The 54763-nt window shown below is 64.2% G+C and carries 56 protein-coding genes, 1 tRNA gene and 1 other RNA gene (2 of these 58 cut by a window edge); 21 read left to right on the top strand and 37 right to left on the bottom strand.

All coding sequences use genetic code 11. The features are described from left to right. A protein-coding gene (locus CS1BSM3_RS02465) for a hypothetical protein (RefSeq protein WP_072385390.1) crosses the window boundary here: on the top strand, positions 1–88 show its end. Its footprint begins 611 nt before the window's first position; the window shows 88 of its 699 coding nt (coding positions 612–699); its start codon lies off the left edge, out of view; it ends in the stop codon at positions 86–88. 68 nt (positions 89–156) lie between these two features. Here CS1BSM3_RS02465 and CS1BSM3_RS02460 read toward each other — a convergent pair whose 3' ends face one another. The 3 genes from CS1BSM3_RS02460 to CS1BSM3_RS02450 all read right to left on the bottom strand — a co-directional run bounded on the left by CS1BSM3_RS02460 (position 157) and on the right by CS1BSM3_RS02450 (position 2170). Further along, positions 157–507, bottom strand: coding sequence for a hypothetical protein (locus CS1BSM3_RS02460; protein WP_072385389.1), 351 nt, complete (start codon positions 505–507; stop codon positions 157–159). A 257-nt stretch (positions 508–764) separates the two neighbouring features. Then, positions 765–1346 (bottom strand): PRC-barrel domain-containing protein, encoded by a 582-nt coding sequence (locus CS1BSM3_RS02455; protein ID WP_174263604.1) that lies wholly within the window; start codon positions 1344–1346, stop codon positions 765–767. Between the two features lie 428 nt (positions 1347–1774). Then, entirely contained in the window at positions 1775–2170 is a 396-nt protein-coding gene (locus CS1BSM3_RS02450; RefSeq protein WP_348532891.1) for a cupin domain-containing protein, read from the bottom strand. 144 nt (positions 2171–2314) lie between these two features. Here CS1BSM3_RS02450 and CS1BSM3_RS02445 point away from each other — a divergent pair, with 144 nt between their 5' ends. Next, positions 2315–3310: an amidohydrolase family protein gene (locus CS1BSM3_RS02445; RefSeq protein ID WP_072385386.1), complete on the top strand. Its 996-nt coding sequence runs from the start codon at positions 2315–2317 to the stop codon at positions 3308–3310. A gap of 15 nt (positions 3311–3325) precedes the next feature. Continuing rightward, positions 3326–3619, top strand: a complete 294-nt coding sequence (locus CS1BSM3_RS02440) for a GNAT family N-acetyltransferase (RefSeq protein WP_072385385.1) — start codon at positions 3326–3328, stop codon at positions 3617–3619. 286 nt (positions 3620–3905) lie between these two features. Here CS1BSM3_RS02440 and eutC read toward each other — a convergent pair whose 3' ends face one another. Together eutC and CS1BSM3_RS02430 are read right to left on the bottom strand one after the other, a co-directional pair. Beyond that, positions 3906–4694 carry an ethanolamine ammonia-lyase subunit EutC gene (gene eutC, locus CS1BSM3_RS02435; protein ID WP_072385384.1) on the bottom strand — a complete coding sequence of 263 codons (789 nt, stop codon included), beginning with the start codon at positions 4692–4694 and terminating at the stop codon, positions 3906–3908. Next, positions 4691–6079, bottom strand: a complete 1389-nt coding sequence (locus tag CS1BSM3_RS02430; protein WP_072385383.1) for an ethanolamine ammonia-lyase subunit EutB — start codon at positions 6077–6079, stop codon at positions 4691–4693. The genes eutC and CS1BSM3_RS02430 overlap by 4 nt, the downstream gene beginning before the upstream one ends. A 347-nt stretch (positions 6080–6426) precedes the next feature. On the opposite strand from CS1BSM3_RS02430, the gene CS1BSM3_RS02425 reads away from it, so the two are divergent. Then, complete coding sequence (locus tag CS1BSM3_RS02425; RefSeq protein ID WP_072385382.1) at positions 6427–6642, top strand: dodecin family protein; 216 nt, start codon at positions 6427–6429, stop codon at positions 6640–6642. Positions 6643–6734: 92 nt separating this feature from the next. Here the strand turns inward: CS1BSM3_RS02425 and CS1BSM3_RS02420 are convergent, their stop codons facing one another. From CS1BSM3_RS02420 to CS1BSM3_RS02375, 10 genes are all read right to left on the bottom strand, one after another. Next, on the bottom strand, positions 6735–8234 hold the full coding sequence (locus tag CS1BSM3_RS02420; RefSeq protein ID WP_072385381.1) for a TM0106 family RecB-like putative nuclease: 1500 nt from the start codon (positions 8232–8234) through the stop codon (positions 6735–6737). A gap of 155 nt (positions 8235–8389) precedes the next feature. After that, positions 8390–9160, bottom strand: a complete 771-nt coding sequence (locus CS1BSM3_RS02415) for a L,D-transpeptidase (protein WP_072385380.1) — start codon at positions 9158–9160, stop codon at positions 8390–8392. Positions 9161–9565: 405 nt separating this feature from the next. After that, the gene (gene phnE, locus CS1BSM3_RS02410; protein WP_083528172.1) at positions 9566–10432 is read right to left on the bottom strand and encodes a phosphonate ABC transporter, permease protein PhnE; all 867 of its coding nucleotides are present in this window, start codon (positions 10430–10432) and stop codon (positions 9566–9568) included. Further along, positions 10429–11340 carry a phosphonate ABC transporter, permease protein PhnE gene (gene phnE, locus CS1BSM3_RS02405; RefSeq protein ID WP_072385379.1) on the bottom strand — a complete coding sequence of 304 codons (912 nt, stop codon included), beginning with the start codon at positions 11338–11340 and terminating at the stop codon, positions 10429–10431. The genes phnE (CS1BSM3_RS02410) and phnE (CS1BSM3_RS02405) overlap by 4 nt, the downstream gene beginning before the upstream one ends. After that, the gene (gene phnD, locus CS1BSM3_RS02400; protein ID WP_072385378.1) at positions 11337–12245 is read right to left on the bottom strand and encodes a phosphonate ABC transporter substrate-binding protein; all 909 of its coding nucleotides are present in this window, start codon (positions 12243–12245) and stop codon (positions 11337–11339) included. The genes phnE (CS1BSM3_RS02405) and phnD (CS1BSM3_RS02400) overlap by 4 nt, the downstream gene beginning before the upstream one ends. Positions 12246–12318: 73 nt before the next feature. After that, positions 12319–13248 (bottom strand): phosphonate ABC transporter substrate-binding protein, encoded by a 930-nt coding sequence (phnD, locus tag CS1BSM3_RS02395; protein ID WP_072385377.1) that lies wholly within the window; start codon positions 13246–13248, stop codon positions 12319–12321. Positions 13249–13332: 84 nt separating this feature from the next. Further along, positions 13333–14154 carry a phosphonate ABC transporter ATP-binding protein gene (gene phnC / locus CS1BSM3_RS02390; protein ID WP_072385376.1) on the bottom strand — a complete coding sequence of 274 codons (822 nt, stop codon included), beginning with the start codon at positions 14152–14154 and terminating at the stop codon, positions 13333–13335. 172 nt (positions 14155–14326) lie between these two features. Continuing rightward, positions 14327–15154, bottom strand: coding sequence for a UDP-2,3-diacylglucosamine diphosphatase (locus tag CS1BSM3_RS02385; protein WP_072385375.1), 828 nt, complete (start codon positions 15152–15154; stop codon positions 14327–14329). 27 nt (positions 15155–15181) lie between these two features. Then, a complete protein-coding gene (locus tag CS1BSM3_RS02380) occupies positions 15182–15580 on the bottom strand; it encodes a response regulator transcription factor (protein WP_072385374.1) in 399 nt (132 codons plus the stop codon). 31 nt (positions 15581–15611) lie between these two features. Then, positions 15612–16775 (bottom strand): ceramide glucosyltransferase, encoded by a 1164-nt coding sequence (locus CS1BSM3_RS02375; protein WP_072385373.1) that lies wholly within the window; start codon positions 16773–16775, stop codon positions 15612–15614. Between the two features lie 141 nt (positions 16776–16916). On the opposite strand from CS1BSM3_RS02375, the gene CS1BSM3_RS02370 reads away from it, so the two are divergent. Beyond that, entirely contained in the window at positions 16917–17627 is a 711-nt protein-coding gene (locus CS1BSM3_RS02370; RefSeq protein WP_072385372.1) for a DUF1045 domain-containing protein, read from the top strand. Here CS1BSM3_RS02370 and phnN read toward each other — a convergent pair. Genes phnN through asd form a run of 9 tightly spaced genes read right to left on the bottom strand, consistent with a single transcriptional unit; the run spans position 17624 to position 24844 of the window. Further along, entirely contained in the window at positions 17624–18223 is a 600-nt protein-coding gene (gene phnN, locus CS1BSM3_RS02365) for a phosphonate metabolism protein/1,5-bisphosphokinase (PRPP-forming) PhnN (protein ID WP_072385371.1), read from the bottom strand. The genes CS1BSM3_RS02370 and phnN overlap by 4 nt on opposite strands. Further along, entirely contained in the window at positions 18213–19355 is a 1143-nt protein-coding gene (locus CS1BSM3_RS02360; RefSeq protein ID WP_072385370.1) for an alpha-D-ribose 1-methylphosphonate 5-triphosphate diphosphatase, read from the bottom strand. The genes phnN and CS1BSM3_RS02360 overlap by 11 nt, the downstream gene beginning before the upstream one ends. Further along, entirely contained in the window at positions 19352–20068 is a 717-nt protein-coding gene (gene phnL / locus CS1BSM3_RS02355; protein WP_143149064.1) for a phosphonate C-P lyase system protein PhnL, read from the bottom strand. Before phnL ends, CS1BSM3_RS02360 begins: the two co-directional genes overlap by 4 nt. A 5-nt stretch (positions 20069–20073) precedes the next feature. Next, positions 20074–20859, bottom strand: a complete 786-nt coding sequence (phnK, locus tag CS1BSM3_RS02350; protein WP_072385368.1) for a phosphonate C-P lyase system protein PhnK — start codon at positions 20857–20859, stop codon at positions 20074–20076. Then, the gene (locus tag CS1BSM3_RS02345) at positions 20856–21731 is read right to left on the bottom strand and encodes an alpha-D-ribose 1-methylphosphonate 5-phosphate C-P-lyase PhnJ (RefSeq protein ID WP_072385367.1); all 876 of its coding nucleotides are present in this window, start codon (positions 21729–21731) and stop codon (positions 20856–20858) included. The genes phnK and CS1BSM3_RS02345 overlap by 4 nt, the downstream gene beginning before the upstream one ends. Next, entirely contained in the window at positions 21728–22828 is a 1101-nt protein-coding gene (locus CS1BSM3_RS02340; protein ID WP_072385366.1) for a carbon-phosphorus lyase complex subunit, read from the bottom strand. The genes CS1BSM3_RS02345 and CS1BSM3_RS02340 overlap by 4 nt, the downstream gene beginning before the upstream one ends. Next, entirely contained in the window at positions 22829–23428 is a 600-nt protein-coding gene (gene phnH, locus CS1BSM3_RS02335) for a phosphonate C-P lyase system protein PhnH (RefSeq protein ID WP_072385365.1), read from the bottom strand. It abuts the gene before it with no gap. A 4-nt stretch (positions 23429–23432) separates the two neighbouring features. Next, positions 23433–23915 (bottom strand): phosphonate C-P lyase system protein PhnG, encoded by a 483-nt coding sequence (gene phnG / locus CS1BSM3_RS02330; RefSeq protein WP_072385364.1) that lies wholly within the window; start codon positions 23913–23915, stop codon positions 23433–23435. A gap of 59 nt (positions 23916–23974) precedes the next feature. Beyond that, the gene (asd, locus tag CS1BSM3_RS02325; RefSeq protein ID WP_072385707.1) at positions 23975–24844 is read right to left on the bottom strand and encodes an archaetidylserine decarboxylase; all 870 of its coding nucleotides are present in this window, start codon (positions 24842–24844) and stop codon (positions 23975–23977) included. A 50-nt stretch (positions 24845–24894) separates the two neighbouring features. Here asd and CS1BSM3_RS02320 point away from each other — a divergent pair, with 50 nt between their 5' ends. Then, positions 24895–26562 carry an aminotransferase class III-fold pyridoxal phosphate-dependent enzyme gene (locus CS1BSM3_RS02320; RefSeq protein ID WP_244540404.1) on the top strand — a complete coding sequence of 556 codons (1668 nt, stop codon included), beginning with the start codon at positions 24895–24897 and terminating at the stop codon, positions 26560–26562. A gap of 58 nt (positions 26563–26620) precedes the next feature. On the opposite strand, the gene CS1BSM3_RS02315 is transcribed toward CS1BSM3_RS02320, so the two are convergent. The 3 genes from CS1BSM3_RS02315 to CS1BSM3_RS02305 are packed head-to-tail and all read right to left on the bottom strand — an operon-like array spanning position 26621 to position 29088. Beyond that, on the bottom strand, positions 26621–27232 hold the full coding sequence (locus tag CS1BSM3_RS02315; protein ID WP_072385362.1) for a hypothetical protein: 612 nt from the start codon (positions 27230–27232) through the stop codon (positions 26621–26623). A 59-nt stretch (positions 27233–27291) separates the two neighbouring features. Then, a complete protein-coding gene (locus CS1BSM3_RS02310; RefSeq protein WP_072385361.1) occupies positions 27292–27978 on the bottom strand; it encodes a class I SAM-dependent methyltransferase in 687 nt (228 codons plus the stop codon). 48 nt (positions 27979–28026) lie between these two features. After that, the gene (locus CS1BSM3_RS02305) at positions 28027–29088 is read right to left on the bottom strand and encodes a glycosyltransferase family 4 protein (protein WP_072385360.1); all 1062 of its coding nucleotides are present in this window, start codon (positions 29086–29088) and stop codon (positions 28027–28029) included. Positions 29089–29334: 246 nt separating this feature from the next. Here CS1BSM3_RS02305 and CS1BSM3_RS02300 point away from each other — a divergent pair, with 246 nt between their 5' ends. Further along, positions 29335–29949 (top strand): DapH/DapD/GlmU-related protein, encoded by a 615-nt coding sequence (locus CS1BSM3_RS02300; RefSeq protein ID WP_072385359.1) that lies wholly within the window; start codon positions 29335–29337, stop codon positions 29947–29949. Between the two features lie 210 nt (positions 29950–30159). Here CS1BSM3_RS02300 and CS1BSM3_RS02295 read toward each other — a convergent pair whose 3' ends face one another. After that, positions 30160–30429 (bottom strand): hypothetical protein, encoded by a 270-nt coding sequence (locus CS1BSM3_RS02295; RefSeq protein WP_072385358.1) that lies wholly within the window; start codon positions 30427–30429, stop codon positions 30160–30162. Between the two features lie 344 nt (positions 30430–30773). On the opposite strand from CS1BSM3_RS02295, the gene CS1BSM3_RS02290 reads away from it, so the two are divergent. From CS1BSM3_RS02290 to CS1BSM3_RS02260, 7 genes are all read left to right on the top strand, one after another. Continuing rightward, positions 30774–31463, top strand: coding sequence for a GntR family transcriptional regulator (locus CS1BSM3_RS02290; protein ID WP_072385357.1), 690 nt, complete (start codon positions 30774–30776; stop codon positions 31461–31463). 187 nt (positions 31464–31650) lie between these two features. Further along, a complete protein-coding gene (locus CS1BSM3_RS02285; RefSeq protein ID WP_072385356.1) occupies positions 31651–32409 on the top strand; it encodes an enoyl-CoA hydratase/isomerase family protein in 759 nt (252 codons plus the stop codon). Between the two features lie 82 nt (positions 32410–32491). Continuing rightward, positions 32492–33697, top strand: coding sequence for a CaiB/BaiF CoA transferase family protein (locus CS1BSM3_RS02280; protein ID WP_072385355.1), 1206 nt, complete (start codon positions 32492–32494; stop codon positions 33695–33697). After that, positions 33694–34629, top strand: a complete 936-nt coding sequence (locus CS1BSM3_RS02275; RefSeq protein WP_083528169.1) for a VOC family protein — start codon at positions 33694–33696, stop codon at positions 34627–34629. Before CS1BSM3_RS02280 ends, CS1BSM3_RS02275 begins: the two co-directional genes overlap by 4 nt. A gap of 202 nt (positions 34630–34831) precedes the next feature. After that, a complete protein-coding gene (dctP, locus tag CS1BSM3_RS02270) occupies positions 34832–35851 on the top strand; it encodes a TRAP transporter substrate-binding protein DctP (RefSeq protein ID WP_072385353.1) in 1020 nt (339 codons plus the stop codon). Between the two features lie 66 nt (positions 35852–35917). Beyond that, positions 35918–36415 carry a TRAP transporter small permease gene (locus tag CS1BSM3_RS02265; RefSeq protein ID WP_072385352.1) on the top strand — a complete coding sequence of 166 codons (498 nt, stop codon included), beginning with the start codon at positions 35918–35920 and terminating at the stop codon, positions 36413–36415. After that, the gene (locus CS1BSM3_RS02260) at positions 36412–37746 is read left to right on the top strand and encodes a TRAP transporter large permease (protein ID WP_072385351.1); all 1335 of its coding nucleotides are present in this window, start codon (positions 36412–36414) and stop codon (positions 37744–37746) included. Before CS1BSM3_RS02265 ends, CS1BSM3_RS02260 begins: the two co-directional genes overlap by 4 nt. Before the next feature lie 376 nt (positions 37747–38122). Here CS1BSM3_RS02260 and CS1BSM3_RS02255 read toward each other — a convergent pair whose 3' ends face one another. Together CS1BSM3_RS02255 and CS1BSM3_RS02250 are read right to left on the bottom strand one after the other, a co-directional pair. Next, entirely contained in the window at positions 38123–39694 is a 1572-nt protein-coding gene (locus tag CS1BSM3_RS02255; protein ID WP_072385350.1) for a DUF4236 domain-containing protein, read from the bottom strand. A 178-nt stretch (positions 39695–39872) separates the two neighbouring features. Beyond that, positions 39873–39962, bottom strand: a tRNA-Ser gene (locus tag CS1BSM3_RS02250). Positions 39963–40439: 477 nt separating this feature from the next. Here CS1BSM3_RS02250 and murA point away from each other — a divergent pair. The 3 genes from murA to ssrS all read left to right on the top strand — a co-directional run bounded on the left by murA (position 40440) and on the right by ssrS (position 43065). Further along, positions 40440–41735 (top strand): UDP-N-acetylglucosamine 1-carboxyvinyltransferase, encoded by a 1296-nt coding sequence (gene murA / locus CS1BSM3_RS02245; RefSeq protein WP_072385349.1) that lies wholly within the window; start codon positions 40440–40442, stop codon positions 41733–41735. Positions 41736–41953: 218 nt separating this feature from the next. Continuing rightward, a complete protein-coding gene (locus CS1BSM3_RS02240; RefSeq protein ID WP_072385348.1) occupies positions 41954–42853 on the top strand; it encodes a DMT family transporter in 900 nt (299 codons plus the stop codon). Positions 42854–42902: 49 nt separating this feature from the next. Further along, positions 42903–43065: non-coding RNA, 6S RNA (gene ssrS, locus CS1BSM3_RS02235), on the top strand. Positions 43066–43469: 404 nt separating this feature from the next. Here the strand turns inward: ssrS and katG are convergent. Next, positions 43470–45677 carry a catalase/peroxidase HPI gene (gene katG / locus CS1BSM3_RS02230; RefSeq protein ID WP_072385347.1) on the bottom strand — a complete coding sequence of 736 codons (2208 nt, stop codon included), beginning with the start codon at positions 45675–45677 and terminating at the stop codon, positions 43470–43472. A gap of 471 nt (positions 45678–46148) precedes the next feature. Here katG and CS1BSM3_RS02225 point away from each other — a divergent pair, with 471 nt between their 5' ends. Beyond that, positions 46149–47102, top strand: coding sequence for a hydrogen peroxide-inducible genes activator (locus tag CS1BSM3_RS02225; protein WP_072385346.1), 954 nt, complete (start codon positions 46149–46151; stop codon positions 47100–47102). Between the two features lie 8 nt (positions 47103–47110). Here the strand turns inward: CS1BSM3_RS02225 and CS1BSM3_RS02220 are convergent, their stop codons facing one another. Further along, on the bottom strand, positions 47111–47590 hold the full coding sequence (locus CS1BSM3_RS02220) for a CYTH domain-containing protein (RefSeq protein WP_072385345.1): 480 nt from the start codon (positions 47588–47590) through the stop codon (positions 47111–47113). Positions 47591–47814: 224 nt separating this feature from the next. Here CS1BSM3_RS02220 and CS1BSM3_RS02215 point away from each other — a divergent pair, with 224 nt between their 5' ends. The 3 genes from CS1BSM3_RS02215 (at position 47815) to CS1BSM3_RS02205 (ending at position 50542) form a co-directional block, all read left to right on the top strand. Then, positions 47815–48297, top strand: coding sequence for a type II 3-dehydroquinate dehydratase (locus CS1BSM3_RS02215; protein ID WP_072385344.1), 483 nt, complete (start codon positions 47815–47817; stop codon positions 48295–48297). A 39-nt stretch (positions 48298–48336) separates the two neighbouring features. Continuing rightward, positions 48337–49350 carry an alpha/beta fold hydrolase gene (locus tag CS1BSM3_RS02210; protein ID WP_072385343.1) on the top strand — a complete coding sequence of 338 codons (1014 nt, stop codon included), beginning with the start codon at positions 48337–48339 and terminating at the stop codon, positions 49348–49350. 307 nt (positions 49351–49657) lie between these two features. Next, complete coding sequence (locus CS1BSM3_RS02205) at positions 49658–50542, top strand: SAM-dependent methyltransferase (RefSeq protein WP_083528168.1); 885 nt, start codon at positions 49658–49660, stop codon at positions 50540–50542. A 212-nt stretch (positions 50543–50754) separates the two neighbouring features. Here CS1BSM3_RS02205 and CS1BSM3_RS02200 read toward each other — a convergent pair whose 3' ends face one another. From CS1BSM3_RS02200 to CS1BSM3_RS02180, 5 genes are all read right to left on the bottom strand, one after another. Continuing rightward, positions 50755–51759 (bottom strand): MBL fold metallo-hydrolase, encoded by a 1005-nt coding sequence (locus CS1BSM3_RS02200; protein ID WP_072385342.1) that lies wholly within the window; start codon positions 51757–51759, stop codon positions 50755–50757. Between the two features lie 144 nt (positions 51760–51903). Next, on the bottom strand, positions 51904–53094 hold the full coding sequence (locus tag CS1BSM3_RS02195) for a KpsE/RkpR family capsule polysaccharide export protein (protein ID WP_072385341.1): 1191 nt from the start codon (positions 53092–53094) through the stop codon (positions 51904–51906). Positions 53095–53125: 31 nt separating this feature from the next. After that, positions 53126–53806, bottom strand: coding sequence for an ABC transporter ATP-binding protein (locus tag CS1BSM3_RS02190; protein ID WP_072385340.1), 681 nt, complete (start codon positions 53804–53806; stop codon positions 53126–53128). A gap of 1 nt (position 53807) precedes the next feature. Continuing rightward, entirely contained in the window at positions 53808–54608 is an 801-nt protein-coding gene (locus CS1BSM3_RS02185; protein ID WP_083528166.1) for an ABC transporter permease, read from the bottom strand. After that, positions 54589–54763 carry the end of a polysaccharide biosynthesis/export family protein gene (locus CS1BSM3_RS02180; protein WP_174263603.1) on the bottom strand. 983 nt of this gene lie beyond the right edge of the window, so the window shows 175 of its 1158 coding nt (coding positions 984–1158); the start codon falls outside the window, past its right edge; its stop codon occupies positions 54589–54591. Before CS1BSM3_RS02180 ends, CS1BSM3_RS02185 begins: the two co-directional genes overlap by 20 nt.

Here is a 54763-nt window from a genome sequence, read left to right as displayed (position 1 = left end):
GCAGCTCCTATCGCCGCTCATCGAGCCGCTTCCGCCATACGATGACTTTGTTCGCGAGCATTCCACGAGCTTCGCGCGCGTAGTTTAGCTCGAGCCCGAGCAGCTCAAGACTTCGGCTGTCGGCCGTTTCATGATCTGCGGAAGTCGGAGGCTTCGTCACCAGCCGCGCCAACGGCGCTCCGGGTAGTACGAGGCATAGCCGCCCCATCCCGGCGCGTACCCGTAGGCGTATGGCGGCGCGGACGCGTGGACCCGCCCAGAAGCGCAGGATGGCGCGCGCACATATCCATAGACAGGGCGCGGCGGCGCATAGGTGACAACTGGCGGGGCGATGTAGACCGGCCGAGCCTCGACGACCGCGAAGGGTGCGTAGATGACTGCAGGAGGCGAGGCATAGACATATCCATAGCGACCGCAGTCGCCGTAGCCGCAGGCCATGGCCGACGTTGAAAGCGCGGCCGCGCCACACGTGGACAGGGCGGCGATGATCCATGGCGAGCGAGGCATGAGTTATTCTCCGATGCTGTCAGCCCAAGGAATAGTCGCGATTTGCGGAGCATCTTGCCATTGGGAGAAGTGCGGTGGTGCGGTCGAAGAAACCGTACTTGCTCTCGCCTGTAAGGCACTTGCGCCGGGCGCCGCACAGCCTCCGCGCGAAACATCGCGGAGAAGGCTCTCGATGATCGACTGGTTGGTAAGCAGGTGCGCGCTGCCGGTCTGAGATGAATGCGTCGCGCATCAGGCCGGCAGCACGAGTTCTCGCACTACTTCTTCTGCGCGCCCGGCGTGGTGCCCGGCATGTTCATGATTTCGTCGCGCCCCAAGCGCAGGCGCACCTGATCCATGAATTGGTCGAGCTTGTCCGCATCGATGGTGATCGTCTTCGGCCCGAGCCCTAGCCGCTGGCCAACTTCGATCTGGATGGCTTGGACAGACCCGTCTGGCTTGCGCACGACATCAACCACCTGGCCGATGTCCTGCGAGTCTGAGCTGAATACGGGCAAGCCTCTGAGGGATGCCAGCCCCAGGGTCGCCTCTTTGAGCTTGCTTACGACGGTCCGGCAAGACGGGGACATCGAATCGCGTTTCTCGACGACGCAACGTCCGATCGACTCTGCCTGCCCACACTGCGCCTCGATATCGTTCCAGCAGGCGTCGGCGATCTGCTCTACGCGATTGAGAACGCCTTCGAGCCGGCGAGAGGCGCGGTAAAGCGCAAACTGGCACCGCAGCCCCAGACGGTCCTCATGCGCCTGCATGCACAGGACGAGCCGGCCGTCGCCTCGCGTGACGTTCCCGCAGTAGTTGGAGATTTCTTTTGCGCACGCGCCTTCGATCGTCTCCATGGCTGACGCCAGGCGCTCACGCAGCGTGCCTTGTGCAAGGCCTGGCGTGAATGAGACGGCAAGAAGTGCGCAGGCTCCGGCAAGTGCCAACGTGCGGTTGCTTCCAGGCATGGCTCACCTCATTTCTGGTCCGAGGGGTGCGATCGTCGCGTGATGACTAAAGTGTCGGACCTCGAATGCGACCCACGGTTCGGGTCGGGCTCGAAGTCGCATTCGAGGTCCAAAGACGCTTTAGACTCAATATTTCTAAAGCAACTTTGGACTTGAAATTCGCGCCCTGCCCGCAATCGAGGTGAGGCGAATTTCAAGTCCGTTGCTTTAGCCCTTGGGACGCGTGAGCACGATCCGTGAAAACCCCTACGAGCACGCGTTGCGGCCTCGGCGGGCCAGATTGGCGCTCGACATGCGCGTGCCGTTCACGCGAAGGCTCACCTCGCGGTCGGGAGCCAGCGTCGCGGCGTTTCGCGCGCGTCGTCGTAGGCTGCCTCGAACACAGGCGAGGCCAGGATGGCCTGGACACGCAGAATGCCCGAGCCGGTATTGTGAAAGCCGTGCTTGCGACCCGCGGGAATGATCGCCGACTGGCCGGCTGTCAGTTGCCGCCGCTCGCCTTCGACCCAGACCTCTGCCTCACCTTCCAGAACGGTCAGAATTTCCTCGACGGCGTGCAGGTGCGCTGGAGCGCCGAGGCCTGGATCGCACCACTGCTCGAACACGGCGAGCTGCGACGTGCCCGCCGCTGCTGATGCGACCATGCGCGTGAGAACACCTGGCCGCCACTCGTCCTTCGGCTGGCTTGCGTGATCGACAACGGTCATAGGCATGGATCGGCCCCATGGATGAACACTTCCGTTGACAAGGTCCCATTCGGGACGAACTTTGGCAACTGGTCGGGTCCATGCATCCACGCCTGCTCGGGATAGCCCGAGCGCACGGATCTCGGTCGACGTCGGACGGGAGGATTTCACATGCGCGTCGTGGCGCTCGAGGAGCACTTCACGGTCCCCAAGCTCGTCAGCCGCATTGATCCGAGCGCCATCGCGCGTCGCGGATTTCGCGCGCGCCGCGCACCGGCCAACGGCCCCAATCCGCTCGAGCTGGCACCGGAGATCGGCGAGCAGAGGCTGCAGTCCATGGACGAGGCCGGCATCAGCGTGCAAGTGCTGTCGAACACCGGGCCGGGGCCGGATCTCGTGCCGGGCGCCGACGGGATCGCACTCGCCAAGGAGATGAACGATCATCTCGCGGCGGCAATCACCCGCCATCCCGATCGCTTTGCCGGTTTCGCCGTACTTCCCATGCAGAGCCCTGATGCAACAGCCACCGAGCTCGTGCGCGCGGTCAGGGAGCTGGGTTTCATCGGCGCCCTCATCAATGGCACGACCGACGGCCGCTTTCTCGATGACCCGAGCTACGATGGCCTGCTGGCTGCGGCAGTCGAGCTCGATGTGCCGATTTACGTTCATCCGCATCTCGCGCCCGAGGCCGTGCGGCAGGCTTACTACGCAGGTCTCGAGCCCGGTGCGAGCCGCGTCTTGGAGGCGGCCGGCTGGGGCTGGCACTCGGAGACGGCGATCCACATTTTGCGCCTCGTGCTCGCCGGAACGCTCGACCGGCATCCGCGGCTCAAGCTGATCATCGGACACATGGGCGAGATGCTGCCCATGATGATGGCGCGCGCGGACGAGGTCTTCGCGCTGGACGTCGGGCACCTGCAGAGGCCGATCAGCCGCACGATCCTCGATCAGGTCTGGCTGACGACAAGCGGTATTTTCACGGAGCCGCCGTTCCTCGCCGCGCTGCTCACGTTCGGCATCGATCGCATCATGTTCTCTGTGGACTACCCTTATGCATCCAATGCCAAGGGGCGTGCGTTCCTCGATCGCATTTCGCTGGCGCCCTCGGATATGGCAAAGCTCACGCACGGGAATGCCGATGCTCTGTTGAAGCTCAGAGCGGATTGAGGAGCACGAGGCTCAATGACCACCGGGAATGACACGGCATATGCTGTTCGCGACAACCCCGAGCAGCAACGCTTCGAGATGGAGACGAGCGCCGGGCTCGCCGTTGCCGAGTACCGGCGCGACGGCGATACGCTTATCATCTTCCACACAGAGGTGCCGCCGGCCCTGCGCGGGCAGGGCATGGGCGACAAGCTCGTGCGTGGCGTCCTGGAGGATGTCAGGCGGCGCAACCTCAAGGTCGTGCCGCGCTGCTGGTTCGTTCGCGAGTTCGTGGGAAGCCATCCCGAATATCGCGACCTGATCGCGTGAGTGGAGCGCGGGGGTTGCGCTATTTGCCCGTTGCGTACATCTGCAGGGCAACGAAGAGGATGACGAGGTGCGATATGACGAAGAGCAGTACCGGTGCGATGAGCGCTTGCATGGCGGTTCCCCTGGTCTAAGCGAGCTACTTTGATCGTTGGGAACGACAGGCAGTGCCTGAGGTTCTGTTCATTCTGTCGCGGGGGCGCGCCGAAAGGTTCAAAGGGCGCGCGAAATTGTGCGGCGCCCATTGAAATCAAGAAAAATCAGTAAGTTATAATTCTCCCCGCCTGGATCAGGCGGATGGCGGCAGCGCCGGCCTATCGATGCCGCGCCCGTCGGGAAGAAAGATGCCGCTCTCATCCTTGAGAGAGACGCCCGTGAGGCGCCGCGAAAAGGCCTCGCGCATCAACCACGCGGCCTTGAAGGCCGCTTCCTCAAGGCTCATGCCGGCGCCGTGAATGTTCGACAGGCAGTTCCGCTCGCCATCCGTCCGGCCCGGCTCGGGTGCGAAAGTCAGATAGAGACCAAGGCTGTCGGGAGAGGAAAGTCCGGGCCGCTCGCCGATCATCACGAGCGCGAGCCGGGCCCCGAGCAGCGCGCCGATCTCATCACCGATCGCGACGCGCCCCTGCGTGACGACGGCCACGGGCCCCAGCGACCACGCATTCTTCTGGATGTAGGGGATCAACGCCGCGGTCATGCCAATCGCGTGCGCGTGGGCTGCGCGCGCTGAGAGGCCGTCGGCAATCACCAGCGCGATATCGACGCCACCTGTCGGTCGCCGCGCAGAGACGGCTTGGCGGCCCGATGCATCGAGGCGCCGGCCGAGATCCGGGCGCAGGAGGTAGGAATGGCGCGAGACGGCGCTGCTCGAAACCATCAGGTGCGCAAGGCCGAGGTCGTCGAGGCCTGCCGCGAGCTGTGCCGGATCGAGCGGCGTGTGCACGGCATCACGCGCTTGCGCGTGCGCGAGCGCAAACTTCATGGCTTCCGTAGTCGGCAGGCCCGAGCCTGTGCGGCCGAGGGCAATGCGTGCCGGTGTGAGTTCGCTCAAGCGGCGCCAGGCTTCGTCGGAAATCATTGCGCGATCTCCGCCAGAGGACCGAGGAGCTGCAGCGCCTGCCCCGGCGCGATGAGACGGCCGCCTGCACCCGTGATGCCCTGCGCGGCGAGCCACGCTTCGAATTCCGGCGCGCGCTTGAGGCCCAGGACCTCGCGAATGTAGAGCTGGTCGTGGAAGGACGTCGATTGGTAGTTGAGCATCACGTCGTCCGCGCCGGGAATGCCCATGATGTAGTTGACGCCCGCGGCGCCGAGCAGCGTCAGCAGCGTATCCATGTCGTCCTGATCGGCTTCGGCATGGTTCGTGTAGCAGATGTCGCAACCGAGCGGCACGCCCATGAGCTTGCCGCAGAAGTGGTCCTCGAGCCCGGCGCGCACGATCTGCTTTCCGTCGTAGAGGTACTCGGGGCCGATGAACCCGACGACGGTGTTGACCAGCAGCGGCTCGAAGGCCCGGCAGACGGCATACGCGCGCGCTTCGAGCGTCTGCTGGTCTACATCATGGTGCGCGCCTGCCGAGAGCGCCGAGCCCTGTCCCGTCTCGAAGTACATGACGTTGTTGCCGACCGTGCCGCGCTTCAGCGCGCGGCCCGCCTCGAAGCCTTCGCGCAGGACGGCGAGATCAATGCCGAAGGATTTGTTCGCAGCTTCCGTGCCGGCCACCGACTGAAACACGAGATCGACCGGCACGCCGCGATTGATGAGCTCCACTGACGAGGTCACGTGCGTGAGCACGCATCCTTGCGTCGGGATTGCGAGCCGCGAAATGAGCTCGTCGAGCATCTTGAGCAGGTCAGCCAGCACCTGCATGTTGTCGGAAACGGGATTGATGCCGATCACGGCATCGCCGCAGCCATAGGCGAGACCGTCGGCGATCGAGGCAGCAATGCCGCGCAGATCATCGGCCGGATGGTTCGGCTGCAGCCTGACGGCCATCGTTCCCGGCAGGCCGATCGTATTGCGGAAGCGCGTTACGACACTGCATCGGCGCGCGACCGCGATCAGATCCTGGTTGCGCATGAGCTTGCTGACGGCTGCCGCCATCTCGGGCGTCACGCCTGGCGCGATGGCGGCAAGACGCTCGGTCGTTGCCTCTTCGGAGAGGAGCCAGTCGCGGAAGCTGCCGACGGTCTGGCTCGCGATCGGCTTGAATGCAGCGGCGTCGTGCGAATCCATGATGAGGCGCGTGACCTCGTCCTCCTCGTACGGCACGACCATTTCATTGAGGAAAGTGGTCAGCGGTACGTCCGCGAGCGCCATGCGCGCCGCCACGCTCTCCTCGGCGCTCTCGGCGGCGAGGCCCGCGAGCTGATCACCCGACCGGATCGGCGTCGCCTTTGCGAGCAGCGTCCTCATGTCCTCGAACACATAGGCGCGTGTGCCGATGGCGTGGCGATAGCTCATGAATCGTTGTCCTTCTGAACGCGCCTGCTCAACGTATCAGCTCGTATTCCTCGACGTACAGCGTGTGCGTGATCGGATCAGCGTCCCTGCCCGAATTTGGGCAGAACATGCTCAATCTTTCAACTTGATCTCAAATATCTTCACGCACCGTTATGGCGTCGCGTGCCGCAGAATGATCGGTGAGCGCGATACCGTGGCGCGGAAGCCGGAGCCGAGACTTGGCGCACCCGAAGTTTGACGCGCGTTCTGGCCGGTGCTACCGATTTCGAGTTGAGACGGACGGCATCGGCCGTTCTGACGGCCGTGATCGCCCTCGCCTCGCCTGCGCCAACGGTAGGAGGCACGCCATGACGGGCAGCGTCTACAAAATCGTCGAACTTGTCGGCACCAGCACCGAGTCCTGGGAACACGCGGCGAGGAGCGCCATCGAGCGCGCCGGAAATTCGCTGCGCGATCTTCGCATCGCGGAGGTGGTCGAGCAGGACCTTGCTGTCGAGGACGGCAAGGTGAAGGCCTATCGCTGCCGGCTGAAGGTGTCCTTCAAGTACGAGGGCGGCGCCTGATCCGGCCGGCTGCTCTCTGACACTGAACCCGAAAGGCTCCGTCTTTCTTGGCGCGGCTCGTAGTCTCAGCCGCGGAGCGCTCGCGGCCTGCGCTACGACGCCATTCGTCTCACGGCATCGAGGAGTACGCGCGTCGCTCGGCAATCATCCTCGTTGTATTCGAGGATGCGGCTCTTGATCGCCGGGTCCCGCTGCTCGGTCCAGCGCTGATACCATTCGATCGAGGCGGCGCCGGACGGATCGGTGTCGCGCCAGGAAAAGCCCAGGAACTTGGCGAGCGTCTTGATGGAGTGGTCGCGCGTCGGCCACATGGTCGCTGCCTCGACGACATCGAAGTAGAGATCGACGGAGCGATCGCGCGCGAAGAGCGCTTCGACCTCCTCGGCGGTGCAGGCGCCAGGATAGCGCGCCTGCAGTTTGCGGTACGCGGTGCGCTCGTACTTCGAATAGTAGAAGATCACAGCATCGGAGTTGGCGCGCAAATAAGTCCACGCGTCGCGAAATACCTGCTCCTCGGCTTCGCGCGTCGCATCGTCCGCAAAGAACGGAACGAACCTCTCCGAGGCATTGTCGCCGCCACGTCGCTCGAGGAAGCCATGCAGATAGCAGATGTCCTGCATGGGGTCGGCTTCGATATCGAAGAAGATTTCGAGATGGCGCGACGGAAGCTGCAGCGGCTGCAGGAGACGAGGTTGCGGATTGTCGGATTTGATGAGCTTGGCACGCTCATGGAATGTGCGCAGCCGGTCTGCGCCAAGTCCGCGAAAGACGGTTCTGGTGCCGGTGATGTAGGCATCCGGGTTGGCTGAAGCCAAGTCTGCGATGGTCGGGATCTGGTCGATCATCACGGTCTGCAGGCTGCGGCCCAGCTTGGGGATCAGCGTGAGGTCATCGGCCGTCTGGAGCGCATCCAGGCAGTGCGAGTACCAATGGCACAGCTTGCAGCTCGCCGCGTATGCGGGTCTCGTGATGTCTGCACGGCTCAGGATGCGCCGCGCCGAAGAGAGAGCGTCCTGATAGTCGCTCCAGAGCGTGCGCGGGTTGCGCGTACCGTAGAGGACAGCGAAGTCATAGAGCACCTCGTTGCCGAGGATGTCCCAGACATAAGCGCGACGGCCAGCCGAGAAGCCAAGCTGTTCGAGGGCGTCGACGTAGAGCCCGAGCTGGACGGCGTAGTGCTCCTTGGGGGAAGGATCACTGTCCTCATCGCCACCTTCCTCGCCGCGCCCGGACTTGATGTCGATCGGGACGTAGCCTGCACCTTCCATGCGCAGCAGGTCGGGGCTGCCGAGCAGATCGCCCGCCCGCAGCCGGCCCTGGTAGATGAGCGCCACCCCATTCCGCATGGCATCCAGGGTGCGTGCTTCGCGCTCGCCGAGCGGTACGGTGGAGAGGTCCAGCACGGGCTCGATGCCCGCGAGCTTTTCGATCACGGATGCTTCGTACGCGCTCCCGCGCTCCCAAAGCATCCGCACGAACGGACCTATCTCGTCCCGCTGTGTGAGATCGCCGAACGCGTCGAGCATGACGCGGTGGGGGCAGGAGACCAGATCATAGAGGTGCGCGGCGGTGACCGTGGTGGTGCCAGACATGAACGAGACCCCCGGCGTCGCATTCGAACGTCAAAGGTGAGTTGGGATGGAAATGACCCCGTGCTTTTCTCTTCGAGTCTGCGTGCTCAATAAATAGCAAGATGCTTGCCGCCAGATGTGAGTGGCAAACATCAATCCGTGCCTGCCGGCCAATGCTACTTCTTCTTGCTCCGCTTCGGGCTCGGCTCCTCGCCAAATCCAAAGCCCGAGAAGAGAGAGGACATCGGCGCGGACGTGTTGACGCCCGAGTAGTTCGCGACGACGCGCACTGTCGTCCCCACGCGCGCGAGTGTCGTGAGATGGATGACGTGCTGGTTCATCATGCGGAAGCAGCCCGATGATGACGCCCGCCCGATCGAGCGCGCATTGTTGGTGCCGTGAATGCGGTAGATGGTGTTGCCGAGGTAGAGCGCCCGCGCGCCGAGCGGATTGATGACGCCGCCCGAAACCGTGATCGGCAGGCCCGGCTGACGCTTGTGCATCTCAGGCGGCGGCGTCCAGGACGGCCATGAAGCAATGCGGCTGATCCGCTCGGTTCCCGTCCACTCGAAGCCCTCGCGGCCGACCGAGATCGGATAAGCATAGGCGCGACGGTCGGGCAGGACGTAGTAGAGTTTGCGGCCGCCCGTATCGACGATGATCGTGCCGGGGGACTCATTCTTCTCGAGATAGACCACCGGCGGCTTCTCCGGCGCGATGTCGGGCTTCTCGCCGCCATCCATAAATTTGGGATAGGCCGTATTGCCGTAGGTCTTGCGGCGTTCGGCGCGTTCCGCTTCGAGCTGGCGTTCGCGCCGTTCGACGTCGCTTTGGAAAACGGGCGCGCCACCCGGCGCCCACTGGGCCTGCGCCCGCGCCTCGGATGCAGCCCACGTCACCCCAGTGCCTGCGATGACGCAGAGCAGTGCCGACCGAACGAAGTCCATTTGATCCCCCAGATTTTCCGCATCCTCTCACTGCTCTGCCGGCTGTGTCGAGGCCTTGATCGATGGGCTCCTAGTGTGATGATCGAGAAATTCGCCGCATCTCGGGGCACGGTATCGAGCGAATTTCTCGATCTGAATCACACTAGCAAGTTTATGATTCTAGTGTCCCTTTTGATTCCGAAATTCGCTCGGGATGCCAGCATCGAGGTCAGGCGAACTTCGGAATCGGGACACTAGTGTGAGGCCAGATCAGCTCACCATGGTGACATCATCATCCATGAGCTTGGTTCGCGTCCAGAAGCAGCCGCGGGCGATACCTGGCGGGATGGAGCGCCCCCGCGCCCGGCAGGGCCGTAGCGCTTTGGAAATACACAATAAAGTTGATCGCGGTGGGTGCGGCGTTGTTCACACCGCGACCGAGGACTTGCCGATTATCGCGTGCCGGAGGTGGGCCGAAAGCCAATCGATCGCGGCGACGGCCGCGAGAATCAGCAGGATGAGGAACGCGACGCGGTCCCACTCGAAGGTGCGAATCTGCTCGACCAGATGCAGTCCGATGCCGCCGGCGCCGACAATGCCGATGATGGTCGCCGAGCGCGTATTCGACTCGAAGAAGTAGAGCACCTGCGAGAGCATCACGGGCATGACCTGCGGCAGGAGTCCGAAGCGGACCTGGTGCACTCGGCTGCCGCCCGCTGCCGTCACGCCTTCGACCGGCTTGCGGTCCGACGCCTCGATGGCCTCCGAGAAGAGCTTGCCGAGCGTGCCGATGTCCGACGTCATGATCGCGAGGACGCCGGCGAACGGCCCGAGGCCGACGACGTTCACCCAGATGAGCGCCCAGATGAGCGTATCGATGCCGCGCACGGTGTCGAGCGACCGTCGCGTCATGAACTGGAAGATGCGTACGGGCACGACATTGCGCGCGGCGAGCAGGCCGAGCGGAAAGGCGAACAATGCAGCCAGCATCGTGCCGAGGAAGGCGATGGCAACGGTCTCGGCGAGGGAGTGAAGGTAGACGAGCGCGTTTGCCCATGAGCCGGCATTCGGCGGGACCATGAGCACGACGAATTTACCGAGATCGCCGAAGCCCTTCACGATCCTCCAGAAGGAGACATCGAGGCGCCAGAATGCGAACACGGCAAGCGCGATCAGCACGCCCACGAGCAGCGCCATCTTGAGGCGCGAGAGAGCTTGTGCCCGCAGAAGACCGGCTTGGCCGGCAAGGATTGCCGGGTCGGCCGGCAGCACCAATTGGCGGCGTTCGCTCATGGGCGCATTCCCTGCCCAATGAAGTGATGGCGCATGCGCTCGGTCGCGACGTCGATGATCATGACCGTGGCAATGATCAGCAGAAGCACGGCCGAGACATCGGAATAGTAGAACTTGCGGATGCTCTCGATCAGATCCTGGCCGATGCCGCCGGCACCGACGAAGCCCATGACCGAGGCGCCGCGCACATTGATCTCGAAGCGCAGCAGGCCATAGCTTGCGAAATTTGCGAGCACCTGCGGAACGACGGCGAGATGCACGGTCTGCCACCAGGTGGCTCCGGTGGCCGTCACGCCCTCCACGGGCTTCATGTCGATGTTCTCGACCACCTCGGCAAAGAGCTTGCCCAGAGCGCCGGTCGTGTGAATCGCGAGCGCCAGGACGCCAGGCAGAGGGCCGAGGCCGAAAGCCACGACGAAAATGAGCGCGAAGACGAGCTCCGGCACTGTGCGGCAGAACTCGAGGAGCCGCCGGATGAGGCCGCGCGTCCAAGCGTTGGAGTTCAAGTTTACGCTGGCGAGAAAGCACAGGAAGAACGCGGCGATCGTCCCGAGCAGCGTGCCGAGATAGGCAATAAGAAGCGTGTCGCCGAGCAGCGCCAGCCACTTCTTCCAGCCCCAGAACCATTCAGCGGGATCCGTCCAGACGGGTGCGCCGCTCTCGAGATAGAAGAGCCGTACGATATAGTTGGTGAAGCGATCGATATTCGCGAAGAGCTTGGCGAGGTCGACTTCCGCGACGCCGCCGGCCACCAGTGACGCGATGATGATGGCCACGATGAGCAGCAGCGTGCTGCGCCGCTTGGCGGCGTTGGCACGTGCATAAGCCTCAGCGAGCGGAGTGAGCTGGTGGTCGGGCAGGCGGGGCAATGCAACCCCGCCTGCTGCGCCAGGTGAAGTGGCGGTCATGATGGCTTGCGACGCAGGCGATCGACGAAGCGGTTGAGGTCGATAATGACCTGGTAGTCCTCGTGCTTCACCTCATGATAGCCGGTCGCATTGCCGTCGCTGATGCGCAGCCATGCTTCGCGTCCTTTCACGGGCGCTTCGAGGAAAGCGCGCTTGATGTCGGCCTTCATGGCCTCGGGCAGCGAGCGCTTGAGGGTCGTGGGCGAGCCGGGAATGAGGTCCGACTTCATGATGATGCGCACGCTATCCGCCTTCACGGCGCCACGCGCGGCCATGCGCAGGAGATTCGACTCCTTCTCGGTATTCCACCAGTTGAATGCTGCGTCGCACGTGCCCTGCAGGAGCGCGGTCACGGCATTCTCATGGCTGCCGGAATAGAGAAGCTTGCCGAAGAAGGCATCTGGGTCGATCCCCATCTTGTCCATGGCAAAGCGTGGGACGTTGTTGCCGGACGTGGAGTTCGGATCGACGAGGCAGAGGTTCTTGCCCTTGAGGTCCTGGATGCTCTGCGCCTTGTCGTCGGCGCGCACGTAGAGCACCGAGTAGTAGCCGACAGCGCCCGCGGAGTTCATGGCTGTGGCGAACGGCTCGACGTCGCCGTTGGTCACCTGATAGGCGCGCGCATAAGCCGAAGGACCGAAGTGGGCCACATGCACCTGGCCTGAGCGCATGGCCTCGATGACGGCCGCGTAGTCATTGGCGACGCGGAGGGTCACTTTGACGCCGAGCACCGTGGAAAGGTGCTGCATGAGCGGCTCGTAGCGGTTCAGCACGCCGCCGGCATTCTCGGACGGGATGATCGAGAACACGACCTCGGGATACTGCGCGCGCCAGTCGCTCGCACCTGCGGGAGCAGCAAGCAGCGTTGCGGCTGCTGCCGTGAGAATAAATCGGCGAGTCCACATGAAGACCTCCATCGGATTGGATTGCGGGCGCGAAGCCGTCGGCCGCGCGCCCGCGTAGCTCGGATCTGAGGCCTTAGGAGCCCGACTTCTTGCGGAGCGAGTCGACGAACTTGATCAGCTCGACGACCGGCTCATAGGCCGCGTGCTCGACCGATTCGAAGGGGCGCTGCTTGCCGCCATAGATGCCGTCGAACGTCGCCTTGTCCTTGGTCGCGATGTTGAGGACGGCGTCACGGACCGAGGCCTTCAGATCCGCCGGCAGGCTCGCCAGATAGGCCATCGGCGAGTTCACGATCTGAGCGGACTTGAAGATGATGCGGAAGTTCTCGGCCTTGACGAGCCCGCGGCCCGACATGCGCATCAGGTTCGATTCCTGCTCGTCGTTCCACCAGTTGAACGCGCCGTCGCAGGTGCCCTGGTCGACCGCGAGCACGGCATTCTCGTGCGATCCCGAGTAGACGACCTTGCTGAAGAACTTGTCGGGATCGATGCCCATCTTGTCCATGGCAAAGCGCGGGACGTTGTTGCCGGACGTGGAGTTCGGATCGACGAGGCAGAGGTTCTTGCCCTTGAGGTCCTCGATCTTCTGGAAGGGCGAGCTGGCCTTCACATAGAGCACCGAGTGATAGCCGCGCGTGCCGTCGTTGTTCACTTCGATGGCGAACGGCTCGATGCTGACGCCGGTAGCCCTGGCGCGGGCGTAGGAAGCCGGGCCGTACATGGCGATGTGGATGTTGCCTGCGCGCTGGCCCTCGATGACCGCCGCATAGTCATTGGCGATGCGCAGGGTGACTTTCGTGCCGAGCTCGCGGCTCAGGTACTCGACGAACGGCGTGTAGCGCGTCGTGGTGGTGCTCGCATTCTCATGCGGAATGACCGCGAAGACCAGCTCCGGGAACTTCGACTTCCACTCCTGAGCCTTTGCCGGGCCGGCGCCGAGCGCGAGGCCGTTCGTGAGCGCAAGACCGGCGGCGCCGGCAAGTACAAGACGACGATTCAGCATGATGTCCTCTATCGGTTAGAGTGTCGTGAGCTTGGGCATGTTGTGACGCTGGCGTGCGGTGCCCTCGCTGCCGCAGCGTTCAGATCAGGCGGCGACGGCCTCTCCGAGCGCAGGTACGCCCTGCTTCTTCTCGCTGTCCTGAGCCTCCCCACTGCCGCCGAGCACATCATCGGCTTCGAGGCCGTAGAGCTCGCGTGCGACCTCGTCGGTCAGCATTTCGGGGGCAGCGTCAAAGACGACCCGTCCGGCGGCCATGCCGATCAGCCGGTCGCAATAGGTGCGGGCGAGATCCAGCGAGTGCAGATTGCAGAGGACGGTGATGCCGTAGTGCTTGTTGATGCGCAGCAGCGCATCCATCACGATCTTGGTATTGCGCGGATCGAGCGAGGCCACGGGCTCGTCGGCGAGAATGAGATCCGGCTGCTGGACCATGGCGCGGGCGATGGCCACGCGCTGCTGCTGGCCGCCCGAGAGCTGCTCCGCGCGTTGCGCCGCGAGTGCGCCGATCTCGAACTGCTCGAGAGCCGAGAAGGCGATGGCCTTGTCGTTCTCGCTCCACATGCGCGTCACGGCCCGCAGGGTCGACACATCCGCGAGGCGTCCGGTCAGAACATTCGTCAGGACGTCCAGGCGCCCCACCAGATTGAACTGCTGGAAGATCATGGCCGCCCGAGCCCGCCAGAGCCGGAGCTCGCGGCCCTTGAGCGACGTCACATCGCGGCCGTCGAAGAAAATGCGGCCCTCGCTCGGATCGACGAGGCGATTGATCATGCGCAGAAGCGTGGACTTGCCGGCGCCAGAGCGGCCGATGACACCGACGAAACCGCCGCGCGCCACTTCAAACGAGGCTCCAGACACAGCGGCGACCTTACCGAACCGCCGCGAGACGCCGTCGAGAACGAGCATGGGACCTCTTTGCAGTTGGATCGCCCTATGCCGGCAACACCTAGTTCGGCGGTGCAACAGCCATGTGACGATTTCCTAGGCCCTCATCGGCGCACTTTCGCATCGCGGCGCGTGCGTCATCTGAACGTCATATTGGAGGGGAACAGAGGGCGGGGGGCGGTAGTGTGACGCCTCAGCCGACGGCGTACGTCGGCTCGGGGACGGACTTGGACTGGCTCCAGGTGGCGTCGGCCGCCCAGTGGACGAGACGCAGCTCACCTTCATGTGACTCGACGATCGCCGTGCAGCTTTCGACCCAGTCACCGCAGTTCAGATAGTGGACGTCGCCGATGTTGCGATCGGCCGCAAAGTGAATGTGCCCGCAGATGATGCCGTCGGCGCCATGGCGGCGCGCCTCACCCGCAACGGCCTCCTCGTAGGCGCCGATGAAAGCGACGGCCTTCTTCACGCGGTTCTTGAGGTAGGCGGAGAATGACCAGTACCCAAGCCCGAGGTGACGGCGGATCCAGTTCAGTGGATTGTTGAGCCAGAGCGCGGTCTCGTATCCGCGGTCACCCAGAAATGCCAGCCATTTGGCGTTGCGCACGACGATATCGAACTCGTCGCCGTGCATGACGATGTAGCGGCGGCCGGTCGCCGTCAGGTGGACGCAGCTCTGATGAATCTCGATGCCGCCGAAGTGCATTCCGCAGAAATCGCGGAGCCCTTCGTCGTGATTTCCCGGAATGAAGATGATTCGCGCGCCCTTGCGCACTTTGCGGAGCAGCTTCTGGAGCACATCGTTGTGCGCCTGCGGCCAGTGCGGGCCGCGGCGGACCTTCCAGAAGTCGACGATATCGCCGACGAGGTAGAAAGTGTCGGCCTCTACCGTGCGCAGGAACTCCAAAAGCGCGTGAGCCTGGGAGGTGCGCGTGCCGAGATGGATATCGGAAATGAATACGGCCCGATAGCGCACGTCGGGTATGTCGTCCAGTTGCTCGGGCGGGGTGGCGTATTGCATAGCCCAAGCTCCTAAGAGATTCAGGTATCAGCCGGATGACAGCAAGAGCTGCTGCATGCGCGAGAGCACATCACCCAATGCAAATGGCTTGGGGATAAAGGCCTCGACGCCGAGTTCGCTTGCCCGCTTCCGATCCTCGGGGTTCGTCCGCGCGGTCAGCATGAAGACCGGCAGCGCGCGCGTGTGGGCGTTCTGGCGAAGCTGCCGAAGGATTTCGATGCCGGAGAGGCCCGGAACGACCCAGTCGAGGACGACAAGGTCGGGCGGGTCACTGAGCAGGCGCCTCAGCGCGACCGTGCCATGCGCCGTCCACTCGACCTCGAAACCCATGGCATCGAGATTGTAGTGCAGCAGCAGAGCAAGGCTCTCGTCATCCTCGATGAGAGCTATCCGCGGTGCTGACTTTGCGGGCAAATGCGTGCCCATGGTTTCTGGTCCCGAGGCTGGAGCACGCGGCTCACCTGATTCCGACGGCGCTCTCAGTGGTCATGCTGGCCGAGCCACCTGGCTGCCAGGCAACCTTGTGCCCGCCCCACTGGTAACCATGCGCGGTCCAGGCCCGCAGCCAGATCACGGGAATGAGCAGATCGCGCAGGAGCCAGGACACGGGCGCGCGCCAGGAGAGGTGCCATCCGCCTGTCCGCGCAAGAAGCGCCTCACCGCCGAACCAAAGAGCAGCCAATGCGGCAACGGCGATAGCCGGCGGGAGGCCGAATGCCGGCGCGGCGACGATCATCGCGAGCAGAGGGGCGGCGCTTCCCGTCAGAAGCTCGAGTGCGAACCAGCCGGGGAACGTCAGGCGGCGCAGTTGCGCCCACCGGAGCTGCCGCGCGAAAACGTTGCCGGCAGAGCGCTGGCCCAGGGGCTGGAAGAAAGAGGGCCCGGCAAGACGGATGCGGAGGCCTGCATTGCGCACGATTTTTGTCGTCGCTGCATCCTCGGCGAGCTCCGAGCCGAGCGCGGCAATGCCACCCTGGCTCTCCAGCACATCCCGGCGGAAGAGCATGGTCTTGCCCTGCGCGAACCCGAGCCCGAGGCTGTCGGCGGCATACTGCCAGCGCGCCTGGTAGGTATTGAGAAACGCGCATTCCACCTCGGCCCAGAAGCCGGCCGGCGCGCTGCCGATCGGTGGCGCGCAGACAGCGCCCGTATCCGATGTCCAGGCCGTCAGAACCTGCTCGAGATAGTCGGGCGGAAGCATGAGATTGCTGTCCGCGAAGACGATCCAGTCGTACTTCGCGTCCTGCCAGCCCTTGAGCATGTTGTTGAGCTTCGGATTGGCGCTGATGCGATCATCGCCAATGAGCAGGCGGGCCTGGACGTGCGGATACTCCGCGATGAGCTTGCGCACGGTGGCGACGGCGGGGTCGCTGTCCGATGCGGCGCAGAAAATCACCTCGTGATGCGGGTGCGTCAGATTGAACGACGACCGCAGCGTCTCTTCCTCGTGAGCTCCGAGGTCGCGGATCGTACGCACAAGCGCGACGCCGACGGCCGGACGCCCTCCCGAAGTTGGCGATTTGGATCGATGGCATCGCCACATCGCCAGGCCGATGGAGAAGAGGTGAACGGTCGTCGCAACGAGGACGAAGGCGAGAGCGGCGGAAACGGTGGTAGGCATTCCTGGCTCGCGAGTCGAGGTTCTACCTCTCTCCTGACCAGAGTCGCACGACGCAGGTGTGACATCCGCCGATTACATCTCAACCGGCGCCGCGCCAGATTGTCACAAACCTGTTGCCGCAGCCGGCTAGCATTCCGCACGATGCGCTACGCGATCTATTTCACACCGCCGCCGGAGACAACTCTCTGGCGCTTCGGGTGCTCTGTGCTTGGCTATGATGCCGCGACGCGTGGGGCTGCCGCCTATCCCAAGCACGGGTTGTGGCACGAGCCGTGGTTCGTGCGCGCTCAGGAAACGCCTGCCCGTTACGGATTTCATGGCACTCTGAAGGCGCCGTTCGCGCTCGCCCCCGGAATGACGGAACACGCCCTCTTGGAGCGCGCCGCAGAGCTGAGCCGACATTGGGCGCCGATCTACTTACCGGCGCTGGAAGTCGCATCCCTGGGTAGTTTTGTGGCGCTGCGTCCGCTCGCCGAGGATGCCGAGCTCAATCGGCTGGCGGCTGCGTGTGTGCGGGAGTTCGATGATTTTCGCGCACCGCTCGACGATGCGGATCGCGCTCGGCGCCTCTCTCAGGTGCTCACGCAGCGCCAGCATGAGCATCTCGATCGCTGGGGCTATCCTTATGTTTTCGACGACTTCCGCTTCCACATGACGCTCACGGGATCGATCCCGAAATCACTTCAGCCGCAGGTGCTGGAGGCGCTGCAGGACCTTCATCGCCGTACGCGTGCGGCAGTCTGGATCGATGCGATTTCAGTGCTCGTTCAGCCCACGCGAGAGAGCAGGTTCGTTCTGCTCGAGCGGTTCGCGCTCCGCGCCGATGTTCCGGCAATCAGTTTTGGGCCTTAGGGGCGACCAGGGAAAGACCGCAAGGCGGCGACGAGTGCAGCCACGCCATCGGCGAGTGTGCCGGAGTTATCGATCCGCACGTCAGCCTCGCCCGGGTCGAAATCAGAGACCTTGCGCATGAGACGCGCCTGAACGCTTTCCGCGGGCTCGCGTCCACGCTGCGCCAGTCGCTCGGCACGGACCGCGAGGGGACACTCGATCAGGACGAGGTGGACCTGGGCATAGCGCTGTCTTGCGGCGCCCGTGATGGCGCGCGAGCTGTTGACGATCACCGTCTGTCCGCGCCCGATCATCTCGTCGATGCTTGCCGGCACGGCGTAGCTTAGCCCGTGCGCTTCCCAGGTGAGTGCGAACTGCCCCTCCTGTGCGGCCTTGGCGAATTCCGCATCGCTTATGGGGATGTGCTTTTCCGAGCCGTGGGGTGGACGCGTGATCGTGCGCTCGGGAAAGACAAAGCGGCTGTCGTCCGCAAGGATCGAGCGCGCGCCGACGATCAGCGCATCCTTGCCGACGCCGCTCGCGCCGACGATGAGCGCCAGAACACCGGGCCCGAGCGGAGAAGAAACCCGAGCGCCTTCTCGCGCATCAAGAGACACGCCGCCCCTCCCGATAGACCTCGCGGACAACGGGCTGGCCATCGACCAGACGAACGCGCACGAGATCGGCGCGCTTGCCTTCGGCAATCTCACCGCGATCTTCGAGGCTTGCGGCACGGGCCGGATTGAGCGTCACGGTGCGCAATGCCTTGGCGAGGCCGAAGCCCTCGATGCGCCGGGCCAGCTCGAAAGCGCCGAAGAGCAGGCTCGCCGGCACGTAGTCCGAGGACAGGATATCGAGGTGGCCGGCGCGCGCGAGCGCCTCCGCTGCGACATTGCCCGAATGCGAGCCGCCACGGACGACATTGGGCGCGCCCATCAGGACATCGATCCCGGCCTCGTGCGAGAGGCGCGCGGCTTCGAGGGAGGTCGGAAACTCCGCTATGGCCACGCGATCGGTGATGGATTCGTCCACGTGCGCGGGCGTCGTGTCGTCGTGGCTCGCGAGTACGACACCGCGCTCGCGCGCCAGAGCGACGATGCACGCGCGATGGCGCTTGTAGTTGCGCTCGTGCATGACGCGCTTCGTCTCGATCAGCCGGTCCAACTGGTCGGGCGGAAAGCCCGACTTCCCACCGTAGTAGGTGCGCCAGGCATCGAGGCTCGCGAACTGGCGCGCGCCCGGCGTGTGGTCCATGAGCGAAATGAGATCGACGCGGTGCCGTCCCATGGCGGCTTCAGCTTCCTCCAGCACGCCATCGGCGGTCAGCTCGCACCTCAGGTGCAGGCGGTGGTCGGCGCGGAGCAGGTCGCGCTCACGTGCCTGCGCGAGGCTCCCGATGACCGAGACGATCTCGTTGGCCTGCGGCGCATAGTCGACATCGCGGCCCGCGCGGATGCAATCGAAAACCGTCGTGATGCCGGACGCCGCGATCTGAGCGTCGAATGCCATGATCGCTGAGGCCTCAGGCCAATGAACCTTCGGACGCGGCTTCAGGTGGGTCTCGAGGTGATCGGTATGCAGTTCGATGAGGCCAGGAATGACAAGATCGCCGGACACGTCGATGCTGTCGCGGGGCGCGGCACCGCGGCCGATCTCGACGATCACGCCGTCGCGAACCGCCACCCACCCCTCGATGATCTCATCGGCGAGGGCCACTTTGGCATTGGCGAAAACGAGATCGCGGGTCATCGGGCTGAGGCCTCAGGTGCAAACTTGGTGACGTCGATGACGCGGTCGGCAACACGATCGCGGACATCCTCATCGTGGAAGATGCCGAGAAGGGCCGCACCGGCGCGTTTGCGCGCTTCGATCAGTTCGACGACGGCGGCGCGGTTCGCGCCATCGAGCGAGGCGGTCGGCTCGTCCAGAAGAAGAATGGGCCGCTCGGCCGCAAATCCGCGCGCAATGTTGATGCGCTGCTGCTCGCCGCCGGAGAATGTCGCCGGCGGGAGGTGCCAGAGGCGCTCCGGCACATTGAGCCTTTCGAGCAAGGAAGCCGCCTTGGCACGTGCAGCCGGCTCATCGAGACCGATCTCGCGCGCCGAGGAGGCGACGATGTCGAGGGCGCCAATGCGCGGGATCACGCGAAGAAACTGGCTCACATAGCCGATCGTGCTCTGGCGGAGCGTGAGCACCGCGCGTGGCACGGCGCGCGCAATATCCACCCAGCCCGTGGGGCCGTTGATGTCGATGCGGCCGCCGTCCGCGCGGTAGTTGCCGTAGATCATTTTGAGGATCGACGACTTGCCCGTGCCCGAGGGACCGCCGAGCACGACACATTCGCCGCCGCGAACCGCGAACGCGACATTGTTCACGACCGGCAGCCGCGCGCCGCCGCGCAGATGCATCACGAACGTCTTGGTGACGGCATCGAGGCGGATCATTTCGCGATCGAGGGACATGGCGGTCATGCCTGAAGGATCGAGGCAACGAGGAGCTGCGTGTAAGGCTCGCGCGGATCGTCGAGCACCTGGTCGGTGAGGCCCGTCTCGATAACGCGGCCGTGGCGCATGACGACAATGCGGTGGGAGAGCAGCCGCGCGACTGCGAGATCGTGCGTCACGATCACGGCGGCGAGGCCATAGTCGCCGACGAAGCTGCGGATGAGGTCGAGCAGGCGCGCCTGCACGGAGACGTCGAGACCGCCTGTCGGCTCGTCCATGAAAATGAGCCGTGGACGCGTCACCATGTTCTTGGCGATCTGGAGACGCTGCCGCATGCCGCCGGAGAACGTATCCGGCCGATCGTCGATGCGGTCGCGCGCGATCTCGACGCGCTCGAGCCACTGCTCGGCCTCGGCACGAATGCGGCCATAGTGCCGCCAGCCGGTGGCCATAAGCCGCTCACCGACGTTGCCGCCGGCCGAGACGCCCATGCGAAGACCGAGCCGCGCATCCTGGTGGACAAATCCCCAATCCGTACGGAGCAGGAAGCGCCGCTCGGCTTCTCCAAGCGCGAAAAGATCTCGCTCCTCGCCGTCGCGCATCCGGTAGCGCACGCTTCCGGCACTCGGCAGAAGCTGGGTCGAGAGCAGCCCGAGCAGCGTCGACTTGCCCGATCCCGACTCGCCGACGACGGCGACGACCTCGCCCTCGTGGATATCCAGCGATACATCGGCGCAGCCGAGATGGGGCCCGTAGTGCTTCGAGAGCCCTTCGGCGACGAGCAGCGGGCGGTCGTCCTGCGCGCTCATCGTGGCACCTCGTGAAGGCCGTGGCCGGCCTCGCTGGGAGCTGCGCGCTGGCTCTCGCAGAAGTCGGTGTCGGAGCAGACGAACATGCGGCCGCCGCGATCGTCGGTGACGACCTCGTCGAGGTAGATGCCCTCGGATCCGCAGAGTGCGCAGCCGCGATCGAACTTGGTTCGCTCGAAAGGGTGATCCTCGAAATCGAGGCTCACGACCTTCGTATAGGGCGGTAGCGCATAGATGCGCTTCTCGCGGCCCGCGCCGAAGAGCTGGATCGCCGGACACATGTCCATTTTCGGGTTGTCGAACTTCGGCGTCGGCGAGGGATCCATGATGTAGCGGCCGTCGACCTTCACCGGGTAGGCGTAGGTCGTCGCAATATGGCCGTGGCGCGCGATGTCCTCGTAGAGCTTGACCTGCATGAGGCCGTAATCCTCGAGCGCGTGCAGGCGGCGCGTTTCGGTCTCGCGCGGCTCCAGGAAGCGGAGCGGCTCCGGGATCGGCACCTGATAGACAAGGATCTGGCCTTCGCGAAGCGGCGCTTCGGGAATGCGATGGCGCGTCTGGATGACCGTTGCTTCGCTCGTGTGCGTCGTCGTCGCGATGCCGGCCGTGCGCTCGAAGAACTTGCGGATCGACACGGCGTTCGTCGTGTCGTCGGCGCCCTGGTCGATGACCTTCAGCGTATCGTCGGCGCCGAGCACCGACGCCGTCACCTGAACGCCGCCTGTTCCCCAGCCGTAAGGCATCGGCATTTCGCGGCTCGCGAAGGGCACCTGATAGCCGGGGATGGCCATTGCCTTCAGGAGCGCGCGGCGGATCATGCGCTTGGTCTGCTCGTCGAGGTAGCCGAAGTTATAGGTGGCCGCGTCGCTCATTCCGCCGCCTCCTTGCGTTGCGCGTCTTCCCACTCGCGCCGCATCTGGCGGACGAGCTGCAACTCGGCCTGGAAATCGACGTAGTGCGGCAGCTTCAGATGCTCGACGAAGCCGGTCGCCTGCACGTTGTCGGCGTGCGAGAGAACGAATTCCTCGTCCTGGGCCGGCGCGACGATCTCCTCGCCGAGCTCGCGTGCGCGGAGCGCGCGGTCGACCAGCGCCATGGACATGGTTTTGCGCTCGCAATGACCGAATGCGAGCCCATAGCCGCGCGTGAACTGCGGCGGGCTCTCGGCGCTCCCTTTGAACTGGTTCACCATCTCGCATTCCGTGACGGTGATCGTGCCGAGCGGCACCTCGAAGCCGAGCTCTTCCGGGGCCAGGTGGACCTCGACCTCACCTAGGCGGATCTCGCCCGCAAAGGGGTGCGTGCGGCCATATCCGCGCTGCGTCGAGTAGCCGAGCGCGAGCAGAAGGCCTTCATCGCCGCGCGCGAGCGACTGAAGTCGCAGGTCGCGCTCGGCGGGAAAGGAGAGGGGATCGCGCGTCAGGTCGCCGACAGGCGCGGCGCTCTCCGTCTCCGGGTTCGGCTCGATGAGCCCCTGATGCCCGAGCAGATCGGCCACGTGCGGGACCTTTGCATCCTCCGAGACCGGCTTGCGGGCCGGGGATGAGGGCGTGCCGGCGGCGCCGCCATTGAGGCTGTCGTCGAGCAAACGATGCGTGTAGTCGAACGTCGGACCCAGGACCTGGCCACCGGGCAGATCCTTGAACGTCGCCGAGATCCGGCGGCGGATCGTCATCGCGCTCGTCTCGATTGGCTCGGCATAACCGAAGCGCGGCAGCGTGGAGCGATAGGCGCGCACGAGGAAGATCGCTTCGATCAAATCGCCACGTGCCTGCTTGATGGCCAACGCGGCGAGATCGCGATCATAGAGCGAGCCCTCGGACATCACGCGGTCGACGGCAAGCGTGAGTTGCTCGCGGATCTGCTCGGTGGTGAGCTCGGGAACGGCAGGATCGCCACGCCGCTCCTTCGCGAGCAACGTGTGAGCTGCCGCGATGGCGCTCTCGCCTCCCTTGACGGCGACGTACATTCAGGCGCTCTCCACGATCCTGGTGCTTCTCGGCAGAGCCGCGAGCTCCACGGAGGTAACAAAGATGAGATCGACGCCGCGCGGAAAGTGCGCGCGGTTGGCGGCGAGCTGCTGCGGGAAATCGGCGGGTACTGGCGCGGCGCTGAAGGCCATGCGCTCGCGGATGCCGGGGCCGCTGAAGTGCCAGCCGTGATTGGCAAGCGCTTCGACCTGCACGATCAGCGTCGTCGAGCGATCGGGATACTCGGGCGTTCCCTCGGCGAAAGTCGCGAGCGCCGGCATGTCGGCGGGCGCGGCGATGACGGCGAAGTCGGCCTCGCGGCGCTGGCGCGTGAGGCGCGCACCGGTGTGGAAGCGCAGGAAATCGCTGACGGCCGGGTTTTCGGAAAGCGTGTCGTCGAGCCAGATCGATGTCTCGTAGTCGGCGAGGGCAAGCAGCAGGCTTGCGGACGTGCCGAGCAGCGGCGATGGCGGCGTGAGCGAAGAAGCAAGCCGCGCGATGCGCCCAGGATGCGCCATGGCATCCAGCGCGGCACGGAAAACCTTCTGCGCGTCATGCACTGGATCAGCGAAGCCGCGCTCGATTGCCTCGACGCTCATCGGATCAGTCCTCGCCGCGGACGAGTGTGAAGAACTCGACGCGCGTCGCCTCCGCCTCTTCGCGCGTGGCGCGTCGCTCGCTCTCCAGCCGCTCGGCGACCGGGCGAACGAGATGCTGAACGATCGATCGGCGATATTCGGGACGCTGGCCCGCAGCTTCCAGAACGGCAGCGAGGCGCGCCCGCGTCTTCGAGCGGCCGAGGAGATAGGAAAAGCCCGTTTCGCCGGTGCCGAGGCGCACGGCCGCGCGGGTGACCGTCGCCTCTCCGAAATTGAAAGGGGCGCCGCTGCCGCCGATCCGGCCGCGCAACATCACGAGACCGGTTTCGGCGGGGCGGATGTCCGTGGCTTCGGGCCGAGGATCGAGCGCATCGATCGCCGATGTGAGCTCCGCCTCGGTCGCGTGCGCGCAGATCTCCATAAGCTCCTGACGCGCACTGACGACACGCGCATCCGGGTGATCATGAATCCGTTGAGCTTCGGGCATGGCCCGTGCTCTTAGATGGCGCACTTAAAGCTTTTGTGACACCGCGCACAGCGGTCAATTTACGAGGGTAGAAGCATCAGCGGCTCGCCCATGCGAACGGTGTTTCCGTCGACGATCGAGGGGGCGAGCTGGAACCCCGGCGGCGCGAGAACGATGATCGTCGAGCCGTGCTCGAACCATCCCATTTCCTCGCCTTTTGCGAGGTGGACATCGCAGTCGCGCACCCAGGGCGCGGCGTGTTGGCGGTCCGTCGGCATATCCATGAAGCGGAGTTTCAAGCCAGCGACGAGAATGGCAGCAACGGGAACAAGCGCGATCCGGTGTCCCGATGCGTCGAGACTTAGGCGCAGAACGGCGCGCTCGTTGCGGCAGAAAACGCGGTTCTGCCGCTTGAGCGTCGGCGGATTCACATTCCAGGTGTCGCCGGCGATGTGATGGACCTGCTCGACGCGGCAGTCGTGCGGCGCGTGGAAGCGATGGTACATGCTCGCCGTCAGGCGCAGGGTGACGTACATGCCGTTGCGGTAGGCAGCGACGAGATCCGGGTCTCGAACGAGCTCCTCGAGTGCATAGGTCGAGCCCTTGACCTGCAACATGACGCCGTCGACAACCCGGCCGTTCGCGCCGACGATGGCGTCGCATGGGCTGGTGAGGATGTCAGGGCGCGGATCGATGGGGCGCGCCCCATCCTTGAGCTCGCGGATGAAGCAGTCGTGCAGACTGCGGAATTTCGTCTTCCGGGCCTCGCTGAGATCGAGGTCGGAAAACTGGCGCCAGAGTGCGATGGAGAGATCGCGCACGAGGGGCTGCTCGATTTTGGCCAGCCAGCCGACGAATCGCGTGAGAGATCGCCGCGGAATCCTGTTCGTGAGGAGGTAGTTCAGACCGTCGTTATCGGTGAGGCGCGCCAGTAGCGTGCGCATTGTCATCATCCTGTATTCGTCTTGAGATTCGGTCGGCTGTCATGGAACTGAGTCTTATGACCCTGGCGCTTGGCGGCATCGGTGCCGCCGCGCTCACCTCCGCGGCAGCCAAGGCCAAAACGCGTCTCGAGCTGTCCCGTGCCAAGCACCCGTCGCTGACCGGGCATGTTCGCATGTCGCGGCGCGTCGCCTCGCTTATTCCGCACTATGAGTTCGGCGACGAGCGCTTTTTCGACAGCGACGATGCACCGGCGGACGTCGCCGCGCGACGGCGGCAGGCCTTCCACGGGCTCGCGGAGGATTATAAGGCGCGCTATCCCCGCACTATCGCGCTCAAGGCGGAGGTCAAGGGCGCGCTGTCCGACATGCAGTTCACCGATACCTATCGGGTGCCTTTTCCGTTCAGCCGGATGGTGCGTGAGCATCTCGGCGCGGGGCCCTTTCTCGAGGCATCGAGCGGCGTGACGCTCACCGATGTCGACGGCAATCTTTACTATGACCTCGCCGGATCCTACGGCGTGAACGTCTTCGGCTACGACTTCTACAAGCAGTGCCTGGAGGAAGGGGCCGCGCGCGTCGGCGCGCTCGGACCGGTCCTCGGCCTCTATCATCCGGTCATTGCCGAGAACATCGCGCGCATCAAGGAGATCTCGGGCCTGGACGAGGTGTCCTTCCACATGTCGGGCACCGAGGCGGTCATGCAGGCCGTGCGCCTCGCCCGCTATCATACGGGCCGCTCGCATCTCGTGCGCTTCAGCGGCGCCTATCATGGCTGGTGGGGCGATGTGCAGCCGGGTGTCGGCAACCCCGAGCGGGCGCGATCCACCTACACGCTGGCCGAGATGTCGGAAGCAACGCTCAAGGTGCTGCGCCGTCGTCGCGATATCGCCTGCGTGCTGGTCAATCCCATTCAGGCCATGCATCCGAATGCGAGCCCGCCCGGCGACTCGGCGTTGATCGACAGCGGGCGCGCGGCTCATTTCGATCGTGCCGCCTATACGCAATGGCTGCACAAGGTGCGCGAGGTCTGCACGGAGCGCGGCATCGTATTCATCCTCGACGACATCTTCCTCGGCTTCCGGCTCGCGCCGGGCGGCTCCCAGGAGTATTTCGGCGTCCGCGCGGATATGGTCACGTACGGAAAGACGCTCGGCGGTGGGCTTCCGGTCGGCGTTCTGACGGGGCGCCGCGATCTCATGAAGCGCTACCGCGACGATCGTCCCGGCGACATCTGCCTCGCGCGCGGGACATTCAACGCGCACCCCCAGGTGATGGGGGCGATGAATGCATTCCTGCGCCGCTTCTCTGCGCCGCAGACGCAGGCGATCTACAAGGATCTCGACGCGGCTTGGACCGACCGCGCGAATGCCCTCAACGCGCGCCTCGCGGCGGCCGGCGTGCCCTTGGCCGTCGCCAACATGTCGACCATCTGGACGGTGCTCTACACGCGGCCGTCGCGCTACAACTGGATGTTCCAGTATTACCTGCGCAAGCATGGCCTGGCTTTGAGCTGGGTCGGGAGCGGCCGTCTCATCTTCAGCCTGAACTATTCGGCGCAGGACTTCGCAGCGGTCGCCGACCAGTTCGTGGCTGCCGCCGAGGAGATGGCGCGTGATGGATGGTGGTGGCAGGACGCAAATGCCGCACCGATGAACATCAAGCGGCGCGTGCTTCGCGAGATGTGGCAGCTCGGGATCCTGAAGCGGAAAACCGTCACTGCCTGAGATCGCCTCCCTCTGCCCGTGTGGACAGAGGGAGGAAACAGCGCGCAATCACCTACAATCAGTGCGGGCGATGTGAAGCGATCTCGGGATCAATGAGCTCGCCGCGCATGAGCGCCAGCGGCGCCTTGTGGTAGATCATGATGTCGTGGAAGGGGTCCGTGAGGATCTTCGTGACCCACACGACGCCGGCCTTCACATCCTGGATGAAGAAAAGCTGCACCATCCGGAAGAGCACGCCGGCAACGCCGAGCGCGAGCCAGATCGTGCCGACATGGCGCGCAAAGCCGACCCAGCCCTCGTACGGCGCGAGCAGGCCGCCGACCGTCGGATCGAGAATGACGACCAGCGGCAGGAAGGCCCAGATCCCCATCAGGATGACCTTGCGGAAGAGATTGTAGCCGACCTTGACCTCTTCTTTGTGCTCGTGGGTGACCTGATTGGCGTGGTCGTAGCCCTTGGGCTCGAAGAAGAAGTGGCCGCTCTGGCGCGTCAGCATGCCAATGATCCAGGCGATCAGTGCCGCCATCGGCGGATCGTAGAAGAGCATGCCGTACGCAACCAGGAAGCTGATCGCGCTGATGAAGTGCAGTGACTGATTGATGCGGCTGTGATGATAGAAGCGGTGGTCATCCCACCTCTGCTCCCGCAGTGTCTCCATGAAGCCGGCCATGGCCAAGATCCTCCATTTGCTGTGAACGGACGTGAGAACGCTATAATGCGACTGCGTACCTATGCGGCTGTGACGAGCTCACGCTTCGTGCGCGAACCGGCGGCCGTTTTGCGAAAGCGCAGGAGCGCGAAATGTCCGAGCGGCGGCAGCGGCCGGCGACCGGCAAGCTCGACGCTGCCGTTCTCGCTCATCCAGTTCTCGAAGCGCGCCCAGGGAAAGTCCGAACGCCAGCCGAGGCGCTCGACGACGGGCTCCAGCAGCTTTTCGACCTTGAGCCGCGCCCCGCTTTCGGCGCCGACCCGGTTCACGACGATGAGCTCACCGCCGGGCCTCAGCACGCGCATGAACTCGTCGAGGGCAGCCTCGGGATCGGGCACGGTGTTGACGACGTACTGTGCGGTGACGACGTCGAAGGAGGCGGTCTCGTACTGGAGATCCTGCACATCCATGATGGCCAGCTCTTCGACATTCGTCATGCGAAGGTCTGCCACGCGCTGGCGGGCGACCTCAAGCATTGCGCCGGAGATGTCGACGCCGACGATCCTGCAGCGGTTCGAGTAGTACGGGAGCGAGATGCCAGTGCCGACGCCGACTTCCAGAACGCGGCCGCCGACCTCTTCGCAGGCTGCGATGGCGGCTTTGCGCGCCTTCTCGAAGACGGTGCCAAAGACGAGGTCATAGACCGGCGCCCAACGGTCATAGGTCTTGACCACACCTTCTCGGTCCATGGGTCGGGTCATCGGCATTTACTCCAAGGTCGCTGGTTCGTGAGGATCTTCGCGGGAAACGCGGGCTTAGCGCCCGCCAACTTCGGCACGCATGCCGGAGGTCTTTACGAGCTGTGCACGCTCGGCTGTCACGTGGACGGGTTTCAGGTTCGTGAGAAACTGGGCGGCACTTCGCGACCAGGAAAATCCGATCGCGTGCTCGCGGCAGGCCGTGCGTGAAACCGCCAGGGCATCGAGGCAGGCCTGGCGGAGATCGTCGCTGAGCGCGCCGACCGGGGCATCGCCGATAACGTCTTGCGGGCCGGTCACCGGGAATGCGGCAACGGGCACGCCTGATGAGAGCGCCTCGAGCTGCGCAATGCCGAATGTGTCCGTCAGGCTCGGGAAGACGAAGACGTCGGCAGCGGCAAGATATGAAGCGAGTGTCTCGCCGCTCATGGCGCCGAGGAAGTGGGCCTCGGGGTAGCGCGCGCGCAGCTCCGCCTCTTGCGGACCATGGCCGATGACGACCTTGCTTCCCGGCAGATCAAGCGAGAGGAAGGCGTCGAGGTTTTTCTCGACGGCGATGCGCCCGACATTCATGAAAATCGGGCGTGGCAGATCAAGCCTTATGGCGCGCGCCGGATGGAACAGGGCCGTATCGACGCCGCGCGACCACATGCAGAGATTGGCGAAGCCGCGCGCCTCGAGCTCGGACCTGAGTGAGGGCGTCGAGACCATCGTTGCCGAGGCGGCCGAATGGAAGCGGCGCATCACCGCGTAGCCCCAGGAGACCGGGACCGGAACGCGCGCCGAAATATACTCGGCAAATCGCGTCGTGAAGCTTGTAGTGAAGGGAATGCCGCGGCGGAGGCAATAGCGGCGCACGGCAAGACCGATCGGCCCCTCGGTCGCAACATGTACGGCATCGGGCGCCGCGCGCGAGATCCTGCGGGCGATCTCGCGTCCGCTCGGAATGGCGCAGCGCAGGCCCGGATAGGTGGGAACGGCAACCGACGGGAAGCCCTCGGGGGTCAGGAACTCGACGACAACGCCCCGCTCCGTGAGGCTGCGTCGCAGCGCCTCGAGCGTGCGCACTACTCCGTTGATCTGCGGATGCCAGGCGTCCGTGGCTATGAGCACGATCATGTTCGACCTCGTCGATCGCCTGCAGAGGAACTGCTTCGTGCAGCGCGCAGACCGAGCGCATAGCGGCTTCACATCGCAGTCATATGACAGTTTCAGCCGTCTCCGCGGCGGCGGCTCTTTTCGTGCACCGGATCGCTTCTGGAGAGCACAAAGCGTTCATGGAACTGTCATGCGGCGCTGTTAGGCGGAGGCCGAATGCAGCGTTCGACCGTGCGTGGACTCTTCTTAAAATCGTGACGAGGTGTCATGAAGAAGCTCGGCCTTGCGCCTTTCATCGACGCTTCTGCAACTGTTCGTGACAGCAAGCTCGGCCGCTATACCGAAGTCGGTGCACGGACCTCGCTGGTCGAGTCGACGCTCGGCGACTACAGCTACGTCGTGAATGACGGCGACATCATCTACACGACGATTGGAAAATTCTGCTCGATCGCGGCGATGGTGCGGATCAATCCTGGCAACCATCCCATGTGGCGGGCCTCTCAGAGCCACTTCACATACCGTGCCAGCGCCTATTTCGAGGGAGCGGAGGACGAAGCGGAGTTCTTCGACTGGCGGCGCGAGCATCCCGTGACGATCGGGCATGACGTGTGGATCGGCCATGGCGCGATCATCCTGCCGGGGCGCACCGTCGGTGATGGTGCGGTGATCGCCGCGGGGGCGGTCGTCACGAAGGATGTGCCTTCCTACAGCATTGTCGCCGGGGTTCCGGCGCGAATCATGCGGCCGCGCTTCGAGACGGCCATTTCAGCACGCCTCCAGAAACTCAAATGGTGGGACTGGAGCCACGAGCAGCTCCATGGCGCGCTGGAAGATTTTCGCCAGCTTTCGGTCGAGGCCTTTCTCGCGAAGTACGGCGGATAAGGCCCCGTGTGGCGGGGGGAGGTCCCGCCAGCCAAATCCCAGGCTCGACGCTCAGATTGTCGCCGCTTCTCGCTCATTGTTTGCGGGCCGTGAGTTGCCCTCTCTTCCTTCTCGGCAAGCGCAGAGACAGCCGCACCCAGTCCCGAGCGGCCGCGAGGCCCTCGCTGGCTTATCGATCGATCTCAAGCGATCTGGGACTGAACCTCAGCCTCAGCCGACGTGCGCCCAGTACGGATGTCCGCAGAAGGATCGCGTGCAGCGCGCATCGAGGTCGTTGAAGTCGCCCTCGAAGGACGAGCAGATCGGGCCTCCAGTCGTCGAGGGGCACCTCCGACAGCTCGCGCTGAAATCAGAGCCCGGCCCAGCGGCGTCAACCGCAGCCCGCAGCTCCTGATAGGCGCTGTCTGTCTTGTCTGCCAGTGACTTGAGATCGGCGCGCTGCTTGTCAGTGAGCGAATGCCCGCTCTTCTTGTCGGCCATGACCAATTCCTTTCTTCAGCAATAAAATGTGCAGTCTCAAACAGGCCGCGAATCACTCGATCGATTGTGAATGACTGGATGCGAGGGGGTCGCGGGAAGTCTCAGCTTATTTCAGATGCTTTCTCTGCGCCGCAGAGTGACGACAACTTATCCGAGGACTGGGTAATTGCGGCGAGGCTGGCGCTGGCCCAAGGCATCACATCTGCTTGTTCGAAGCCTGACAGCGCCGGTTCGGCCGTCGCGGAGTTTGTGTGCTTCGCACGTGAAATAGTATACAATCTTGGTTCGATACCTTAGCTGCAGAGAGACTAAGGCACCGCAGCGAATTGGCCCCGAGGCCTATCATGAGTTCACGAGAGAAGCCCATTTCTCGCGCCCGCACCTCGATTTCCGACATCGTCGTCGCCATCGAAAACGACATTGTGAGCGGTGCTTTTACGCCGGATCAGCGCCTGGATGAGCGTCAGCTCAGCCTGCGCTTCGGCGTTTCCCGCACGCCCATCCGCGAAGCCTTGAGCCGGATGGCGGCATCCGGCCTCGTGGTGACGCGGCCCAATCAAGGCGTATTCGTCGCGCGCCTGACACTGGCCCAGTATCTCCAGCAGTTCGAAGTCATGTCGGGACTCGAAGCGATGGCCGCGGAGTTGTGCGCACGCCGCGCCGCGCCGACGGAGAAGGCCGAGATCGTGGAGATCCATCGGAAGGCTGCCGATGCCGTTTCCGCCTCCGATATGGGCGCCTACGTCAAATGCAATCTCGAATTCCACAATGCCATCTACAAGGGCTCTCAGAACGAGTTTCTGGAGCGTGAGGTGAAGTCGATCCGGCTGCGGCTCGAGCCATATCGACGCTCCATATTCGGCCTGAACGGGCGGCTCGAGGAATCCCACAAGGAGCATTCGCTCATCGTGGAGAGCATCCTCGCGAGGGAGGAGGTCGCCGCGAGAAACCTGATGCTTCTTCATCTCAACATGCATCGGCCGAGCTTCGCCGATTATCTCATGCACCTGACGAAGGTGCTGCCTCCCGCCTGAGCGACTGGAGCCATCCCGCAGGGCGTCGCCTTCGGCGTGGCCTCGTCACGGCAGCAGAAGTTGTCTCTTGCGGCACCGCCAGCGTCGTAATACGATCCAACAAAGATTGTATGCAATATAGCAGGCGCTGGGGACCGAGCGGGGCGATGAGGCACGCTCTTCTGCCGCGCAGCAGGGGGGATACGCCATGACTTCAGGCGATCAGAAGGAGCAAGGCCAACCCGATGTCCGCTTCGAGCGGCGCGGATCGGTCGTCGTGCTGGTGATCGACCGCCCTTACGCGGCAAATGCCTTCGGACCCAAGGCCGTCGCCGAATTCCGAACCCACCTCGAGGCGGTTCGCCAGGATCGGACGATCAGCGGCCTCATCGTGACCGGTGCCGGCGACCGGCATTTCTGCAGCGGCGGCGATGTTAAAGCCTATTCCGTGTTCGCCTCGCCGGCAGAGCTCAATCCGGTTTTCGACGATGCGCGGGAGGTTCTGAACGAGCTCGATCTGCTGGATGTGCCGACGGTGGCCGCCATCAATGGCGTCGCCATTGGCGGCGGCTTCGAGCTCGCGCTCGCCTGTGATTTCCGGGTTGCCCATCTTTCGGCCAACCTTTCGCTCCCGCAAGTCCGCATGGGCATCCTACCGGGATGGTTCGCGACCGAGCGTCTTCTCAGCATCTGCGGCCGCGCGAATGCCAAGCGCTTTGCCCTGAGCGGCGCCCGCATAAGCGCCGAGGAGGCCCATCGTTTGGGTGTCGTCGATGAGCTGACAAGCGGCGACGTCGTCGAAAGGGCCGTCGAATTCCTCACGCAGTTCGAAGGCGCGAACCGCCGTGGCGTTGCCGCCTTCAAACGCGTCGTGCGCGAGCTCGCCGACAACGGCCGCGAAGCCGCACAGCACCTGGAGCGCGATGTCTTTGCGGAGCTTTGGTTTCATCCCGAGCGCAAACGCTGAGAGGTGCGCGCGGCATCGGGCGCCAACAAAAGAACTCAAGTGCTGCAGACCGGCGTGCAGCCATCACACGGAGGATCTCCCCTTGCCCCTGCCTCTTCAAGGCTTGCGCGTTCTGGACCTGTCGCGCGCGCTTGCCGGTCCTTACTGCACCATGATCCTCGCGGACCTCGGCGCCGACGTGGTGAAGGTCGAGCCGTCGCCCAAGGGTGAGATGATTCGCTCCTGGGGGCCGTTCGCCGACGGCATCAGCGTCTATTACCTGAGCGTCCATCGCAACAAGCGCAGTCTTGTGCTCGACTTCCGCAAGCCCGAAGGCATCGCTCTGATCGCGGAGCTGGCGGCCAAGTCCGACATCCTCGTCGAGAACTTCAAGCCCGGCACCATGGAGGACATGGGCCTCGGCTATGACACGCTCAAACAGACGAACCCGCGTCTGATCTACGCAAACATCACCGGCTTTGGCCGCGATGGACCTTACGGAGATTGGCCCGGCGTCGATCAGATCGCGCAAGGCATGTCCGGCTTCATGAGCATAACCGGTACGCAGGAGAGCGGACCGGTGCGCGTCGGCCTCCCGGTCGGCGATGTGTGTGCCGGAATGTGGACGGCGCTCGGCATCCAGGCCGCGGTCATCGAGCGCATGGCGTCCGGCAAAGGGCAGCGCGTTGAGACGTCGCTGCTTGCCGGCCTCGTCGGCATGCTCAACGTGCAGGGCCAGCGCCAGCTCACGCTCGGCGACACGCCGAAGCGCATCGGCAACGACCATCCGGTGATCTGTCCGTACGGCGCTTTCGAAGCCAAGGACGGGCCCTTCAACATGGCCGCGCTGACCGACGACATGTGGCGCAAGCTCTGCGCGTTGACGGGGCTCGACGAGCTCGCAACGAACCCGGAATTCAAGGACAACACCGCGCGTATGCGCAATCGCGACGAGATCAAGCGGCGGCTCAACGCCGTGTTTGCTTCGCGCACGCGTCTCGAATGGACGAAGGATCTCGTGAAGCTCGGTCTGCCAGCCGGTCCGATCTACGACATGGCCGACGTCTTCGAGGACGCCCAGGTCAAGCACTGGGGCATGGTCGAGACCGTGGCGCATCCCAAGCTCGGCGACATCAAGCTCATGTCGAACCCGCTGCGGCTCGACAGCATCGGCAAGGAGACCGTTCGCACGGCGCCGCCTCTGCTCGGCGAGCACACGGCCGCCGTGCTCCGGGACTTCGGTTTCAATGACGCCCAGGTCGACGACCTGATCGGAAAAAGCATCGTACAGACAGGGGAAGCGCAATGAGTTTGGGACGTGATCTCGCCTATGTGGCGCTGGTGGTGAGCGATACGGACACGACCGCGCAGGTGCTCGGCCGCGAACTCGGGCTCAAGCGCAATGATCTCGACGATGGCACGGGGCAGCGCCTGCCGGTCTTCGCGATCGGCGAGAGCGCGCTTGCGCTCTTTCCGCAGGGACATCCGGGCGTCGGCGGCGAAACGCGGCCCGGCGTCCATCATATTGCACTCGGTATCGATCACATCGACGATGGTCTTGCCGTGGCCGAAAAGGCCGGCGTGTCGGCCTTTGGAAAACCCGAGACAGGCCTCGGCGGTCGCCGCCGTGTCGCGCTCTCACCTGATCAGACCGCCGGCATCAAGACGTGGCTCACCGAGCGTGTTTCCATCGACCGCGCGAAAGCACCGCTCATCGAACGGCTCGACCATCTGGGCATCGCCAGTGCCGATAATCAGACCGGTATTGCCGCGTGGTCACATCGGCTCGGTTGTCCGATCGAAAGCCAGCAGACGGACATGGAGGTGATGATCCCGGTCGAGAGCTTCACCTCCGACAAGCACGGCGTGGTATATCACTCGCGGGCTCCGATCCCGGTTGGCGGCCTGCGCGTTGCCTTCATCACGGTCGGGGACACCGATCTCGAGTTCCTGCAGAACTTCAATCCGCAGCAGAGGGGCGTAGTCGACCACGGCAGCGCGGGCACGACGCGGCAGGATCAGGGGGCGATCGCGAAGTTTGTCGCGTCGCGCGGGCCCGGCCTCCATCACGTTGCCATGAAGACGCCCGATATCAACGCCGTTCTTCGCGGCCTCGATGCTGCAGGCGTTCCCGTTATCGACAAGAAGGGTCGGCCGGGCTCTCGTGCGGGTCTTATCGGGTTCGTTCATCCTAAGGGGACAGGAGGGGTGCTATTCCACTTCGATGAGCGGCCCGGCTAACCGGGCGCGGAGCGGCTCGCTGGACAGCGGTCTTCGATGATCGCCGGCCACGAATTCATGATGCGGCTGCATTGAGCGGGATATTGGTCTTCCGTTGTGGGCGTTGACTCTTGTCGGTCAGCTCACGAGGGTGGCGCCGGACCTGCAGCCAAGACGGTGACGGCTGGGCCATCGCGCCCGCAGATCAGGAGAGGAAACCTATATGAAGCTTCTTACGCGTCGTGCAGCTCTCTCGGCGGCCGCAGTGGCCGCCAGCTCGCTGCTGATTGCCGGGCCTGCGTCGACGCAGACTGTCGAGATGCGGGCCTCCCATCAGTGGAAGCAGGGTACGGACGCCCGCGATCGCGCGCTGCGCATCCTGGTCGACGAGGCCGTGAAGCGCTCCCCCGACTTGAAGGTTCGCATCTATCCGGGCCTTTCGCTGAACATCAAGACGGTTGCGCAGTACGACGCGCTGCAGTCGGGCAGCCTCGACATGTCGGTCTATCCGCTCGTCTACGCGACTGGAAAGGTTCCAGAGTATTCGATCACCATTCTGCCGGGCACGGTCGGCAACCTCGCCGAAGCTGCGAAGCTCAAGAAGTCCGCGTTCCGCGACAAGCTCCAGGCCATCGCCAACAAGGACGGCGTGCACATCCTGACGTGGTGGTGGACGCCCGGCGGCTTCGCTTCGAAGACGCGGGAAATTGCCGCGCCGGAGACGGTGAAGGGCCTCTCGATGCGCGCCGCGGACCCGATCTACGAGGTTATGCTCAAGAGCGTCGGTGCATCGATCCAGAGCATGCCCTCCTCCGAGGTCTACAGCGCCATGCAGTCCGGCGTGCTGGATTCGCTGCTGACGTCGGCCGAGACGTTCGTCTCCATGCGGCTCTATGAGCAGGCGAAGAACATTACGATCGGTGGCGACTACACCATGTTCATGCTGCTCCAGCCCGTGCTCGTCTCCAAGAAGACTTGGGACAAGCTGACGCCGGCTCAGAAGGCGGCATTGGAGGCCGGCGCCGCGGCCAGCGAAAAGTTCTTCGACGGCGTCCAGGACGAAGCCGTCAAGGCAGCCGAAGAGGCCTTCAAGAAGGCCGGCGCAAAAGTCCGCCCGCTCACGAAGGCGGAATATGACGAGTGGGTCGCGCTTGCAAAGAAGACATCGTGGCCGGAATTCGAGAATAAGAGCGCCGATGCGAAAGAGCTGCTGAAGCTCCTGCTCACCGATCTCGGTCGCTGAACTCATTAGCTCGGGCCGCGCACGTCGCGGCCCGATGCCTAGATCTTCTCGGGGAAGCATCAATCCATGCAGGGATTTGTGAGAGCCGCCGACCGGCTCGCGGTCACTTGTGCCGTCTTGGCGGGCGCGCTGCTAACGACCGCGGCGCTGCTCATAACTTGGCTCGTGATTTGGCGCTCCCTCGGCAACTCGGCGTACTGGGAACTCGAAGCGGCCATCTACATGATGGTCGCGGCGTGCTTTCTCGGCTCGCCATACTGCCTCATGACCAAGGGACATGTCGGCGTCGATCTCCTGACGACGTATCTGCCGAGCGCATGGGCACGTCGGTTTCACCTGTTCGTCGTGTGGCTTGGCCTTGCCGTCTGTCTCTACCTCGCATGGAAGGGATGGCTGCTCACTCATGAGACCTTCGTGAAGATGGAACGCACCGGCTCGATCTGGAATCCGCTCAAGTGGCCGCTCTACGCGACAATGCCGGTCGGCATGCTGCTGACGGCGCTGCAGTACGTCGCCGAACTCTTTAGGACCACAAACACGAACGCGTCGGTTGGCCATCAATGACAGAGACACAGATCGGCGGGGTGCTCCTCGTTACCACCCTTCTCGTCCTCTTCTCTGGCGTTCCGATCGCCTGGGGCCTGACCGTCGTTGCGATCGCCTTCCTCTTGATCTTCGAGGGTTTCGGAAGCCTCGATGCCGTCGCGCTGATCATGCTCGACGAGCTTGCATCTTTCGCGCTCCTGACGATCCCGCTCTTCGTGCTGCTCGGCGCGAGCATCGGCGCCACGGCGGCCGGGCGCGACATCTACGAGAGCTTCTACAGGCTCTTGTATCGCGTCCCTGGCGGCCTGGTGATCGCGAACATCTTCGCCTGCGGCGTGTTCTCCGCAATCTGCGGCTCGTCTCCAGCAACGGCGGCCGCCATCGGCAAGGTCGGCGTGCCCGAGATGCTGCGCCGCGGCGTGTCGCGCGAATTGGCGACCGGCTCGGTCTGCGCAGGCGGCACACTCGGGATCCTCATCCCGCCATCGGTGACGCTCATCCTCTATGGTCTTGCGACCGAGACGTCGATCGGCCGACTCTTCCTCGCCGGTGTCATACCGGGCATCCTGCTCGTATTGCTCTTCGCAGCCTATGCCTGGCTGGCGTCGATCCTGGAGAACCGCGAGCGTGCCTCGACGTCGGCCGTTCCGCTCCCCGACGTTCATTTTACGACCGGCGAGAAGATCGCCGGCCTCGCCAAGGCCGGTCCTTTCCTGCTCATTCTGATCGCCGTCGGCTTCTTCATGTATGGGGGCTTTGCGACACCGTCCGAAGTGGCGGCGATCGCCGCGGTGCTCGGGCTCGGGCTCGTCATCGTGATTTACAACACGTGGCGCGCCCGCGACCTGTGGCGCATCTACAGCGACACGGTTCGGGAATCGACGATGATCCTCATGATCATCGCGGCGGCCGCGCTCTACTCGTACATGCTCTCGCGGCTCTACATCACGCAGACCGCGGCAGAGGCGCTCGTCTCCCTGCATATGAACCGTTGGGTTCTGATGGCGGCGATCAACGTCTTCCTCCTGGTCGCAGGTTGCTTCCTGCCGCCCGTCGCCATCATCCTGATGTGCATGCCGGTCCTGACGCCGGTGCTGGAGGCGAACAATTTCGACCTGATCTGGTTCGCCATCATCATGACGGTCAACCTGGAGATCGGTCTCATCACGCCGCCGGTCGGGCTCAATCTGTTCGTGCTGCGCGGTGTCGCGCCGGATATTCCGATCGGCGTCATCCTGCGCGGATCGATGCCGTTCGTGATCATCATGCTCCTGTTCATGGTGCTGATGTCGGTATTCCCGGAGATCGTGACCTGGTTGCCCGATAAGGTCATGGGCCCCGGGCGCTAGCCAACCATTGCGATCTCGTGGAGCTGCTAGCGGCGTCCGTTGAGGGCTGACCTCACGGCGCCGCTGTGCTTCGGCGAGGCTGTCGGTGCCGAGGGCTTCCAGGCGCTGCCTTGCCCGCGTGCCTCTTTGTGGCGGCGTCCCGGCCTGCGGTCCCGGGGAAGCCGCAGCGCGCGCCGCCAGATCAATCGGGGCAGCGTCCGGTGGTGACGTATTTGTAAGGCATTGAGGCAAAAGGGAATTAGTCGAGCCCAGAGGCTGGCGGAGAGAGAGGGACTGTCAGGAGATAGCAGTTAAGGTACTGATGCCGTTGATTCTACTGCGTTTCCGGCTCCGATTGGGGTGGTATTCTGGGGTGGCGAGATGGGCAGTGGCAGGCCTATTGAGGGGTCTTAGTGCGCCTGGGTTGGGTTGCGACACATTCGGCATAGCAAGCAGTTCGGTTGAAGGGCTGCTCAAGCTTTACCGCCAACTTCAGTTGCGTTGAGCAATGGCTCTTGCAGACATCAACGGAGGCGGAGGGCTTAGTGCTCGCCCCTTTGCTTGGCGATGGATGCGGTTGAGGCGCTACGATTGTGAGGTTTGGGCTGACACTCACGCGCCACTCATCGAGCCCGGTTCGGGTATTGGGGCCGCGAGACTGTGCATTCTTTGCCGGAGTGGGTGCCGTGGCAGCAGGAGGGGGCACCACCGTGGGGCGCTCCACCTTCGCCACCGCTGGAGACCGTGAAGGGGACGGACCGCGGGCCCCTAGTGCGATCACGCAAGCAATGCCAAGGCCAATCGCGATGATGGCTGCCCTTCTACTCCAACCGCTGGAGCTTCTAGCAGGCGACGGCCGTGCATCCCCTGGCATCAGCGGAGCTGCTGACTCCTCTTGTGCTCCAAACTTCGAGAGCGATCGAGCAGCGACGGCAAATGCACTAGCGCCGCCCGCTCTTGAAAACGTGACAAGCTCATTCAGTCCGCTGTGGCTGGTCAAATGCAGCTCTTCATAGCGACAGATCGGGAGCCGCTTGTTGAATGCAAACCGTCGATCAGGGCCGCCCTTCTTATTGGGATGCTGCCATGTGTGATCCACGACTTGCGCATCCATTGGCACAGCGCCGTTCTCGATATGCAGCACGCCACGAGCATCTAGCCCAAGCTCGGCATATGGGATCGCCCCCGCGCTGCCGCTCTCGATGACCAACACGAAGTCGGGAAAGAAGTAGAGGCCCTGTTTGCCCACATTCAAGTGCGGAGGGTCGAGGTTGCATTTGATCTCCGTAGGCAGCGTCAACTTCGGTGAAATCACGGTGCTCTTGATGAGCTTGTCCGCGCCAGCATGTCGCTTCCATGTGTGGAGGTCCGCGACGCGGCCTGCCGCTGAGATGTGCCACGACTTCGCAGATCTCGACATCTGCTCGAATGCAGCTATCAACTCTCTGTAGGCGGCAAGCACGGGCGGCTCTAGATTGTAGAAGAGCACTGTCGTTCGTCTATGGCCATCCAGCCACTTTCCAATCGCATAGGCTGGTAGAATGGCCAGGAGCGGCACAGCATTAGCGACGCCCAGCGCTATCCATGCGGCTATGCCTCCGACTGACCATCCAAGTATGGACGATAGCCGGACCTGTCGGCACTTCCGGTTGATCTCGTCAATCACATCCTGGAAACGCACATCGGTCATCGCGAGGACGTCGCCGCTTTCGATCTCCTCCATTGCGACGTTGTCAACAAACGAGACCGCGGCCTGGTGTGGACGGACCGATGCGGGTGGCGTCCTATCGCCTGCACGCCCGATTGCTGCGCGATAGTAGAAGCCGCTTGCTCCCGCATGGATGTAGTGCCCGCGGGGTCCTGTGCCGACGCGCAACCCACGCACGCCAACGGACAGCCCTATGCCCGATTTCGAGAGGTTGAAGCGGAACGGTCCGACTGTAATGGACTTGCGGAGGTAGAATGCCATGAATGCCCCTTCAATAATTGGGGCAGTGTATGGCCTCCGACAGATTCGATCTCGTGGCGGCGATGGTCAGCTGTTTGCTCCCGTTGATTGTCCACAGCTTCCAATGGCATGGAAGCCTACCGCGGGGGGAGCGCTAGCAGGTGCTCGTCGATGCGGCCCTATCACCCGGTCAAAAGCCTGGCGGAGAGAGAGGGATTCGAACCCTCGGTACGCTTTCACGTACACACGCGTTCCAGGCGTGCGCCTTAAACCACTCGGCCACCTCTCCTCGGCGCCAGGACCGGCCGCCGGGCGCAACCTCTAAAGGATTTCGTCGATTCTGCAAGCCATGGCCAACTCGGGCCAGCACTGCCACCGAGCATGGCCTGGCTCTCCGACCAAAGACCCTTCGTGAAGGGGGCCTTACCCCGTGCCAGGGGGAAGTCCGGTGATGGCAGGCACGGGAGCTGCGCGGGGCGAAACCTGGCGTCGTGGCGTGCAGGCCAAGGCGCGGCAGTGGATGCAACCCTGACGAGCGGCCTCCGCCGGGCGGCTGCCTTGCCCTTGTCGGCGGCCTGCGGCTCTGTCAAACACGGATAAATGTGGCGAGAGTCGCGTCGCAGTGACCGCCCGCGGTGGTCCGTACTTTGATTGCAGGACCTGGCGGAAGAGGCCGCAGCTCCGGCGCCGCCGGGCCGCCATTATGCCGCCGTAAGGCAGCTCCGCGGTGAAGCGCGGACGCGGCGGGGAGCAGGGAAGGGGACCTATGGACCGGATCAGGATCACTGGAGGACAGCGGCTCAAGGGGACGATCCCCATCTCGGGCGCCAAGAATGCTGCCCTGCCGCTGATGATCGCGAGCCTGCTCACGAGTGACCGGCTGACGCTGAAGAATGTCCCGAACCTCGCGGACGTCAATCTGCTGGCGCGCATCCTGCGCAACCACGGCGTCGACCACTCCGTCGACGGCAAGCGCGCCAATGCCGATCCCCATCTCCTCGGCGAGACCTTTCATTTCACGGCGCGCGACATTGTCGATACGACGGCGCCTTACGAGATGGTCTCGCGCATGCGCGCGAGCTTCTGGGTGCTCGGCCCGCTGCTGGCGCGCGCGGGCGAGGCGCGCGTGTCGCTTCCCGGCGGCTGCGCCATCGGCACGAGGCCGGTCGACCTGCACCTGCTCGGCTTGAAGGCGCTCGGCGCCGAGATCGACATCGATGCGGGATACGTTGTGGCCAAGGCGCCGAAGGGCGGGCTCAGAGGCGCGCGCGTCGTGATGCCGAAGGTGTCGGTCGGCGCGACGCACAATGTGCTGATGGCGGCGAGCCTCGCGCGCGGCGAGACCGTGATCGAGAATGCGGCGCGCGAGCCCGAGGTCGCCGACGTCGCTCAGTGCCTCATGAAGATGGGCGCCAAGATCGACGGGATCGGCACGTCGACGCTCAGGATCGAGGGGCGCGACAGGCTCGAGGGCGCGACGCATCACGTGCTGCCCGATCGTATCGAGACGGGCACCTACGCCTTTGCCATTGCGGCGACCGGCGGCGACGTGGTGCTCGAGGGCGCGCGCAAGGAGCTGCTCGAGACGGCACTCGACACGCTGCAGCAGACCGGCGCGACGGTCGAGGAGACGGCAGAGGGCGTGCGCATTGCGCGCAATGGCAATGCCATCGAGCCTGTCAGCATCGAGACGCAGCCCTTCCCGGGCTTCCCGACGGATCTTCAGGCGCAGCTCATGGCGCTGATGACGCGGGCCAAGGGCACGAGCGTGATCCGCGAGACGATTTTCGAGAACCGATTCATGCACGTGCAGGAGCTCGCGCGGCTCGGTGCGGACATCCGTCTGCACGGTGATTCCGCCACCATCCGCGGTGTCGGCACGCTGCGCGGCGCGCCTGTCATGGCGACGGACCTGCGGGCTTCCGTGTCGCTCGTCATTGCCGGGCTCATGGCCGACGGCGAGACCATGATCAACCGCGTGTATCATCTCGACCGCGGCTTCGAGCGGCTCGAGGAGAAGCTCTCGCGCTGCGGCGCCCACATCGAGCGGCTCACGGGCTGAGGCCTCTAGTGTCCCGATTCCGAAGTTCGTCATACCTCAATGCAAGTGTCGGGAGCGAACTATCGGAATCAAAAGGGACACTAGGATCACAATCTTGCTAGTGTGATTCAGATCGAGAAATTCGCTCGATACCGTGCCGCGAGTGGCGGCGAATTTCTCGATCATCACACTCGCGCGGGGCCGCCCCGCATCCCCTGGGAATTGGAAAGCTGGATCGCATGTCGACCTCGGATGTCAGGTCATCGTCCGTGCAGGCCTATGCTTTGCTGGCGCTGGCCGGCCTCTGCTGGTCGGGCAATCATGTGCTCGGCCGCGCGATCGCGGGGCAAGTACCGCCGGTCGGCATCTCGGCATTGCGCTGGGTACTTCCCTGCATCATCGCGGGACTTCTCGCGCGCAATCACCTCGGCCGCGACTGGCCGGTCATCAAGACGCACTGGAAGGCCATACTGGTGCTCGGCCTCACGGGCGGCGCGCTCTTCAGTGCGCTCCAGTATGTCGGGCTGCAGTACACGAGCGCGGTGAATGTCTCCGTGCTCAATTCGCTCGGACCGGTGTTCATCGTCGCGGCGGTGGCGATCATGTTCGGCGAGACCATGCGGCCGATCCAGTATGCGGGCATCGCGGTCTCGCTCGCCGGCGTGCTGTTCATTGTGACGCGTGGCGAGCCGGCGATGCTGGCCACGATGTCGTTCAACTACGGCGATCTCATCATTCTGTTCAACATGGGCGTGTGGGCTGTCTATTCGGCCTGCCTGCGTTTTCGTCCGAGCATTCACTGGACGAGCTTCATGTTCGTCTTCGCGCTGATCGCTGCCTTGGGTACGCTGCCCTTTGCCATGCACGAGTATCAGCAGGGCATACGCTTTGCGCCGACGCTCACGACGCTTCTCACGATCGTTTATGTCTCGATTTTTCCGAGCCTGGTTGCCTACATGTCGTGGAACCGCGGCGTGGAGCTGATCGGCCCGAACCGGGCGGGTGCGCTGTTGCACCTGGTTGCGCTCTACAGCGCGGTCCTGGCGGGGTTCTTCCTCGGCGAGCGCCTTGCAGCCTTTCACGTGATCGGTTTCGCGCTGATTTTGGCTGGGGTCACGTTGGCCGCCCGCAAGACCTGAGGGGCGGCGCCCCTTGGAAATGGGGCCGAACTGGCTTACTTCTTGGGGTGCAGGGCTGCGGGGTGCGTTAGGGCTATACGACCCGGGGGCCTATAAGATCCGCTTGGGAGCTGTCCCTGGCCGGGATCCTGGTTCCGGACACACGGCGCCCACCTACATCATTGTAGGGACCACGCGGGTTCGTCCGCCGCGACGGCCTTCGCGGCTCTGCATCTTTCATTATTTTGTTTGCCGCGGCCTGCCGGGAAGAGGCGCTATCGCTTTCCCGCGCGGTGCTATGCCCGCGGCGGCAAGAGCGACAGCGATCGCTTGGGATCGCGGGCTGCCGGGAAGAGGCGCTGTGGTTTCCTGGTACGGCCTACCGGCCGGCGCGCAGTCGCGCGCTCATGACTGTTGTGCGCCGGTGCCAATTAATTGCGTCCCCTCGCTGGCGAGCGGACAGCGCTCGCGTGTGACGCCGTTCTTCCTCCTCTCCCCATTGTCTTCAATGGGGAGAGGGTGAGGGGCGGCGGCATACGCCAACGTCGGCACAAGTCCCCGCCCCTCATCCTAACCTTCTCGTCGCGCCAGAGGCGCGCTTCCAGCGCGACAAGGACGGGGAGAAGGGATACTTTGATCAGGCCGCGAGGTCGAAGCGGTCGAGGTTCATGACCTTCGCCCATGCCGCCACGAAGTCCTTGACGAACTTCTCCTTGGCATCCGAGCTGGCATAGACCTCGGCGAGCGCGCGCAGCACCGAGTTCGAGCCGAACACGAGATCGACGCGCGAGCCCGTCCACTTGACCTCACCGGTCTTGCGGTCGCGACCTTCGAACACGTCCTTGGCGTCGGAGACCGCCTTCCACTCCGTGCACATGTCCAGCAGGTTCACGAAGAAGTCGTTGGTCAGCGCGCCGGGCTTGTCGGTCAGCACACCGTGCTTGGAGCCGCCTGCGTTGATGTTGATCGCGCGCAGGCCACCGATCAGCACGGTCAGCTCGGGCGCGGTCAGCGTGAGAAGCTGCGCCTTGTCGATCAGCAGATGCTCGGCCGGCACGACATAGCGGGCCTTCTCGTAGTTGCGGAAACCGTCCGCAACCGGCTCGAGATAGGAGAAGGACTCGACGTCGGTCTGTGCCTGCGAGGCATCCGCGCGGCCCGGTGCGAACGGCACGGTCACGTCGTGTCCGGCCGCCTTCGCCGCCTGCTCGATGCCGGCGTTACCCGCGAGCACGATCAGATCGGCGAGCGAGACCTTCTTGCCGCCGCTCTGGTCCTGATTGAACTCGAACTGGATGCGCTCGAGCGCCTTCAGAACCTTGGAGAGCTGCTCGGGCTGGTTGACTTCCCAGTCCTTCTGCGGGCTGAGGCGGATGCGCGCGCCGTTTGCGCCGCCGCGCTTGTCGCCGCCGCGGAAGGTCGACGCCGAGGCCCAGGCCGTGCCCACGAGCTCCGACACGCTCAGGCCGGATGCGAGCACCTTCGCCTTGAGCGCGGCAGCGTCCGCATCGTTGATCAGCGGATGATCGACGGCCGGCACCACATCCTGCCAGATCAGCTCTTCCTTCGGCACTTCCGGGCCGATGTAGCGCGAGCGCGGTCCGAGATCCCGATGGGTGAGCTTGAACCAGGCGCGGGCGAACGCCTCGGCGAAGGCCTGCGGATCTTCGAGGAAGCGACGCGAGATCTTCCCGTACTCGGGATCGAAGCGCAGCGAGAGGTCGGTCGTCAGCATCCTCGGCTTGCGCTTCTTGGAGGGATCGTGCGCCTCGGGGATGATCTCGCCTGCGTCCTTGGCGATCCACTGGTTGGCGCCGGCCGGGGACTTCTCCAGCTCCCATTCGAACTTGAACAGGTTCTCGAAGAAGAAGTTGCTCCACTGTGCGGGCGTCTGCGTCCAGGTGACCTCGAGGCCGCTGCCGATAGCGTCCGCGCCGTGGCCGGTGCCGAAGTTGCTGGCCCAGCCGAAGCCCTGCGCTTCGAGATCGGCGGCTTCGGGATCCGCTCCCTTGTGGGATTCCGCAGAGGCGCCATGGGTCTTGCCGAAGGTGTGGCCGCCGGCGATGAGCGCAACGGTCTCCTCGTCGTTCATGGCCATGCGCTTGAAGGTCTCGCGGATGTCCTTCGCCGCTGCGATGGGGTCGGGATTGCCGTCAGGGCCTTCCGGATTGACGTAGATGAGGCCCATCTGGACGGCCGCAAGCGGGTTCTCCAGATCGCGCTCGCCGGAATAGCGGCTGTTCGGGTTCTTGCTCAGCGCGAGCCAGGTGGTCTCGCGGCCCCAATAGACGTCCTCGTCCGGCTCCCAGGTGTCCTCGCGACCGCCGGCAAAGCCGAACGTGCGGAAGCCCATGGTCTCCAGCGCGACGTTGCCGGTGAGGATCAGCAGGTCGGCCCAGGAGATGGCCTGCCCGTACTTCTGCTTGATCGGCCACAGCAGACGGCGGGACTTGTCGATATTGACGTTGTCCGGCCAGCTATTGAGCGGTGCAAAGCGCTGCTGCCCGCGACCGCCGCCGCCGCGGCCGTCGCCGATGCGGTAGGTGCCGGCGCTGTGCCACGCCATGCGGATGAACTGCGGGCCGTAATGGCCGAAGTCGGCCGGCCACCAGGACTGCGAGTCGGTCATCAGCTTGCGCAGATCGTTCTTCAGCGCGGTGTAGTCGAGCTTCTTGAACTCGTCGCGGTAGTTGAACGTCCGGCCCAGCGGATCGGACTTCGACGAGTGCTGGCTCAGCAGGTCGAGGCGAAGCTGGTTCGGCCACCAATGGCGGTTCGCCGTGCCGCCGCCGGCAATCGGCGCCGAGCCCGAGAATGGGCATTTGTCTTCGCTACTTCCGTCCATGTTTCTCTCCGTTCGTGATCCGTAATTTTCTTCGAGGTTCCGAGTGGAAGTCTTGTGACAGCGGGACGTCGCGCCCGGCACTTTCCCCAGCTTGGCGGGTCCGCTGTACGCCCCTAGTGCCCCGCTTCCGAAGTTCGCTTGACCTCGCTGCCAGTGTCCCGTCGCGAGAGGGTGGCGAATTTCTCGATCATTCACACTAGGGGCGGATGATCTTCTGCATCCTTGAGTCTATGCGTCCTTCTGCAGCGCCCTTGCCTTGATCTGCTTCAAGGCGCGCGTCGCCCCTCGCGTGACGGCCGGAAATCGAGATCCGGCAGCGCGGAGCCGTTGCGCCGGCAGGCCTTGTCGGCCCTGGCTCCCAGGCCATTGCGCCTTCCTCCCAGAAACTAGAAGCACTCCAAACTCTAGGGGGCCTTGCCCTCATGGTCCAATCGCATTAACTTCGGGTGACGATAAGAAATTCTGATCGATATGATCTCCCTGAAGCAGCTTCGCTATCTCGACGCGATCGCGCGCCACGGCCACTTCGGCAAGGCGGCGGCGCAGTGCGCGGTCTCGCAGCCGGCGCTGTCCATGCAGATCCAGGAGCTGGAGCAGGAGCTCGGCGTGCAGCTCGTGGAGCGGCGGCGCCAGGGCGCCCAGCTCACGCCCGCAGGCCGCGAGATCGCGCGCCGCGCGCAGCGGGTTCTGAATGAGGTGCGCGATATCGGCGATTTCGCCCGGCAGTCGCTGGAACCGCTTTCGGCACCCATCCGTCTCGGCGTGATCCCGACCGTTGCGCCTTATGTGCTGCCGGCGCTGCTGCCGCTGGTCAACGCGGGCTATCCGCAACTCGTGCTGCGCCTGCGTGAGACGCACACACAGCAGCTCATGGCCGAGCTCATCGACGGCACGCTCGACCTCCTGCTGCTGGCGCTTCCCGTCGAGCATCCCGAGATCGAGACCTTGCGGCTCATCGAGGACCGCTTCCTGCTCGCCATGCCGCCGGGACGCAAGCTCGGCGGTCGCGTTCGGGCGACGCCCGAGCTTTTCGCGCACGATCGCCTGCTGCTGCTCGAGGAAGGCCACTGCCTGCGGGACCAGGCGCTCGCCTTCTGCCATCTGCGTCAGGCGGAGGGAGTGGATACGTTCGGCGCCTCGAGCCTCTCGACGATCGTGCAGATGGTCGCGAACGACATGGGGCTCACGTTCCTGCCCGAGATCAGCATCGGCGTGGAGGCTATGGGCGGGCGGGTGAGCATCGGCCGCTTTGCCGATCCCGAGCCGTCGCGCACGCTCGGCCTTGCGTGGCGCACTACGTGTCCGCGGAAGGAAGACTTCGTCGCGCTCGGCGCGTTGGTCGTCGAGGCCGTGCGGCAGTGTCAGCGGCCAGCGGCGGCATTCGTCGCGGGGCGGCGGGTGCGTGAACGGCGCGCAGAGACTTAGCGAGAGACTTAGCGTTCTCGCGCCCAGCTCACATACGGACGCTTGGCGAGATCGGCATTGTAGAAGCGGCGGTCGCCGGTGACTTCCTCGCCGAGCCAGTCGGGGTGCTCGAAGACGCGATCGGACTTGTCCAGCTCGATCTCGGCGATGACGAGGCCGGCATTCTCGCCATCGAAGACGTCGATCTCCCAGTTGAGGCTGCCCATCGGGACGATGTGGCGGACCTTGCTGATGATCGAGCCTTCGCGCTGAAGCATGAGCTCCTCGGCATCGGCAACGGGGATCGCATACTCGTACTCGTGGCGCTCCATGCCCGAGCGCGCGGCCTTGATGGTGAGCGTACCGGCCTCGTCGCCGTCGATGCGCACGCGAATGGACAGGCGGCCGTTCTTGGTGAGGTACGCCTGGCGCAGGCGGCGCGTGCGGGCGACGAGGGGCCTCCAGCCATCACCTTTCACGCGGAATTTTCGCTCGATCTCCAGGGCCATGGGAACGCGTGCATTCTCGCTCTGATAGTCTCGATAAACCTGGGCCCCTCTGTACCCGCTGACATCCCGCGCGGCAACTGCTGCGGTCCGATCCGCGGCAATGTCGCCTCGGCCGGGCCGTGATCCGATCGACTGAACACGGATTTCGGGGTTGCCAAGCCTGTTGCATGAACGCGGGCAGCCGTCTCATTCTGAGAACAAAGGTAAATGAAGGGAGGGACCCAATGCCGACGCGCCTGATGATCCTCAATGGACCGAACCTCAATCTGCTGGGTATTCGCGAGCCGCACATCTACGGGTCGACGCGGCTCGATGCTATCGAGCGTAGTTGCCGCGAGTTCGCTGAGCTGCTGGACGTGCAACTCGAGTTCCATCAGTCCAATCACGAAGGTGTCATCGTCGATCTCATTCAGGCGGCGCGCGAGCGTGCGGATGCCATCATCATCAATCCGGCGGGGCTGTCCTTCACGTCCATACCCATCATCGATGCCATCAAGATCTTCGAAGGCCCGGTGATCGAGCTGCACATCTCGAACATCCATGCACGCGACGAGCTGCATCGCCATTCGAAGGTCTCGGGCTCGGTCAAGGCGGTCATCTGTGGGCTCGGGCCATATGGCTACATCACGGCCATGCAGGCGGCGGTGCAGTCACTCGGGCGCATTCCGAATTCATTTCCGGCACCCGTCAGGATCGGACCGGTGTAGGCTGGCGCCCGGGATGATGTTTGGCGAAGGGGGATCAGCGTGGCGGATTATGAGACATTCGAACTTGGGCCTCTGTCGCTTCAGCGCGGGCTGACGCTGCCGAAGGCCCATCTCGCCTACAAGACGTATGGCCAGCTCGCGCCGGACAAGTCGAATGTCATTCTCTATCCGACGTCGTACGCGGCACATCACACGGACATCGACTGGCTGATCGGCCCGGGGCGGGTGCTCGATCCCAATCGGTACTTCATTATCATTCCGAACCAGCTCGGCAACGGGCTCTCCTCCTCGCCGAGCAATCTCGCCGAGCCGTTCGGCGTCGGCCGCAATCCAGTCTTCACGCATTGGGACAACGTGCACGCCCAGGAGCGATTGTTGCGCGAGCGCTTCGGCGTGACGAAGCTGGCGCTCGTCTATGGCTGGTCCATGGGCGGTCAGCAGGCGCTGCACTGGGGCGCGATCTTCCCCGATCGGGTGGAGCGTCTGTGCGCCGTATGCACCTCGGCCCGCACAAGCCCCCATAACAAGGTGTTTCTCGAAGGAATCCGCGCGACGCTGACCGCCGATGGTGCCTGGCGCGACGGGCGCTTCATCGAGCGCCCGATCAGGGCACTGAGGGCCTTCTCGCGCGTCTATGCGAGCTGGGCCATGAGCCAGGCCTTCTATCGGGAAAAGCTCTGGGCGACGATCGGGTACACCTCGCTCGAGGACTATCTCGTGCGCGCCTGGGAGGGGAACTATCTGCGCCGCGCCGCCGAGGACCTGCTCTCGATGATCGAGACCTGGTATCAGTCTGATATCTCCGACAACCCGATCTACGGCGGGAACCTCGAGGCGGCGCTCGAGGCCATCAAGGCGCGCGCGATCATCATGCCCTCGACGACGGATCTCTACTTTCCGCTCGCCGATGGCGAAGCCGAGACGCGCCTCATGCCCAACGCGGAGCTACGACCGATCGAGTCCATCTGGGGGCATCGAGCCGGCAATCCCGTGCAATGCCCGGAGGACGAAGCCGTGCTGCGTCGTGCGGTAGAGGATCTGCTGGCGCATTGACGCCGGACGTCCCGGCAGCGAAATTGGCACACGTGGTATCGAGCATATCGATAACCATGTCTTCCGACGGCTGCCGGATTCGGCCGCAATTCCTGGCTATCGAGCACCTTGTCAGATGCGCAATGTGAGGTCTCACCGAGAATTTACCTGCCGATCCCTTTGCCTGTCTCAGGACACCGATAGTCTACTCGCCGACAGTTCCGTCGCATCGCGGCGGCGCGGCTTCACTCGAAACGAATACCCGGCGGCGAGGTCCGTCCTCGCCGATCGATCCTGACAACCACGATCCAGAACGAGGAAATCCAGCATGGACAGAGTTCCGACGCGCGCATCTTCAAGGCCTGCCCGGGCACTGGCGGCGGCCGCCGGTTGGTCGGGGAAAGCCCGCGCAGGCCTGGCAATATTCGCCAGCGTTCTGCTGGTTGCGACGGCACTGTCGTCGGTCGCACAGGAGCAGAGCAACAAGAGCGGAGCGTTCGAGCCTCAGGTCGGTCAGGCCGGCAAGGACGTGGTGTGGGTGCCGACCCCGCAGAGCCTCGTCAACAAGATGCTCGAGATCGCCAAGGCGACGCCGCAGGACTATCTGATCGATCTCGGCTCGGGTGACGGGCGCACCGTGATCACGGCGGCGCAGAAGGGCTTGACGGCCCGCGGCATCGAATACAACCCGCAGATGGTCGAGGTGGCGCAGAAGGCCGCCAAGGCCGCGGGCGTCGCCGATAGGGCGACCTTCGAGAAGGCCGATCTCTTCGAGAGCGATTTCTCGAAGGCCCAGATCATCACGATGTTCCTGCTGCCTTGGATCAACGAGAAGCTCGCACCGAAGCTCCTCGAGCTGAAACCCGGCACGCGCATCGTTTCGAATACGTTCCAGATGGGCGACTGGCAGGCCGACGAGACGGCGACGGTCACCGACGACTGCACGAACTACTGCAAGGCATTGCTGTGGATCGTGCCCGCGAAGGCTGCCGGCTCGTGGCAGCTCGGCGAGGCCGAGCTGCAGCTCGAGCAGAAGTATCAGATGCTGAGCGGCAAGCTCGGCCCGACTGAGATCACGGATGGGCGCGTGCGCGGCACCGAGGTCAGCTTCAACGTCGGCGATGCCAAGTACACGGGCAAGATCGAGGGCAAGACCATGTCGGGCACCGTCAGCGGTGGCCGGAACGGCAACTGGACCGCGACGCAGAAGTAGCTGCCCGATCCGCGAGGCGTGAAATGAGAGGGGCCGGCGCTTTAAGCGCCGGCCCCTTTGCTTTTGTATCGCGCCCGAACTCATCCCTCCCCCCTTGTGGGGGAGGTTAGGAGGGGGGGATTGCAGAACAATTGTTGTCGGGATTCCCCCCACCCCTAACCCCTCCCCACAAGGGGGAGGGGAATCACGCTTCGATTTTGATTGAACAGTCCCTACAGCGCCATGTTCATCGGCGCCGCGATGTAGCGGAAGCCGTCGCCGCTCTTGACGACGTGCCCATGGCCCGGCCACGGGAAATGATAGGCGACGAGCGGGATCTTGTTGGCGGCGAGCATGTCGAGAATGCGCACGCGCGAGCCCGCCGATTGCTTCGGATCGGTGTCATAGGCGAACTCGAGGCGCGGCTTCTCGACGAGAAGCACGTGATGGTGCGTGAGATCGCCGATGGCGGCCAGCGACTTGCCCTCGGAGGTGATCATGAAGATCGTATGCCCGACCGTGTGGCCCGGCGCCGAGATGGCCTGAATGCCCGGCACGAACTCCTGTCCGTCCTTGACGAACACGATCCGGTCGCGAACGGGGAGCAGGTTCTTGCGCGCGCCCTCGACGAACGGCTTCATGTAAGCCGGATCCTTCAGCGCGAGCTTGGCTTCGTCGGTCCAGAAGTCGAAGTCCGCCTGCGAGATGTAGATCTGCGCATTGGGGAAGTTCGGCTTGCCGTTGTCATTCATGATCCCCCAGACGTGATCGCAATGCGCGTGCGTCGCGAGGATGCCGTCGACGTCGGCCGGATCGATGCCGGCGGCCTTCAGCGTCGCCATGAGCTTGCCGGTCGTCGGGCCGAACATGGTCGAAGAGCCCATGCCGGTGTCGACGATGTAGAGTTTGTCGCCGGTGTTCACGACGAGGATGTTCTGCTCGAGCACCGCGTTCGTCGGCGAGAGGAAGTTGTCCGTCAGCATCTTGGTGACGTCTTCCTTGCTCGTGCCGAGGAAGGCGCCGGAAGGATCGCCGAGCGGGAGCGGGCCGTCCGACACCATGGTCATCTGCATTTTCCCGTGCGGGAAACGATAGAAGTAAGGTGCCTGCGTGGTCGCGAACGGCGCTTTGGCATGCGCGAGGGGAGGGCGAAATGCGCCTGTATAGGCAGCGGCCGCGGTAAGACCGGCGCCCGCGAGCAGACTGCGACGCGAAAGCGAAAGGGCTTCTTTGGACATTAGTTCCTCCATGTCAGCTTATGGTGCCTGACAACGCCCCATTAAAGCATCATTGCGCCACCTTCGTGGTCCGCTGACGATCCGTGCAGGATCAAATATTCGGGACTGCTGCCGCGGTGGCTGGGTCCGACTTATGGCGGAGGCTCAGGCTACGTGATCGCGCACGGCGAGGCCGATCAGCACGGCAAGACCCCAGATGCAGAAGAGCCCGACGAGCACGATCAGCGTGTTGAGCAGGCTCTTGGGATAGAGGGGGTGCTGCGGCAAGGACGGCGCGACGATGGTCGCGAGGTAGCGCTGTTGGCGGGCGGCATCGAAGCGCACGCGTTCGAGCGAGCCCATGGCCGAGACGTAGGCCTTCTCGGCGAACTCGCGATCGATGGTGAGCGCCTCGTAGTCGGCGATCAGGCCGCCGATGGTGGAATCGTCGGCGGCGGTCGCTGAGGTCGCGGCGCGGCTGCGCTCCTCGTCGATCTGCTTCTCGAGGGCCTTGATGACACTGCGCTGGTAGACGACGGTCGGCGCGTTCTCGGCGAGCTGCTGGCGCATGGTCTGCAGGCGCGCACGCGCACTCGTGAGCTCGCCCTGGAGGGTCTCGATGATCTGCTGGCGCGCTTCCGCCTTCTTGCGCGGGTCGATCTCCTGGCGCTCCTCGCGGAAGGTTCTGACGGCGAGGCGGGCAAGGCGCAGGCGCGCTTCCGATTGCGCGAGCTCCTGCTCGGCCATCTTGACGGCATCGGCGCGGGCGCGGGCCGAGAGATCGTTGATGAGGTGCTCGCTCTGCTTGAGGATGGCATTGGCGAGCTGGAGCGCGTCGTCCTGCCGGAAGGCGCGCGTCTGGAGCGTGACGATCTGCGAGGTCGTGTCGAAGCCGATCGAGACCATGCGGCGCCAGTAGAGAATGATCTTCTCCATGGGCAGGTCCGTATCGAGGCGGGCCCAGAAGTCGGCCTCGGGGCGCGAGAAGACGGCCTTGTAGTTCATCTCCGTGTGGAGCCGGTCGAGGAGCTGGCGGCTGCGCACGAAGTCGATGAGGACATAGGCATCGGTGATGGTCGCTGCGGGGGCGACGCTGATCAGTCCGAGCAGATCGTTCGGTGCCTGGGTCGTGGTGGCGCTGCGAACGGAAAAGCGCGCCTCGGCGGCGTATTGGTTCGTGGCGAAGAAGGTGAAGTAGGCCGCAACGATCAGCGTCGGAAGGGCCACGGCGAGAAGGAACGAGGCCACGATGATACGCCAACGCCAGCGCTGCCCGGCGCCGAGTGTAGCGGGTGCGGCTTCGAGCGTGGCAGGCGCACTTGTTTCGGGCGGCTTGGTCTTCAGCGTGTGCACCATGGGCGGATGCCTCCCTCCGACGCGTACGCGCTCATGCCGCGGTGCTGCCCGGCGATCGCGCGAGCCCCATGAGCTGCTTGTGGGCGGCGATACCCTTCTCGATGTCGTCGTAGAGCGTGATGGTGCCGTCGTGGACGAGAGCGGCCATGTCGCAGTAGCTGCGCAGCGTGCTGACGCTGTGCGAGACCATGAGGATGCGTGCGTCCACGAGCTTCTCCTTGAAGGCTGCGCGACACTTCTCCTTGAAGCGGTCGTCGCCGACCTCGGTGATCTCGTCGACCAGATACCAGTCGAAGGAGATGGCCATGCTGATGGCGAAGGCGAGCCGCGCGCGCATGCCCGAGGAGTAAGTCGCAACCGGCATCGCGAAGAAGGCGCCGAGCTCGGAGAAGTCGCGGACGAAGTCGAGAATGCGGTCGGTATCCTGGCCGTAGATGCGGGAAATGAAGCGCGTATTGTCGATGCCGGTCGTGCTGGCGTTGAAGCCGCCGGCAAAGCCGAGCGGCCAGGAGACGCGGCCCTCGGTGAGGATATGCCCGCGGTCGGGGCGCTCGGCACCGGCAATGAGGCGCAGGAGCGTGGACTTGCCGGCGCCGTTCTGGCCGATGACGGCGATGTTGCGGCGCTCGAAAGTGAGAGTGGTGTCGCGGAGCACGTGCTTGCGGCCGCGGCCGACCTTGTAGGACTTGCTGACCTCGATCAGGCGGATCATGTCAGGTCTCGCCCGGCGGCAGGAAGCGTTCGGCAGCGAGGCCGGCGAGCGTCGTGGTGAGGCCCCAGCCGATCAGGTACTCGGCGCTGATGAAGTCGGGACGATAGCCTTCGTAGTAGCCATAGCGGAGCCATTCGATGCCGTGCAGGACCGGGTTCCACACCAGAATGTCGCTGACGGCGGAGGGCAGCATGACGGGCGTGAAGAAGACGCCCGACATCAGGAAGAGCGGGCGGCTGATCAGGCCTTCGATGTGACGCCACGAGCGGAAGTGCGCATTCAGAATGGCGTTCAAGGTGCCGAGACCGAAGCCGAGGAGCGCCAGCGCCGCAATGCCGGCCACGAAGATGTCGAGGCGGGCGGGCGGGGGCGCACCCTCGATGAGGACGAGCCCGGCGATGATGATCATCATCGATAGGAGGCTCGTTGCGATCTCGAGGATACTCCGCGCGATGAGCGTGTCGATGCGCTTGACGACCGGGAAGTGCAGGAGCGCCTTGTTGGCGTCGAAGGCATTGCCGAGTTGCACGGTGAGGCGACGCTGCAGGCTGAAGCCGAGCATGCCGATGGCGAGAAAAAGAAGGAGGCTCTGGCCGACGTCCGGTACGCGGCCGATCAGTTGGAAGGCGAAGGCGAGCACGAGAACGCCGCCGAGCGGCTCGATAATCGCCCAGAGATAGCCGATCTGCGCGCGGCCGAAGCGGACGCGGGTCTCGCGCAGGAGCAGCGCGGCGACGACACGCGCCATGATGGCGAGCGGGCTGCCGCGGCGTGCGGCGATGTCAGTCGAAGGCGCGGACATTGCCACGGAGATTGCCGAAGGAGCGCGTGCCGAGATCGATCAGCCGGAGGACCTTGGCAATCTCGACGCCGGGGGCATTGGCGATGTAGACGACGTCCTTGTCACGGAGCAGAAAGCCGCGGGCGTAGAAGTAGCTGCCCGGATCACGCAGGCTG

It is taken from the genome of Hyphomicrobium sp. CS1BSMeth3, assembly GCF_900117415.1.
In the GTDB taxonomy this organism is placed as follows: domain Bacteria; phylum Pseudomonadota; class Alphaproteobacteria; order Rhizobiales; family Hyphomicrobiaceae.
Note: the sequence above shows the minus strand (reverse complement) of the source record. Positions and strands in the feature narration are given on the sequence as shown.

Bases quoted from the DNA above. Each gene is read 5' to 3' on its own strand.
- CS1BSM3_RS02460 (WP_072385389.1), bottom strand. From the start codon at position 507: ATGCCTCGCTCGCCATGGATCATCGCCGCCCTGTCCACGTGTGGCGCG.
- CS1BSM3_RS02455 (WP_174263604.1), bottom strand. From the start codon at position 1,346: ATGGAGACGATCGAAGGCGCGTGCGCAAAAGAAATCTCCAACTACTGC.
- CS1BSM3_RS02450 (WP_348532891.1), bottom strand. From the start codon at position 2,170: ATGCCTATGACCGTTGTCGATCACGCAAGCCAGCCGAAGGACGAGTGG.
- CS1BSM3_RS02445 (WP_072385386.1), top strand. From the start codon at position 2,315: ATGCGCGTCGTGGCGCTCGAGGAGCACTTCACGGTCCCCAAGCTCGTC.
- CS1BSM3_RS02440 (WP_072385385.1), top strand. From the start codon at position 3,326: ATGACCACCGGGAATGACACGGCATATGCTGTTCGCGACAACCCCGAG.
- eutC (WP_072385384.1), bottom strand. From the start codon at position 4,694: ATGATTTCCGACGAAGCCTGGCGCCGCTTGAGCGAACTCACACCGGCA.
- CS1BSM3_RS02430 (WP_072385383.1), bottom strand. From the start codon at position 6,079: ATGAGCTATCGCCACGCCATCGGCACACGCGCCTATGTGTTCGAGGAC.
- CS1BSM3_RS02425 (WP_072385382.1), top strand. From the start codon at position 6,427: ATGACGGGCAGCGTCTACAAAATCGTCGAACTTGTCGGCACCAGCACC.
- CS1BSM3_RS02420 (WP_072385381.1), bottom strand. From the start codon at position 8,234: ATGTCTGGCACCACCACGGTCACCGCCGCGCACCTCTATGATCTGGTC.
- CS1BSM3_RS02415 (WP_072385380.1), bottom strand. From the start codon at position 9,160: ATGGACTTCGTTCGGTCGGCACTGCTCTGCGTCATCGCAGGCACTGGG.
- phnE (WP_083528172.1), bottom strand. From the start codon at position 10,432: ATGAGCGAACGCCGCCAATTGGTGCTGCCGGCCGACCCGGCAATCCTT.
- phnE (WP_072385379.1), bottom strand. From the start codon at position 11,340: ATGACCGCCACTTCACCTGGCGCAGCAGGCGGGGTTGCATTGCCCCGC.
- phnD (WP_072385378.1), bottom strand. From the start codon at position 12,245: ATGTGGACTCGCCGATTTATTCTCACGGCAGCAGCCGCAACGCTGCTT.
- phnD (WP_072385377.1), bottom strand. From the start codon at position 13,248: ATGCTGAATCGTCGTCTTGTACTTGCCGGCGCCGCCGGTCTTGCGCTC.
- phnC (WP_072385376.1), bottom strand. From the start codon at position 14,154: ATGCTCGTTCTCGACGGCGTCTCGCGGCGGTTCGGTAAGGTCGCCGCT.
- CS1BSM3_RS02385 (WP_072385375.1), bottom strand. From the start codon at position 15,154: ATGCAATACGCCACCCCGCCCGAGCAACTGGACGACATACCCGACGTG.
- CS1BSM3_RS02380 (WP_072385374.1), bottom strand. From the start codon at position 15,580: ATGGGCACGCATTTGCCCGCAAAGTCAGCACCGCGGATAGCTCTCATC.
- CS1BSM3_RS02375 (WP_072385373.1), bottom strand. From the start codon at position 16,775: ATGCCTACCACCGTTTCCGCCGCTCTCGCCTTCGTCCTCGTTGCGACG.
- CS1BSM3_RS02370 (WP_072385372.1), top strand. From the start codon at position 16,917: ATGCGCTACGCGATCTATTTCACACCGCCGCCGGAGACAACTCTCTGG.
- CS1BSM3_RS02360 (WP_072385370.1), bottom strand. From the start codon at position 19,355: ATGACCCGCGATCTCGTTTTCGCCAATGCCAAAGTGGCCCTCGCCGAT.
- phnL (WP_143149064.1), bottom strand. From the start codon at position 20,068: ATGTCCCTCGATCGCGAAATGATCCGCCTCGATGCCGTCACCAAGACG.
- phnK (WP_072385368.1), bottom strand. From the start codon at position 20,859: ATGAGCGCGCAGGACGACCGCCCGCTGCTCGTCGCCGAAGGGCTCTCG.
- CS1BSM3_RS02345 (WP_072385367.1), bottom strand. From the start codon at position 21,731: ATGAGCGACGCGGCCACCTATAACTTCGGCTACCTCGACGAGCAGACC.
- CS1BSM3_RS02340 (WP_072385366.1), bottom strand. From the start codon at position 22,828: ATGTACGTCGCCGTCAAGGGAGGCGAGAGCGCCATCGCGGCAGCTCAC.
- phnH (WP_072385365.1), bottom strand. From the start codon at position 23,428: ATGAGCGTCGAGGCAATCGAGCGCGGCTTCGCTGATCCAGTGCATGAC.
- phnG (WP_072385364.1), bottom strand. From the start codon at position 23,915: ATGCCCGAAGCTCAACGGATTCATGATCACCCGGATGCGCGTGTCGTC.
- asd (WP_072385707.1), bottom strand. From the start codon at position 24,844: ATGACAATGCGCACGCTACTGGCGCGCCTCACCGATAACGACGGTCTG.
- CS1BSM3_RS02320 (WP_244540404.1), top strand. From the start codon at position 24,895: ATGACCCTGGCGCTTGGCGGCATCGGTGCCGCCGCGCTCACCTCCGCG.
- CS1BSM3_RS02315 (WP_072385362.1), bottom strand. From the start codon at position 27,232: ATGGCCGGCTTCATGGAGACACTGCGGGAGCAGAGGTGGGATGACCAC.
- CS1BSM3_RS02310 (WP_072385361.1), bottom strand. From the start codon at position 27,978: ATGCCGATGACCCGACCCATGGACCGAGAAGGTGTGGTCAAGACCTAT.
- CS1BSM3_RS02305 (WP_072385360.1), bottom strand. From the start codon at position 29,088: ATGATCGTGCTCATAGCCACGGACGCCTGGCATCCGCAGATCAACGGA.
- CS1BSM3_RS02300 (WP_072385359.1), top strand. From the start codon at position 29,335: ATGAAGAAGCTCGGCCTTGCGCCTTTCATCGACGCTTCTGCAACTGTT.
- CS1BSM3_RS02295 (WP_072385358.1), bottom strand. From the start codon at position 30,429: ATGGCCGACAAGAAGAGCGGGCATTCGCTCACTGACAAGCAGCGCGCC.
- CS1BSM3_RS02290 (WP_072385357.1), top strand. From the start codon at position 30,774: ATGAGTTCACGAGAGAAGCCCATTTCTCGCGCCCGCACCTCGATTTCC.
- CS1BSM3_RS02285 (WP_072385356.1), top strand. From the start codon at position 31,651: ATGACTTCAGGCGATCAGAAGGAGCAAGGCCAACCCGATGTCCGCTTC.
- CS1BSM3_RS02275 (WP_083528169.1), top strand. From the start codon at position 33,694: ATGAGTTTGGGACGTGATCTCGCCTATGTGGCGCTGGTGGTGAGCGAT.
- dctP (WP_072385353.1), top strand. From the start codon at position 34,832: ATGAAGCTTCTTACGCGTCGTGCAGCTCTCTCGGCGGCCGCAGTGGCC.
- CS1BSM3_RS02265 (WP_072385352.1), top strand. From the start codon at position 35,918: ATGCAGGGATTTGTGAGAGCCGCCGACCGGCTCGCGGTCACTTGTGCC.
- CS1BSM3_RS02260 (WP_072385351.1), top strand. From the start codon at position 36,412: ATGACAGAGACACAGATCGGCGGGGTGCTCCTCGTTACCACCCTTCTC.
- CS1BSM3_RS02255 (WP_072385350.1), bottom strand. From the start codon at position 39,694: ATGGCATTCTACCTCCGCAAGTCCATTACAGTCGGACCGTTCCGCTTC.
- murA (WP_072385349.1), top strand. From the start codon at position 40,440: ATGGACCGGATCAGGATCACTGGAGGACAGCGGCTCAAGGGGACGATC.
- CS1BSM3_RS02240 (WP_072385348.1), top strand. From the start codon at position 41,954: ATGTCGACCTCGGATGTCAGGTCATCGTCCGTGCAGGCCTATGCTTTG.
- katG (WP_072385347.1), bottom strand. From the start codon at position 45,677: ATGGACGGAAGTAGCGAAGACAAATGCCCATTCTCGGGCTCGGCGCCG.
- CS1BSM3_RS02225 (WP_072385346.1), top strand. From the start codon at position 46,149: ATGATCTCCCTGAAGCAGCTTCGCTATCTCGACGCGATCGCGCGCCAC.
- CS1BSM3_RS02220 (WP_072385345.1), bottom strand. From the start codon at position 47,590: ATGGCCCTGGAGATCGAGCGAAAATTCCGCGTGAAAGGTGATGGCTGG.
- CS1BSM3_RS02215 (WP_072385344.1), top strand. From the start codon at position 47,815: ATGCCGACGCGCCTGATGATCCTCAATGGACCGAACCTCAATCTGCTG.
- CS1BSM3_RS02205 (WP_083528168.1), top strand. From the start codon at position 49,658: ATGGACAGAGTTCCGACGCGCGCATCTTCAAGGCCTGCCCGGGCACTG.
- CS1BSM3_RS02200 (WP_072385342.1), bottom strand. From the start codon at position 51,759: ATGTCCAAAGAAGCCCTTTCGCTTTCGCGTCGCAGTCTGCTCGCGGGC.
- CS1BSM3_RS02195 (WP_072385341.1), bottom strand. From the start codon at position 53,094: ATGGTGCACACGCTGAAGACCAAGCCGCCCGAAACAAGTGCGCCTGCC.
- CS1BSM3_RS02190 (WP_072385340.1), bottom strand. From the start codon at position 53,806: ATGATCCGCCTGATCGAGGTCAGCAAGTCCTACAAGGTCGGCCGCGGC.
- CS1BSM3_RS02185 (WP_083528166.1), bottom strand. From the start codon at position 54,608: ATGTCCGCGCCTTCGACTGACATCGCCGCACGCCGCGGCAGCCCGCTC.